The organism is Cytobacillus sp., from assembly GCF_032154635.1.
Classification (GTDB): domain Bacteria; phylum Bacillota; class Bacilli; order Bacillales; family Cytobacillaceae; genus Cytobacillus.
In genome coordinates this window covers 57,672-115,342 of record NZ_JALDXW010000005.1, presented here as the reverse complement: position 1 = coordinate 115,342, position 57,671 = coordinate 57,672, and the positions used below count along the sequence as shown (strand labels likewise).

General features: G+C 37.0%; 58 protein-coding genes and 1 riboswitch (2 of these 59 cut by a window edge). Of the genes, 28 read left to right on the top strand and 30 right to left on the bottom strand.

The window, feature by feature from the left end:
• Positions 1-2,074: the 5' portion of a PAS domain S-box protein gene (locus RUH74_RS05870; protein WP_313799334.1), read on the bottom strand. The gene continues 86 nt to the left of window position 1, outside the view; only the first 2,074 of its 2,160 coding nucleotides appear in the window; its start codon is at positions 2,072-2,074; its stop codon lies beyond the left edge, outside the window.
• 255 nt (positions 2,075-2,329) lie between these two features.
• On the opposite strand from RUH74_RS05870, the gene yhfH reads away from it, so the two are divergent.
• Together yhfH and RUH74_RS05860 are read left to right on the top strand one after the other, a co-directional pair.
• The gene (gene yhfH, locus RUH74_RS05865; RefSeq protein ID WP_313799333.1) at positions 2,330-2,464 is read left to right on the top strand and encodes a protein YhfH; all 135 of its coding nucleotides are present in this window, start codon (positions 2,330-2,332) and stop codon (positions 2,462-2,464) included.
• 120 nt (positions 2,465-2,584) lie between these two features.
• Positions 2,585-2,764, top strand: a complete 180-nt coding sequence (locus RUH74_RS05860; RefSeq protein ID WP_313799389.1) for a hypothetical protein — start codon at positions 2,585-2,587, stop codon at positions 2,762-2,764.
• Between the two features lie 51 nt (positions 2,765-2,815).
• Here RUH74_RS05860 and RUH74_RS05855 read toward each other — a convergent pair whose 3' ends face one another.
• A complete protein-coding gene (locus RUH74_RS05855; protein ID WP_313799332.1) occupies positions 2,816-3,058 on the bottom strand; it encodes a cold-inducible protein YdjO-related protein in 243 nt (80 codons plus the stop codon).
• 104 nt (positions 3,059-3,162) lie between these two features.
• Here RUH74_RS05855 and RUH74_RS05850 point away from each other — a divergent pair, with 104 nt between their 5' ends.
• Positions 3,163-3,306, top strand: coding sequence for a hypothetical protein (locus tag RUH74_RS05850; protein ID WP_313799331.1), 144 nt, complete (start codon positions 3,163-3,165; stop codon positions 3,304-3,306).
• Positions 3,307-3,356: 50 nt separating this feature from the next.
• Here RUH74_RS05850 and RUH74_RS05845 read toward each other — a convergent pair whose 3' ends face one another.
• The 7 genes from RUH74_RS05845 to RUH74_RS05815 form a co-directional block, all read right to left on the bottom strand.
• Positions 3,357-4,544, bottom strand: a complete 1,188-nt coding sequence (locus tag RUH74_RS05845) for an MFS transporter (protein ID WP_313799330.1) — start codon at positions 4,542-4,544, stop codon at positions 3,357-3,359.
• 300 nt (positions 4,545-4,844) lie between these two features.
• Positions 4,845-5,738 carry a NapH/MauN family ferredoxin-type protein gene (locus tag RUH74_RS05840; RefSeq protein WP_313799329.1) on the bottom strand — a complete coding sequence of 298 codons (894 nt, stop codon included), beginning with the start codon at positions 5,736-5,738 and terminating at the stop codon, positions 4,845-4,847.
• An 11-nt stretch (positions 5,739-5,749) separates the two neighbouring features.
• Complete coding sequence (locus RUH74_RS05835; RefSeq protein ID WP_313799328.1) at positions 5,750-6,307, bottom strand: 4Fe-4S dicluster domain-containing protein; 558 nt, start codon at positions 6,305-6,307, stop codon at positions 5,750-5,752.
• On the bottom strand, positions 6,304-6,567 hold the full coding sequence (locus tag RUH74_RS05830) for a chaperone NapD (RefSeq protein WP_313799327.1): 264 nt from the start codon (positions 6,565-6,567) through the stop codon (positions 6,304-6,306). The genes RUH74_RS05835 and RUH74_RS05830 overlap by 4 nt, the downstream gene beginning before the upstream one ends.
• Before the next feature lie 73 nt (positions 6,568-6,640).
• The gene (locus tag RUH74_RS05825) at positions 6,641-7,057 is read right to left on the bottom strand and encodes a nitrate reductase cytochrome c-type subunit (RefSeq protein ID WP_313799326.1); all 417 of its coding nucleotides are present in this window, start codon (positions 7,055-7,057) and stop codon (positions 6,641-6,643) included.
• Between the two features lie 17 nt (positions 7,058-7,074).
• Positions 7,075-9,615, bottom strand: a complete 2,541-nt coding sequence (napA, locus tag RUH74_RS05820; RefSeq protein ID WP_313799325.1) for a nitrate reductase catalytic subunit NapA — start codon at positions 9,613-9,615, stop codon at positions 7,075-7,077.
• A 120-nt stretch (positions 9,616-9,735) separates the two neighbouring features.
• Entirely contained in the window at positions 9,736-10,332 is a 597-nt protein-coding gene (locus RUH74_RS05815; protein WP_313799324.1) for a 4Fe-4S dicluster domain-containing protein, read from the bottom strand.
• Between the two features lie 393 nt (positions 10,333-10,725).
• Here RUH74_RS05815 and RUH74_RS05810 point away from each other — a divergent pair, with 393 nt between their 5' ends.
• The 3 genes from RUH74_RS05810 to RUH74_RS05800 all read left to right on the top strand — a co-directional run bounded on the left by RUH74_RS05810 (position 10,726) and on the right by RUH74_RS05800 (position 14,185).
• On the top strand, positions 10,726-12,210 hold the full coding sequence (locus tag RUH74_RS05810; protein ID WP_313799323.1) for an aldehyde dehydrogenase family protein: 1,485 nt from the start codon (positions 10,726-10,728) through the stop codon (positions 12,208-12,210).
• 226 nt (positions 12,211-12,436) lie between these two features.
• Complete coding sequence (locus RUH74_RS05805; RefSeq protein WP_313799322.1) at positions 12,437-13,036, top strand: SCO family protein; 600 nt, start codon at positions 12,437-12,439, stop codon at positions 13,034-13,036.
• Positions 13,037-13,168: 132 nt separating this feature from the next.
• Positions 13,169-14,185: a DUF3231 family protein gene (locus RUH74_RS05800; protein WP_313799321.1), complete on the top strand. Its 1,017-nt coding sequence runs from the start codon at positions 13,169-13,171 to the stop codon at positions 14,183-14,185.
• Between the two features lie 88 nt (positions 14,186-14,273).
• On the opposite strand, the gene RUH74_RS05795 is transcribed toward RUH74_RS05800, so the two are convergent.
• Positions 14,274-14,408, bottom strand: coding sequence for a hypothetical protein (locus tag RUH74_RS05795; RefSeq protein ID WP_313799320.1), 135 nt, complete (start codon positions 14,406-14,408; stop codon positions 14,274-14,276).
• A 139-nt stretch (positions 14,409-14,547) separates the two neighbouring features.
• Entirely contained in the window at positions 14,548-16,917 is a 2,370-nt protein-coding gene (locus tag RUH74_RS05790; RefSeq protein WP_313799319.1) for a penicillin acylase family protein, read from the bottom strand.
• A 232-nt stretch (positions 16,918-17,149) separates the two neighbouring features.
• Between RUH74_RS05790 and RUH74_RS05785 the strand changes: the two genes are divergently transcribed.
• A complete protein-coding gene (locus RUH74_RS05785) occupies positions 17,150-18,769 on the top strand; it encodes an ABC-F family ATP-binding cassette domain-containing protein (protein ID WP_313799318.1) in 1,620 nt (539 codons plus the stop codon).
• Between the two features lie 154 nt (positions 18,770-18,923).
• Here the strand turns inward: RUH74_RS05785 and RUH74_RS05780 are convergent, their stop codons facing one another.
• Positions 18,924-19,064, bottom strand: a complete 141-nt coding sequence (locus tag RUH74_RS05780) for a YuzL family protein (RefSeq protein WP_396229893.1) — start codon at positions 19,062-19,064, stop codon at positions 18,924-18,926.
• Between the two features lie 110 nt (positions 19,065-19,174).
• On the opposite strand from RUH74_RS05780, the gene RUH74_RS05775 reads away from it, so the two are divergent.
• On the top strand, positions 19,175-19,417 hold the full coding sequence (locus tag RUH74_RS05775; protein WP_313799317.1) for a YkuS family protein: 243 nt from the start codon (positions 19,175-19,177) through the stop codon (positions 19,415-19,417).
• Between the two features lie 46 nt (positions 19,418-19,463).
• Here the strand turns inward: RUH74_RS05775 and RUH74_RS05770 are convergent, their stop codons facing one another.
• Positions 19,464-20,396: a substrate-binding domain-containing protein gene (locus RUH74_RS05770; RefSeq protein ID WP_313799316.1), complete on the bottom strand. Its 933-nt coding sequence runs from the start codon at positions 20,394-20,396 to the stop codon at positions 19,464-19,466.
• Positions 20,397-20,514: 118 nt separating this feature from the next.
• Here RUH74_RS05770 and modA point away from each other — a divergent pair, with 118 nt between their 5' ends.
• The 7 genes from modA to RUH74_RS05735 all read left to right on the top strand — a co-directional run bounded on the left by modA (position 20,515) and on the right by RUH74_RS05735 (position 27,323).
• Complete coding sequence (gene modA / locus RUH74_RS05765; protein WP_313799315.1) at positions 20,515-21,330, top strand: molybdate ABC transporter substrate-binding protein; 816 nt, start codon at positions 20,515-20,517, stop codon at positions 21,328-21,330.
• Positions 21,331-21,335: 5 nt separating this feature from the next.
• Positions 21,336-21,989, top strand: a complete 654-nt coding sequence (gene modB / locus RUH74_RS05760) for a molybdate ABC transporter permease subunit (protein WP_313799314.1) — start codon at positions 21,336-21,338, stop codon at positions 21,987-21,989.
• A gap of 99 nt (positions 21,990-22,088) precedes the next feature.
• Positions 22,089-22,541 carry a cupredoxin domain-containing protein gene (locus tag RUH74_RS05755; protein WP_313799313.1) on the top strand — a complete coding sequence of 151 codons (453 nt, stop codon included), beginning with the start codon at positions 22,089-22,091 and terminating at the stop codon, positions 22,539-22,541.
• 414 nt (positions 22,542-22,955) lie between these two features.
• Positions 22,956-25,181, top strand: a complete 2,226-nt coding sequence (gene pflB / locus RUH74_RS05750; RefSeq protein ID WP_313799312.1) for a formate C-acetyltransferase — start codon at positions 22,956-22,958, stop codon at positions 25,179-25,181.
• A gap of 242 nt (positions 25,182-25,423) precedes the next feature.
• The gene (pflA, locus tag RUH74_RS05745; protein ID WP_313799311.1) at positions 25,424-26,152 is read left to right on the top strand and encodes a pyruvate formate-lyase-activating protein; all 729 of its coding nucleotides are present in this window, start codon (positions 25,424-25,426) and stop codon (positions 26,150-26,152) included.
• Between the two features lie 95 nt (positions 26,153-26,247).
• A complete protein-coding gene (locus RUH74_RS05740) occupies positions 26,248-26,964 on the top strand; it encodes a hypothetical protein (protein WP_313799310.1) in 717 nt (238 codons plus the stop codon).
• A gap of 137 nt (positions 26,965-27,101) precedes the next feature.
• A complete protein-coding gene (locus RUH74_RS05735) occupies positions 27,102-27,323 on the top strand; it encodes a hypothetical protein (protein ID WP_313799309.1) in 222 nt (73 codons plus the stop codon).
• A gap of 501 nt (positions 27,324-27,824) precedes the next feature.
• Here the strand turns inward: RUH74_RS05735 and RUH74_RS05730 are convergent.
• Together RUH74_RS05730 and RUH74_RS05725 are read right to left on the bottom strand one after the other, a co-directional pair.
• Positions 27,825-28,655, bottom strand: coding sequence for a glycerophosphodiester phosphodiesterase (locus RUH74_RS05730; RefSeq protein WP_313799308.1), 831 nt, complete (start codon positions 28,653-28,655; stop codon positions 27,825-27,827).
• Between the two features lie 556 nt (positions 28,656-29,211).
• Positions 29,212-30,033, bottom strand: a complete 822-nt coding sequence (locus tag RUH74_RS05725; protein WP_313799307.1) for a sulfite exporter TauE/SafE family protein — start codon at positions 30,031-30,033, stop codon at positions 29,212-29,214.
• Positions 30,034-30,147: 114 nt separating this feature from the next.
• Here RUH74_RS05725 and RUH74_RS05720 point away from each other — a divergent pair, with 114 nt between their 5' ends.
• Together RUH74_RS05720 and RUH74_RS05715 are read left to right on the top strand one after the other, a co-directional pair.
• Complete coding sequence (locus RUH74_RS05720; protein ID WP_313799306.1) at positions 30,148-31,053, top strand: LysR family transcriptional regulator; 906 nt, start codon at positions 30,148-30,150, stop codon at positions 31,051-31,053.
• Between the two features lie 254 nt (positions 31,054-31,307).
• Positions 31,308-32,039: an urease accessory protein UreH domain-containing protein gene (locus RUH74_RS05715; protein WP_313799305.1), complete on the top strand. Its 732-nt coding sequence runs from the start codon at positions 31,308-31,310 to the stop codon at positions 32,037-32,039.
• A 90-nt stretch (positions 32,040-32,129) separates the two neighbouring features.
• Here the strand turns inward: RUH74_RS05715 and nadE are convergent, their stop codons facing one another.
• Entirely contained in the window at positions 32,130-32,954 is an 825-nt protein-coding gene (gene nadE / locus RUH74_RS05710) for an ammonia-dependent NAD(+) synthetase (RefSeq protein WP_313799304.1), read from the bottom strand.
• An 11-nt stretch (positions 32,955-32,965) separates the two neighbouring features.
• A complete protein-coding gene (locus tag RUH74_RS05705) occupies positions 32,966-34,441 on the bottom strand; it encodes a nicotinate phosphoribosyltransferase (protein WP_313799303.1) in 1,476 nt (491 codons plus the stop codon).
• A gap of 210 nt (positions 34,442-34,651) precedes the next feature.
• On the opposite strand from RUH74_RS05705, the gene RUH74_RS05700 reads away from it, so the two are divergent.
• Entirely contained in the window at positions 34,652-35,233 is a 582-nt protein-coding gene (locus RUH74_RS05700; protein WP_313799302.1) for a biotin transporter BioY, read from the top strand.
• A 31-nt stretch (positions 35,234-35,264) separates the two neighbouring features.
• Here the strand turns inward: RUH74_RS05700 and RUH74_RS05695 are convergent, their stop codons facing one another.
• The gene (locus RUH74_RS05695; RefSeq protein WP_313799301.1) at positions 35,265-36,188 is read right to left on the bottom strand and encodes a lysylphosphatidylglycerol synthase domain-containing protein; all 924 of its coding nucleotides are present in this window, start codon (positions 36,186-36,188) and stop codon (positions 35,265-35,267) included.
• Between the two features lie 171 nt (positions 36,189-36,359).
• Between RUH74_RS05695 and RUH74_RS05690 the strand changes: the two genes are divergently transcribed.
• Together RUH74_RS05690 and yidC are read left to right on the top strand one after the other, a co-directional pair.
• Complete coding sequence (locus RUH74_RS05690) at positions 36,360-36,650, top strand: hypothetical protein (protein ID WP_313799300.1); 291 nt, start codon at positions 36,360-36,362, stop codon at positions 36,648-36,650.
• Between the two features lie 28 nt (positions 36,651-36,678).
• The gene (yidC, locus tag RUH74_RS05685) at positions 36,679-37,464 is read left to right on the top strand and encodes a membrane protein insertase YidC (protein ID WP_313799299.1); all 786 of its coding nucleotides are present in this window, start codon (positions 36,679-36,681) and stop codon (positions 37,462-37,464) included.
• Between the two features lie 25 nt (positions 37,465-37,489).
• Here the strand turns inward: yidC and crcB (RUH74_RS05680) are convergent, their stop codons facing one another.
• Positions 37,490-37,861, bottom strand: a complete 372-nt coding sequence (gene crcB / locus RUH74_RS05680; protein WP_313799298.1) for a fluoride efflux transporter CrcB — start codon at positions 37,859-37,861, stop codon at positions 37,490-37,492.
• Positions 37,862-37,863: 2 nt separating this feature from the next.
• Positions 37,864-38,244: a fluoride efflux transporter CrcB gene (crcB, locus tag RUH74_RS05675; protein ID WP_313799297.1), complete on the bottom strand. Its 381-nt coding sequence runs from the start codon at positions 38,242-38,244 to the stop codon at positions 37,864-37,866.
• Positions 38,245-38,377: 133 nt separating this feature from the next.
• Between crcB (RUH74_RS05675) and RUH74_RS05670 the strand changes: the two genes are divergently transcribed.
• Positions 38,378-38,941 (top strand): YhcN/YlaJ family sporulation lipoprotein, encoded by a 564-nt coding sequence (locus tag RUH74_RS05670; protein WP_313799296.1) that lies wholly within the window; start codon positions 38,378-38,380, stop codon positions 38,939-38,941.
• A gap of 116 nt (positions 38,942-39,057) precedes the next feature.
• On the opposite strand, the gene RUH74_RS05665 is transcribed toward RUH74_RS05670, so the two are convergent.
• From RUH74_RS05665 to RUH74_RS05650, 4 genes are all read right to left on the bottom strand, one after another.
• Positions 39,058-39,261 (bottom strand): DUF6501 family protein, encoded by a 204-nt coding sequence (locus tag RUH74_RS05665; RefSeq protein ID WP_313799295.1) that lies wholly within the window; start codon positions 39,259-39,261, stop codon positions 39,058-39,060.
• A gap of 100 nt (positions 39,262-39,361) precedes the next feature.
• Complete coding sequence (locus tag RUH74_RS05660) at positions 39,362-41,005, bottom strand: AMP-binding protein (RefSeq protein WP_313799381.1); 1,644 nt, start codon at positions 41,003-41,005, stop codon at positions 39,362-39,364.
• A gap of 138 nt (positions 41,006-41,143) precedes the next feature.
• Positions 41,144-41,941 (bottom strand): VOC family protein, encoded by a 798-nt coding sequence (locus tag RUH74_RS05655; RefSeq protein ID WP_313799294.1) that lies wholly within the window; start codon positions 41,939-41,941, stop codon positions 41,144-41,146.
• Positions 41,942-42,022: 81 nt separating this feature from the next.
• On the bottom strand, positions 42,023-42,598 hold the full coding sequence (locus tag RUH74_RS05650) for a hypothetical protein (protein ID WP_313799293.1): 576 nt from the start codon (positions 42,596-42,598) through the stop codon (positions 42,023-42,025).
• Between the two features lie 189 nt (positions 42,599-42,787).
• Here RUH74_RS05650 and sda point away from each other — a divergent pair, with 189 nt between their 5' ends.
• On the top strand, positions 42,788-42,919 hold the full coding sequence (gene sda, locus RUH74_RS05645; RefSeq protein ID WP_313799292.1) for a sporulation histidine kinase inhibitor Sda: 132 nt from the start codon (positions 42,788-42,790) through the stop codon (positions 42,917-42,919).
• A gap of 233 nt (positions 42,920-43,152) precedes the next feature.
• On the opposite strand, the gene odhB is transcribed toward sda, so the two are convergent.
• Together odhB and sucA are read right to left on the bottom strand one after the other, a co-directional pair.
• Entirely contained in the window at positions 43,153-44,409 is a 1,257-nt protein-coding gene (gene odhB, locus RUH74_RS05640) for a 2-oxoglutarate dehydrogenase complex dihydrolipoyllysine-residue succinyltransferase (protein ID WP_313799291.1), read from the bottom strand.
• 1 nt (position 44,410) lies between these two features.
• Positions 44,411-47,251: a 2-oxoglutarate dehydrogenase E1 component gene (gene sucA / locus RUH74_RS05635; RefSeq protein WP_313799290.1), complete on the bottom strand. Its 2,841-nt coding sequence runs from the start codon at positions 47,249-47,251 to the stop codon at positions 44,411-44,413.
• A 410-nt stretch (positions 47,252-47,661) separates the two neighbouring features.
• Positions 47,662-47,771, top strand: a riboswitch (SAM riboswitch).
• 84 nt (positions 47,772-47,855) lie between these two features.
• Between sucA and RUH74_RS05630 the strand changes: the two genes are divergently transcribed.
• From RUH74_RS05630 to metH, 4 genes are read left to right on the top strand one after another with little or no spacing between them, the layout of a single operon-like run.
• Positions 47,856-48,977, top strand: coding sequence for a methionine biosynthesis PLP-dependent protein (locus RUH74_RS05630; protein ID WP_313799289.1), 1,122 nt, complete (start codon positions 47,856-47,858; stop codon positions 48,975-48,977).
• Positions 48,965-50,161 carry a cystathionine beta-lyase gene (gene metC / locus RUH74_RS05625; protein ID WP_313799288.1) on the top strand — a complete coding sequence of 399 codons (1,197 nt, stop codon included), beginning with the start codon at positions 48,965-48,967 and terminating at the stop codon, positions 50,159-50,161. The genes RUH74_RS05630 and metC overlap by 13 nt, the downstream gene beginning before the upstream one ends.
• Positions 50,158-52,023, top strand: coding sequence for a bifunctional homocysteine S-methyltransferase/methylenetetrahydrofolate reductase (locus tag RUH74_RS05620; protein WP_313799287.1), 1,866 nt, complete (start codon positions 50,158-50,160; stop codon positions 52,021-52,023). Before metC ends, RUH74_RS05620 begins: the two co-directional genes overlap by 4 nt.
• Positions 52,001-55,453, top strand: a complete 3,453-nt coding sequence (gene metH, locus RUH74_RS05615; protein WP_313799286.1) for a methionine synthase — start codon at positions 52,001-52,003, stop codon at positions 55,451-55,453. Before RUH74_RS05620 ends, metH begins: the two co-directional genes overlap by 23 nt.
• 47 nt (positions 55,454-55,500) lie before the next feature.
• On the opposite strand, the gene RUH74_RS05610 is transcribed toward metH, so the two are convergent.
• Together RUH74_RS05610 and RUH74_RS05605 are read right to left on the bottom strand one after the other, a co-directional pair.
• Positions 55,501-55,815, bottom strand: a complete 315-nt coding sequence (locus tag RUH74_RS05610) for a DUF3889 domain-containing protein (protein ID WP_313799285.1) — start codon at positions 55,813-55,815, stop codon at positions 55,501-55,503.
• Positions 55,812-55,955 carry a hypothetical protein gene (locus tag RUH74_RS05605; protein WP_313799284.1) on the bottom strand — a complete coding sequence of 48 codons (144 nt, stop codon included), beginning with the start codon at positions 55,953-55,955 and terminating at the stop codon, positions 55,812-55,814. The genes RUH74_RS05610 and RUH74_RS05605 overlap by 4 nt, the downstream gene beginning before the upstream one ends.
• Positions 55,956-56,093: 138 nt before the next feature.
• Between RUH74_RS05605 and RUH74_RS05600 the strand changes: the two genes are divergently transcribed.
• The gene (locus RUH74_RS05600) at positions 56,094-56,264 is read left to right on the top strand and encodes a hypothetical protein (RefSeq protein WP_313799283.1); all 171 of its coding nucleotides are present in this window, start codon (positions 56,094-56,096) and stop codon (positions 56,262-56,264) included.
• A 114-nt stretch (positions 56,265-56,378) separates the two neighbouring features.
• Here RUH74_RS05600 and RUH74_RS05595 read toward each other — a convergent pair whose 3' ends face one another.
• Positions 56,379-56,585 carry a zinc ribbon domain-containing protein gene (locus RUH74_RS05595; protein ID WP_313799282.1) on the bottom strand — a complete coding sequence of 69 codons (207 nt, stop codon included), beginning with the start codon at positions 56,583-56,585 and terminating at the stop codon, positions 56,379-56,381.
• 188 nt (positions 56,586-56,773) lie between these two features.
• Between RUH74_RS05595 and RUH74_RS05590 the strand changes: the two genes are divergently transcribed.
• Positions 56,774-57,166 (top strand): globin domain-containing protein, encoded by a 393-nt coding sequence (locus tag RUH74_RS05590; RefSeq protein ID WP_313799281.1) that lies wholly within the window; start codon positions 56,774-56,776, stop codon positions 57,164-57,166.
• Between the two features lie 216 nt (positions 57,167-57,382).
• Here RUH74_RS05590 and RUH74_RS05585 read toward each other — a convergent pair whose 3' ends face one another.
• Positions 57,383-57,671: the 3' portion of a glycerol-3-phosphate acyltransferase gene (locus RUH74_RS05585; RefSeq protein ID WP_313799280.1), read on the bottom strand. 275 nt of this gene lie beyond the right edge of the window; the window shows 289 of its 564 coding nt (coding positions 276-564); its start codon lies beyond the right edge, outside the window; the stop codon is at positions 57,383-57,385.

Sequence of the window (57,671 nt, the reverse complement as noted above, 5' to 3'; positions counted from 1 at the left end):
CAATAATATGAAAGCTTACCATCAACCCAAGTCCATTTCCTTTCTTTTTGGTTGTGAAGAATGGTTCACCAATTTTTTCTAATTTATTTTTTGGAATTCCACTCCCCGTATCCTGTATGGACACATGTACGTTGTGACCAACCGTTCTTACACGTATTCTGATTTCTCCTCCATTATTTATCGCATCAATCCCATTTTTTATAAAATTAATGAGAACCTGCTTCAAGCGGTTTTCATCACAATCAACAATTACATTCTCTTGGTTAAATTCGAAGTAAATATGAATATTCTTCTTTCTTGCTTCAAACTCAAATAATGAAATAACTGTTTTAATAATAGGAATGATGTTTTTTTCCTCTAGTACGACCGCTTTTGGTTTTGCAAGCATCATAAAATCTTCGACAATATTATTTACCCGATCGATTTCATCAAGGATGATCTCTAAATATTCTTGCCTTTCTTTATTGGTTTCATCTAATTGCAGGAACTCAGTGTATCCCCTCATTGAAGTTAATGGATTGCGGATTTCGTGTGCAACACCAGCAGCAAGTTGGCCGACCGTAGCTAGCTTGTCCTGACGGTGCATGATTTCCTCGTTTTTCTTTCTTTCAGTAATATCATTGCGAATAGCTAAATACTGATAAGGTTTCCCGTTATCTTTTAGAAACGGGACAATCGTTGTATCCACCCAATACAGTGTTCCATCCTTCGCTTTATTTTGAATTTCACCCTTCCATACGTTTCCCTGTCCGATTGTCTTCCATAGTTGTTGAAAAAACTCTTTCGAATGGTACATGGAATTTAGCAAAGAATGTGTCTGACCGATAATTTCCTCTCTGCTATACTTCGAAATTTCACAAAAACGATCATTCACATTCGTAATGATTCCTTTTTCATCGGTAAAGGCAACGATGGAGGATTGATCTAGGGCAAATTTTATATCGCTTACTTCTTTTAATGTTTCCTTTAGATGCTTTTCGGTTGTTTTCAAAGCAGTAATATCTGACCGAATCGAAACGAATTGATAAGGGATTCCCTCCCTATTAAGAAATGGTACAATCGTAGTTTCTACCCAATATAGTTTCCCTTCCTTCGAGCGATTACATATTTCACCTCTCCAAATTTCCCCTGATGTAACGGTATCCCATAGATCTTTGAAAAACTGATCAGAATGAACGCCAGAATTTAATAGATTATGAGTTTTACCCAACACCTCATACTTTTCATATTTTGAGATTTCAACAAATTTATCATTCACATATGTTATTTTCCCCTCTGGATCTGTGATGGTAACAATGGATGATACATCGAGTGCTGACTTAATATCGCTTAAATTAGTGTTACTTACAGCAAGCATCTTTCCAGTAATTGTTCTTGATCCAATTAATCCACTTAAGATGAGAATCGAAACAAAAAAGACAAGATAAATCAGGTAGGTTTCAGGGTTAGACGTTTGCTGAGCAGTCCCTGAAGCTTTGAGCGAAGAAGATGCACGGAGCAACAGTAAATACCCTTCAATAATTGCTGCAGTAATAACTAGTGAACTTATAGGCATAATCCATATTTCATTAAAACGTGAAAGACCTTTTGAATAAAATAACATCCAATACGAAAATACAAATGAGCAAAAGATGAGAAGTGTTGATACAGAAAATAGAACAGGATTATAATGGATATTCATTTTCATTGCATACATGCCGGTTATATGTATCGATAAAACAGCAATCGTCATAAAAAAGCTGCCTAATAATAAGTGGCGAAATTTAAGTTTCATATCGATAACACAATAAAATGACATGCCAGTAAATGCAATGCCAAAAACAAGTGATAATACAGTTAACGGGATATGATAGGTTGCTGAACCATTCATATTTATGGCAACCATTCCAATGAAATTCATAATCCAAATTCCTACTCCAAGTGAAAAGGTCCCCCCTAAAAATAGAAACCCTTTATTACTTTCTGTTGAACGTGTAAGAGAAAATAAATCTAAACCTGTATAGGATGCGATAAATGTAAGAACCATCGCAACAAAAATTAGCATTGGATTAAACAATTGTAAAATGTCTAGCATAAATGTTTAAAAAGCCCCCTTTATTTAAGGCATAAAAATTAATCACAAGTATGATTGTAATCCAAATAACCATTGGTTGGAAGTGAAAATCAGAAATACGTTTATTTATCTTATTATCAGGAATTTTCTAAGTAGTAAATTAATTACCGAAAATCCATTTAGTTTTAGTACACATTTTATTCATTCTAGTGTATACTGTACTATAACAATTATATATTTAATATTCTGTATTATATAAGAAGGAGGAAAATTTAAATGATTAACTTGACAAATGAACTATTAAAAGGCGTGCAAGGAAAGGTATGTCCCGAATGTGGTCAAATGGTTCAAGACCATGTAGAAACATATTTATTGGAATGTGATCGGTGCTTATCAAAAAAAGCGGAATAACAGCTTTAAAACAGTTAGATATATTAGTCCCTCTTAAATGGAGGGATTTTCTTTTTTTTAGATGCATAAGGCGTCGCATTAATTGTCATGTTATTGATAAGGATGAAAGGAGAACTAAAATTGATGAAGCAAAAAAGTTCAAACGAAGGGATCAATGATTATAGGATTATGAGCAAGGATGAGAAGTACCCGAATCAAAACAATGATAGAGGGGATTCATTAAACGAACACCACTCAATTGAAACTGCCAATATTCTTATTGGAGAAAATGAAATTGGCCAGCAAAATGAAAACTTGTAAAAGTAAAAGACTGTTGTGTTCTTACTCTTCAACAGTCTTTTCTTAAAATGTTTATTCAATTTGTGGGAGTTCACGCATTTCAGCATTTGTATCATTCCCGCATAAAGGGCATTTTAAGTCATCTGAAGCAAATTCTTTTCTCATCCAGCCATTGCATTCATCATGACTGCATGAGTATATTTCAGTATCTAACATGATTACTTCTGGCTTGTCATCTTGATTTTTTCGATTGAAAAATATAGCATTCGCCCCCTTTTTGTCAAATACAAGCACTATAGCATTATTCAGGAACATGGTTCCTTAGGCACTTACTCATTTCTTACTTAGTATGTTCATGTTAAGGAAGAATTAACCTTCAAAAAGTTTAGTGAAACGAATAGGGAATGGAGCGTTTAACAATGATAGAGAATAAAAATACCAAAAAATACACAGTTGTAGGGACTGATATTGAAGAGGTTAAACGGCTTAATCGCGATTCAGGTTTATCATACAATGAAGTTAAAAAACTTTTGGCAAATAGATTGGACAATAGAAGTAAATAAGTTTGATAAATAATAAAATAAAAGCTCTCTTATTATAGAGAGCTTAAAGATTAAGGATTCATATTACTAGTGGCATGTATTTTTGAGCTAACTTTCTCTTCTTTAATCAACCATAGACTTAAAATAATTCCGATAACCGCAAGGATAGAAAAAAATAAGTAAACGGAAAAAATAGAAGATTCTTCAAAGATGATCCCACCGACAAAGGTACAGAACCAGTTTCCTAAGCCGTTTCCAATCGCAGAGTATAGTGTAATCGCAGTAGCGGTAATATGTACGGGTGTGATATCTCGAATATACTGTAGGCCTGCAGGTATAAATAATCCGATCGAGAATCCTTGTAAAATAGAGGTAGCATAAATAATCCAAAGGTCAGGTTCGGCAAAATAAAGAAGCCATCTTCCTAATGAAACAACCCCAGCAATAGTCGCAACCTGCAGCAAACCGATTCGATTAATCCAGCTTGCCGCTACCTTCATAAACGGCACTTCAGATAAAACGGCGAGTAAAAAAGCAATGCCTATCCCAGTATATGTTCCTCCGCTTCCGTCAATAAATAGACCAAAATATGTATTATTAGCAAGGTTAGGACCAAATACTAAAAAAGTAATTCCAAGAAAAACAAGGAATTTTTTATTGAAAAGAATCTCCCTCACGCCTCCAAGGAGCTTTTGTTTTTTTGAACTTTTTTCATATGGCATTCGAACAGCAAAAAAGCTTGCTGCTAATAAAGAAAAGAAAAATGAATAAAAAATAATTTCTTGATTAAGTTCAGATAATCTCCCCATAACAAATACTGCGATGCCAAATCCAAGGGATCCAAACAATCGGATATTTCCATAGTTTACCTTGACCTTACTCGTATATGTTAACGATAAGCTATCAGATACGGGGATGATGGCGCTTTGGAAAATAGCTACTAATGTTGCTATTATAAACACCAACAAATAGCCATTAAAAGCGATATATCCTAGCCCAAATATTCCTGCAATTAATGTTGTTGCTGTAAGAATTTTGACATGTGCGTTTAATTTATCAGAAACCATCCCCCAAATAGGCTGAAAAAAAATCATGACAATCGGGCTTATCGACATAATTGTCCCAATTTGATATCCGTTTAAATGTTCAACATCACTTAAATACACACTTAATAAAGGATATAAGCTTCCAGTTCCAAAAAAAGTAAGTAAATAGAAGGCCTGCATGGTCCATATATTTCTCTTTATTTCTTTTGTCATTTTTCATCCTCACAGATTTTTTAGTTTTAAGTTTAAACAAAATAAAAAAAATTCCTAGTCATTAGAAGATTGCAGAATATATTGTATCACTTTTCAAGCGGCTAATCTTACCTAACTTTCATTTACAGCAAAATAATTAGGAATTAGTCCCCTACTCGTGTTATAGTTGCATTATTTTAAGTGCAGCGATTGCAGGAATATTTTAGTTAAGCAAAAAAGCATGCTGGTCAATTGGATCAGCATGCTTTCCTTTATTCATTATAAGCAATAAAATTTTTGGGGTTTCCAAGTAGAAAACGCTCACGAATTCATATTATACCATTTAGCTATTCTGTCCCTTTCCTTCCTTTCGTCTTCGAACAGCAAATCTTCTTTATAACGAGACATTGGAAGCTGTGCCGTAACTTTTAATGCATCAAATGGACAATGGTCAACACAAGCTCCACATAGGCTACAGTCCCCTGACACAACAAATTTACTCTCCCTGAAAATACCGGGCTCTAATATAACTGGATCTGCAAAACAGACAGAACGGCATTTATCACAACCGACACATGCACCATGGTCGAATTTCACATTGAAAATACCTGCTTTTCCGAACGATTGATAAAATCCCCCTAATGGACAGAAATATCGGCACCAGCCACGTTTAGAAATCAGCAGTTCAAATATAATAATGGCTGCTATGATCCAAATTCCCATTCCGAAAGAAAATAAGGCATTCCGCATTGTAAACCCTATAGGAGAAAATAATTCAAAAACTGGAACACCTACAAGAAATGATAATAGTAAAACGGCAAGTGCCAAATATTTTTTTGTATGCCGATTGTAAATTTTATCTGATACTTTCATAAATCTTCTTAGTTTTTCAGTAAACTCCAATAAGGTATTAACGGGACAGACCCAGCTGCAAAATGCTCTGCCTCTAACTATTAAATAAAACATAAAAATAATTAGAGCTCCTGACAAATAAACAAAATGGATCTTCTTCGAAGCCATCATCACTTGCAATGCAGCAAAGGGATCTGACAGTACTATCCCTACTATTGTCGAAGAACTAAGGGAACCAAAGAAAAAATTATCACCCTCTACTGCAACAAAAAAAAGGGGGGAGCAAAAAAGGGCAATAACAAGGAATTGGATCATTCTTCTGGCAATTGTCCATTTTTTTATTGAAAATATCTTATTTCTCATCCTGCTCATTCCTAACCTAATGTTTGAATGTATATGCCTTTTCGTTCAGAAATGCAGTTTGCTACACAAATTCCACATCCTGTACAGGCTGTATTTATCACCTTTGGTATCCCATTCATTGATTTTAGTGCTCCTTCAACAGGGCAGGAACGGACACAATAATCGCACATTACATCTTGAAATGCCAGGCAGTGATCGGTTAGAAATACTGCCTTTCCAATCGACGGCTCTTCAAGTAAACCTATTTTGCTTAAAGCATTTGTTGGGCATACCTCTACACATTCCATGCAAAATGTACATGGGTTCTCATTAGGGTTTAAATAAGGAGTATTTACCAGTTTAGCCCCATCAGATAAAGTAAATAGATTAATGATACCCTCTGGGCAGTTATCTCTACATTTCCCGCATCTCATACAGGATGTTAGAAACTCAAGTTCATTTAGGGCACCAGGTGGTCTGAAAAAATCTCTATCCTGATCTAATTGTGTACCTAGAAAATTACCTAAAAATCCAACAGTAGCATCCAAATTAATGGATAAGAATTCCCTTCTGTTTATTCTTTCACTCATCTGTCAACATCTGCATTTTGATAAGCAGGTTCCTCTTCAAAATTACTGTAGGCTAAACAAATGGTAAGAATGCCATCAATGGGTTTGAAGGTTTCAGCAATTTCATAGCTCCTATTAATGGATTCAGCTTCAATCGTAAGAATAATTTTATAATCATCCTCTATATGATGGACTTCAACCCCATTTATTTCAGCGAGTATTTCAGCTGCTTTATAGGCTTGGCCTGGAATCGTTTCTATATAAATACCTGATATTACCATAAAATCCCCGGCTTTCCTGTAATTTTTATCTATTCTTAAAGCATTAGTACAAGAATTATTTGCTTAGGTTGATCTATTTTTCATCTTCATTAAATGCAGTTTTGCTGTCATTTTGTGTGGCATGGCACTGCTGACAATTATCTCTAAAGATGGTTCCCTTTGTGTCTTCATTATAATAGTGATTTGCTGGTGGAGTCGGAGCCCCAGTTTCTGGGACTGCATGACAGGTCATACAGCTTTCATGATGAATTTCAGGATTCCATCGATCGATATGATCCGCAGGCTGCATAGGTGGAGCACCTAAGAGAACCATCGTTGCTGAGGCTTCCCTCCCTTCCTCTTCTAATTGAGGAACGGAGACCGTTTCATCAATCTGTGGGGTTTGATCATCTGTCTCTGCTGATTGTTTTGAAGATAATTTTGTTGCTCCAATTGCGATCGAAACGATTAACATAAATGCGACAACAAATAATATTTCTCTGCTTCTCATGTAATTCCCCCCAATCCTTATGCCTTAACAATTTTAACTGCACATTTTTTATAGTCTGGCTGTTTTGAAATCGGACAGTAACAATCCAGAGTGACAAGATTTATTAATGTTTCCTCAGCAAAGAATGGTACGTAAATGAGTCCCTTCGGGGGATTTCCTCTTCCTTTCGTAGTGGCTTTTACTTGGACTTCACCGCGTCTTGATACCACTTTGATTAAATCTCCGTTTTGAATACCTAATGCTTCGGCATCTTCTGGATGGATTTCACAGAAAGCCTCCGGTACCGCCCGATGGAGTTCTGGTACACGCCGAGTCATCGAACCACTATGCCAGTGTTCAAGGACACGTCCTGTACATAACCAGAATGGGTACTCAGCATCTGGTATTTCTGCAGCATCTTCGAATGGACGGAAAATAACACTTGGTCGATGGTCATCTGATTTATAAAAGTCAATATCTTTATATTTACCTACCGTTCCAAATTCCTCTACTCCGTATTGGTCATAGCCTTCTTCTTGTTTTCCGTGAACATACCGCCAGTTTGTTTCTACCCATTTGCCATTTACCTCACGGACTGGCCAGCAAATTCCATGCTGTTTGAAATATTCCTCGTAAGGAGCCATTTGCTTTGCCTTCAATTTAAGCTTTTTGCCAAGCTCCTGAATTTCTTTGTTTTTACTTTCATGCGGGTTTGTAAAGGAGCGATATTCTGCCCATAGACGGCTATTCACCTCATGACCATCTTCAAGCAGGTCATCTTTATCATAATCCCATATATTTCCGAAAAGGACATCGAAAGCTGGCTTGTTACCAATCATTTTGCCATCAAGAACACGTTTGGCTACTTGAACAAGTGTCCATATATCCCATTTTGCTTCTCCAGGTGGCTCTGTGCATTTCTCAAAAACAGAAGTACGTCTTTCTGCATTGCCAAATTGCCCTTCCCTTTCTACCCACATCGCAGCTGGGAATACAACGTCTGCTAGTTCTGTCGATCTAGTAGGATATACTTCCGAAACAACGATAAATCCATCAAGCACACCCTTGCCGTCCGGATCATTCCCGCGGAATCGGTTGAGTTTAGGCATTGTTTGCCCCCAGTTATTTGACATACTCCAGAGGAATTTGACATTCCCTTTTCCTAATTCCCTAAACATTTTAACTGTGTGGAACCCTGGTTTTTCAATCGGGTCAAGGTAGCCAGCAGGCAGGTTCCAAATCAATTCTGTATATTTTCTATGCTCTGGGTTATTCACAACCATATCAGAAGGAAGTCTATGGGAGAATACACCAACTTCTCTTGCAGTTCCACATGCACTAGGCTGGCCAGTTAGTGAAAACGGTCCATTGCCAGGCTTGCTGATTTTTCCGGTTAACAAATGAATATTATAGACAAGATTATTTATCCAAGTACCTCGTGTATGTTGATTCATGCCCATTGTCCATAATGACATGATCTTTTTCTCAGGATCTGCAAACTCTTTTGCCAAAGCTTCTATATCATTAACTGGAACACCAGATAGTTCAGCTGCTTTTTCGAGAGTATATTCACTAACCCTTTGTTTAAACTCTTCGAAGGTTATGTCCCAAACTTTATCCGCATCCTTTCCATCTGTAACATCATAGTCATCTTTAAAAGAGTGTCCAAGATTTTCAGTTCCAGCTTTAAACTTAAGATGTTCATCTATAAACTTTTGGTCATACATATTATTTTGAATGAGGTAATTGGCAATCGCATTGGCAATTGCTAAGTCTGTTTGCGGTCTAAAAATCATTACAGTATCAGCTGTCTCTGAAGTTCTTGAATGCCTTGTAGTGAGATCATAATGTTTGACGTCTGGATTGGATAGTTTCCTTGCCGTTAGTCTGGAATATAAAACAGGATGCATTTCAGCCATATTGGCCCCCCATGTAACAAAAACATCGGCTTCATCTAAATCTTTATAGGAGCCCATTGGTTCATCAGATTGGAACGTAGACATAAACCCAGTAACTGCACTGGCCATACAAAGTCTCGCATTAGGATCAATATTATTATTTAATAATCCTGCTTTCCAAAGTTTAACAGATACATAGCCATCCATAATTGTCTGCTGACCGGAGCCCCAGAATGCAATCGAATTTGGATCTTTTTCATAATTTTCCTTTAACTTCTTGGCAACCAGATCAAGCGCTTCTTCCCATGATGCTTCTCTAAAGCCTTCCATTGTCCCTTTTTTCGTTTTGTCTTCACGAATTAAAGGTTTTGTAAGGCGATCCTTGCCGAACAAGATTTTTCCTACATAAAAACCTTTAATACAGTTAAGGCCTCTGCTTGAACGGTTGTCTGGATCACCCTTTGTTGCTACAACTTTTCCATCCTTTATTCCTACCAGTACACCACATCCTGTACCGCAGAATCGGCAGACAGTCGACTTCCATTCATCAGGCTCTGTTGACTCTCCAGCGATTGCTACTTCTGTTCCTGCTGGTTTTGCCTCCTTCTTTTTACAGCCAGCAACTGCCATTGTCATGGAAATTGCAGTTGCTTTAAGTAAGGTTCTTCTAGTTAATTCCATAGCTTACTTTCCTCCCTTTTAAATGAAGAGACTATTTTATCTATCAATTTATTTAAAGTGGCTTAAATTTGTTGAGCAGTATGTATATAATCTAAGAGCTCCTGCCACTAAAAACCTCTTTTAAAATAACCCCTTAATTTCTCGTGGTTTAATTCTTATCGCTACTGGGTTATCTACGACACATCTTTCTTCACATATCCCGCAGCCCACACATTTTTCTTGGTCAATAATAGGGGCAAAAACTGCATGTGTTGGGTCATCAGGCTTAACATAAATATTTAGTTTAATTGCTTCATCTATGAGGGGGCATTCACGGTAGCATACTTCGCATCGCATCCCTTGGTAAGCAATGCAGTTCTTCGTGTCAATCACTGCTGTTCCCATTTCCACATCGTATACATTGTTTATTCCTGCTAAAGCATCTGTTGGACATACCTTGACACAAGGGTAGTCGTCACAAAGCCGGCATGGATTGTCCCGTGCATCTATATATGGCGTACCAATTCCAAATCCTAAGTTCTCTTTTCCCATTTTGATAGAATCATAGGGACAAGCCTGATTACACTTGCCGCATCTAACACATAAGGCAAGAAACTCATCTTCGTCAGCAGCTCCAGGAGGACGCAGCACTGTTTTATTCCCAGCCTTCATCATACCAAGCAGCTCATATGCAGCGAGACCACCAATCAATAATTTGAAAAATCCCGCACCTTTCATTCGGTTGCCCTCCTTTTACCCAAATCCTCTGACTGATTCCTGGAAAATCTTATATTTATCGTATTCTTTACTAAAATGTACTTCTGTGACTTTTTTCACGAATCACAGAATGTTCAAAAGTTCGTGAAATAGCGCCAATACTGACATTTTCTGTACTACTAAAAAATTGTTCACCTTTAGTTCAAACTACTGCCATTTTTCTGACATATTTAGGTTGGAAGAATAAGTGACAATAGAATAGAAGTGTCGATTACTGTCAGAATATTTGTTTAATTATTCATTGATTATCAAATTTTCATAGTGTTAACATAGTATTGTAAGCGTTAACAAAAGCATTCTTCTTAAACTAGCAGCATGAAATACATAGATTACTATTTTTAAAGGAGGAGTATAATGAATCAATTAACAGTTAGTTTAAAAGAAAAGGTAGAAAAATTTCTAAGCGGAAAAAAACATCTATATATTAATGGAGAGTTTGTGGAAAGCAAATCTCAAAAAACCTTTGAAACATATAATCCGGCTACAGGTGAAGTACTAGCTAACGTATTCGAAGCGGGTCCTGAGGATATTGATCTTGCTGTGAAAGCTGCAAGAAAGGCGTTTGATGAAGGACCTTGGTCTAAGATGAGTGCGGCGAAAAGAAGCAGGCTTATGTATAAGCTTGCAGATTTAATGGAAGAAAATAGTGCAGAATTAGCACAATTGGAAACATTAGATAATGGGAAGCCTATTCGTGAAACAACAAATGCGGATATCCCGCTTGCAGTTGAGCATATGCGTTATTATGCTGGTTGGTCAACGAAAATTGTAGGTCAAACCATTCCTGTTAGTGGTCCGTTTTTCAACTATACGCGCCATGAAGCAGTAGGCGTTGTTGGACAAATTATTCCATGGAACTTCCCGCTCTTAATGGCCATGTGGAAATTAGGTGCAGCCCTAGCCACAGGCTGTACAGTTGTATTAAAACCTGCGGAGCAAACACCGCTATCTGCCTTATATTTAGCAGAATTAATTGAAGAAGCTGGTTTCCCTGCTGGTGTCGTTAATATTGTACCAGGATTTGGTGAAACAGCTGGGCAGCCATTAGTTGATCATCCGCTAGTTGACAAAATTGCATTTACCGGTTCAACTGAAGTTGGCAAAATGATTATGGAGAGAGCATCTAAATCATTAAAGAGAGTTACGCTTGAATTAGGAGGAAAATCACCTAATATTATTCTCCCAGATGCAGATTTAACGAAAGCAATACCAGGTGCTTTAAATGGGGTCATGTTTAATCAAGGCCAAGTGTGCAGTGCTGGTTCTCGTGTATTTATTCAAAAGAAACAATTCGATAATGTTGTTGCTGATATGGTTAGTCATGCGAAGAATATTAAACAAGGTGCTGGGATTCATGCAGATACTGAAATTGGCCCGCTCGTTTCAACTGAACAGCAAAATCGGGTACTAGGCTATATTGAAAAGGGTGTCAGCGAAGGTGCACAGCTTCTTGTTGGCGGTGAAAAACCACAGGAGCAAGGATATTTTGTCTCCCCTACTATTTTTGCAGATGTACGGGATGAAATGACGATTGCGAAAGAAGAGATTTTTGGTCCTGTCATTTCAGCTTTGCCATATGAGGATTTAGACGAGTTAATTAACCGTGCTAATAACAGTGAGTATGGTTTAGCTGCTGGAGTTTGGACACGTGATATCGCCAATGCCCATTACGTTGCAAGCAAGCTCCGCGCTGGAACAGTATGGGTGAATTGCTATAATGCCTTTGATGCAGCTTCTCCATTTGGTGGATATAAGCAGTCTGGAATGGGGCGTGAAATGGGATCCTATGCACTTAATAACTATACTGAAGTAAAAAGTGTTTGGGTTTCAATGAAATAATAAAATGATAGATAACGAAAAAAGGAACTTGAAGGTTCCTTTTTTCTGTTGATGATCTATCTTGCATTTAACCAAGTCTTTTTCATTCACCCTCTCCTCTTGTAAATGGAGAATAACCCTAAAATTGAAATCTCCTTTGAAAACCTATGATTGAAATCACATGTTCACAGATTATCCATAGGATTTTCGGTTAGTTTTCATTATCCTTATAAAGGGAGGGTTAATAATGAAAAAAATATATGTCATTTGTTCAATTATTGTTGTTCTTGGAATTACTGCAGGTATATCCTTTTTTATCATTCGTGACATGACCTCAAAGATTCCAGATAATATTTCACTCGTTACTATGCATAATGAGAAGTATGAATTTTCTAATTCAGACAATAAGTTAAAATTAGTTGAATTTATGTATACACATTGCCCAGATATTTGTCCGACCACAACGCAAAGAATGAACCTATTGAAAAATGATTTGGTTGCCGAAGGTGTATTCGGAAAGAATGTTGAATTTATATCCGTAAGTATTGATCCATACCGGGATACTCCTGAAGAAATGTTGACCTATATGAAAACATTTGATATAGAGGATGACGGAAATTGGACGCTTTTGACAGGTGACCAAAAAAATATAAAGCAGGATCAAAGGGAAATTCGGGAATTGGCTGAAGCATTCCAATTTCAATACCGCGATCCTGGTGATGGCTTCTATGTCCATAGTACCTTTGTATACTTATTGGATGAGAACAATAAATTCATTAAAAAATTCCCAATGGGAGAGGACTTTAATAAGGACGAAGTATTTAAGAAAATTATGAAGGAAATATAAAAATTTCAAAGCGAGGAAAGAAAAATGTTCATTTTTCTTTCCTCGCTTTTTTCTTAAATGAATTTATAAAGTATAGAGGTTGTATCGTTTTCCATTATTCGGGAAAAATACGATAAAAAGGAGGAAGATAGATTGCTCGATAAAAATGAAATGGTAAAATTAACTTCTGCAGAGATTTCATGCTTATGGGGAACATTTATAAACGATACAATGGTTAATTGTGTGATAACTCACTTTTTGGAAACTGCTGACGATCCAGAAATAAAAACGATTCTGGAGGAAGCATTGCAAGTGGCAAAAAGCCATATGCATTCAATTGAAGCTATTTTTCTTAAAGAAAAGATTGTTGTACCTAATGGATTTCCAGTAGAAAAGCATGTTATACCTTATGCTCCTAAACTTTTTTCTGATATTTTTTATTTGCAATTCGTTTTGCAGTTAGCTAGATTTGGGATCACTTCCCATACTACTGCTTTTACACTGTCTGCGAGGGAAGATATTCGGCAGCTGTACAGTGACTTTATGGATGATACTTCCCAGATTTATAACCATACCGTTGATCTTATGCAAACTAAAGGTGTATTTGTGCAGATGCCAAATATGACCTATCCATTTGACGTTGATTATGTCGATGAAAAGAAATTTTTAACAGGATGGTTCGGCAGACGTCGAGCACTGCTTGGGATGGAAGTTACACATTTAGTAGCGAATGCAGTAAATAATGAGGTTGGCAAATCAACTTGTGTTGGGTTCTCACAAGTTGCAGAAGAACAGGTGCTTCGTGACTATTTTCTTCGCGGGAAGCATGTATGCTCACATCTTTTAAGTTCCATTCATGAAATACTTGAAGATAGCGATGTACCTGCAGCAATGTCCGGGGATCAAAACGTGACAAATTCAACGAGTCCTCCATTTTCAGATCAGCTAATGCTTTATATTGTTGGTGTACTTTCCAATCTTGGAATAGCCTCCTACGGTACAGGAATTTCAGCCAGTATGCGCAGAGATATCGTTTCAATGTATCTTGGATTTATGTCTAAAGCTGGGTCCTACGGGGAAGATGGGATGAATCTAATGATTGAGCGAAATTGGTTGGAAAAGCCTCCCCAATTTGATGACCGTGATAAATTAGCTAGAAGGAAAAACTAAGTAATAAAAGGACTATCGCGTTATTGAAATAATGGCTGTCCCTATAAATCAAGTTTAATTGATTTAAGGGACAGCTTCCCTTTGTTTCCTAATTTGTCGTTGTAGTCAATCTTTTATTTTGCGGAAGTGAGATCAGCATTTTTGATCTTGGTTTTGTAAAGCTTACATTAATACCTGCTTTTTTTAAACGGGTTACCAATTCAACGAGCTGTTTTTTGGCCACAATAAAAACTCCTTTTTTATCCTGCCTGTATGGATTTATTGTACATGAAAAATATGAAAAAATTATGAACAATAGGTCGTTTTTTCAAAATTAAATAATAAGGATTTTGGCATATTTCACAAATTATTCAAAGTTATGTTTATGGATTTAGTGTTAGTTTTTCGCCTTTTACATCCGTCAGATAGGTTTGATGGTAGTCACCTGTAATCCATGCCTTCATCTGGCTGTGATACCATTGGCTTAATGGATGCTCAGATTGACCGGGACCTACTAGATGGTAGCCTACGTTCATCTCTGCTGTATCAATGACAAATCTCCAAGAGCCTCCGTGATTAACCGTGCCGTCCTCCTTATTTGCCGCTGCTTGTACTGTTACTGAGCTTCCTCCTACTGGAATGCTGCCTTCTTTATTAAATAAATAGTTTAATGGTTTAACACTTGATAATGAATGCGGGAAGTAAATTCGATGGTATTCCCCCCACTTCCATTTAGCAGGTGTGCTACCCTGCAGCTTTTCCGCTTCCTTTATAGCCATCTGGAAAGATTTATGCAATACATTAGAAAGCCCGCCCTTTTCCTTGATCCAAGGACCCTCATTGCCTTGTGCTGCTCTTCTAATTAATTCATCGACCGCTTGTTTTTGTCCTTTGAATAATCCTCTCATTTCCGTTGAAATTTCATCTTGAAAAAGCACATCTGAAATCTTCTTCATCCAAAGATTAAAGATTAGAGGTGCTGCTCCATCTTTACTATCTTGATAATTCCAATCTTTTAAAATAGCAAGTGCTGCTTTCTCGTTTCCTTTTATTAATGAAGAATCCAAATTTGCTATAAAAATAGGAACAAACTCTTCTGCCTGTAAGTTTTTCTGATCCATCTGCAGAGCCATCATATCTTTTACAGTTAATTTTTCATTTGTCTTTAGAAATTCCTGAATCCTCATTTGTCGGTATGGTTGTGCCCAATCATTGCTAATATGATAAGGATAGCTTTCATCTGAGACTTTATTGTTTGCTGTTGAAATGAATCCTTCCTCTGGATTTACCGTTTTTGGTAGCTCTTCATATGGAATATAACCATCCCATCCATATTCATCCGTCCAACCAGGTACTGGGAGAATACCTTGCCCTTGTTTACGAATAGGAATTTTTCCGTTTGCTTTATAAGCAATGGTTCCATCTTGTGAGGCAAATACAAAATTTTGAGCAGGTGTATGAAAGAGCTCAAGTGCTTTTTCAAATTGTTCCCAATTAGCAGCTTTGTTCATCTCAATTATTGCCTCCAATTCAACAGAAGGCTCAAGCGCAGTCCATTGGAGAGAAAGTACTTCTTCCTTTCCGCTTTCTTCTGCAAACTCAGAAATAACTGGTCCATGATGAGTTATTGTTACTTCATAGTCTATTGTTTCCTTATCCTTTACCTTAATGGGCTCTTTCACTATTGTAGCTTCTACCCATTTATCATTATAAAAAAACTCTTTTGGATTATCTGGATTTCTTTTTTCAATATATAGGTCCTGGACATCTGGCCCCGTATTTGTTACTCCCCATGCTACTTGATCATTATGACCTAAGATAATTCCAGGTATTCCTGCAAAAATAACCCCGCTTACATTCATTTCTGGTGACTGTAAATGCATTTGATACCAGATAGAAGGTGTGCTGAGCGATAAATGTGGATCATCTGCCAACAATGGTCTGCCAGAGGCTGTTTTCTTTCCGCTTACAACCCAGTTGTTGCTCCCGTTGAATTCTGGCGGGATAATCGCAGAGGCAAGACTTTTTTCGATATCGAGCTTATCTGCACCGATAATGTAAGGAGCATTTGCTGGGTATGATGGAAATAAATCGTATGCTTTTTCTTCTGAAAAATTTTGAAGCAAATAATATCTAAATGCCTGACTTTCCCAATGCCCTCCCAGATCATAAGCCATGTACTTTCCAATTGTTAAGGAATCAATCGGCATCCATTCTTCAGGCTGGTAGCCTAAGAGCTTGAATCCTATTGGCCATTTTCCATTTTCCTCAAGTTCTTTCATGTATATATTTACTCCTTCTGCAAACCAACCCAATATTTCTTTTGCTTCATTTGAATATTGATTATACGAGGCTTCAGCAGCACGCCTTAAACCTAGTGTGCGAAAGTACTTATCATTATCCACAGTCGCTTCCCCAATGACCTCACTGAGCCTTCCTGAAGCTTGACGTCTGCTTAAATCCATTTGAAAGAGACGGTCCTGTGCCTGAATGTACCCTTGTGCAATGTATAAGTCCCGTTCATTCTTTGCGAGAATATGTGGCACTCCACTGTCATCCCTTGTTACTTCAACTGCTGATGAAATGGAACCGATATTGATTTCACCTTTCGTCACTGGAAGTGATCGTGAAATATATAAATAGATTGAAATGGCTGCAATCACAATGATTATGGCTAGGATAGCTAGTGACCAAAGGAAGATTTTTTTCCAATTAGTTTTTTGCGTTATTTGTCTCTTCTGTATGACTTCCATTTTGCATTAAATCCTCCTTTTATTCTAAGGATAATAAATTATTTTCTTAAACAATAATTCGATAAATTCATGATACTTCCTCCTAGTTATCAAAAATTTCTGATTTCCATTTGGTATCTTACTTAATTACGAGCTATTGGCTATTAAATAGTACCCTTTCAATAATATTCGCGATTCAGAAAGGAAAATGTTATACTTAAAAGGATTATGTTTTTTGGAGGAATATAAATAGATGATAACGGTTAGTAATGTAGGTCTTCGCTATGGCGATCGTAAGCTATTTGAAGATGTGAATATTAAATTTACGCCCGGCAACTGCTACGGTTTAATTGGTGCAAATGGTGCAGGGAAATCAACTTTTTTGAAAATCTTATCAGGGCAAATTGAAGCCCAGACGGGTAATGTTCAGCTTGGACCTGGTGAACGTATGGCTGTCCTAAAACAGAACCACTTCGAGTACGAGGAATTCGAAGTATTGAAGGTCGTGATTATGGGTCATACACGTCTGTATGAAGTCATGCAGGAAAAAGATGCGATCTATATGAAAGCAGATTTTACAGATGAAGATGGAATGAAGGCAGCTGAACTTGAAGGTGAGTTTGCAGAACTTAACGGTTGGGAAGCTGAGTCCGAAGCAGCTATACTCTTGAAGGGTCTTGGAATTGGTGAAGATCTTCATGATAAAAAAATGGCTGACTTATCCGGTTCTGAAAAAGTGAAGGTATTGCTTGCGCAGGCATTATTTGGCAAGCCAGACGTTCTCCTATTAGATGAACCGACAAACCACTTGGATATCAAAGCCATTCAATGGCTTGAAGAATTTTTAATTAATTTTGAGAATACGGTTATTGTTGTTTCCCATGACCGTCATTTCTTGAATAAAGTTTGTACACATATTGCTGATCTCGATTATGGGAAAATTCAAATCTATGTTGGTAACTATGATTTCTGGTATGAATCCAGCCAGCTTGCTTCAAGAATGGCACAAGATGCAAATAAGAAAAAAGAAGAGAAAATCAAAGAGCTTCAAGCGTTTATTGCACGTTTTAGTGCAAATGCATCAAAATCGAAGCAAGCAACATCTCGTAAAAAGCTTCTTGATAAAATCTCTCTTGATGATATAAAGCCTTCTTCTCGTCGTTATCCTTTTGTAGGGTTTACGCCTGAAAGGGAAATCGGCAATGATTTACTTCGTGTAGAAGGAATAAGTAAAACTATTGATGGAGTTAAAGTATTAGATAATATTAGCTTCATTATGAATAAAGATGACAAAATTGCATTAGTTGGAACAAATGAGATTGCGAAAACGACTTTATTCAAAATCCTAGCTGGTGAATTAGAGGCAGATAGCGGTTCCTTTAAATGGGGAGTAACAACTTCTCAAGCCTATTTTCCGAAAGACAACTCCAAGTATTTTGAAAACAGTGACTTAAATCTCGTTGATTGGCTTCGTCAATTCTCACCAGATGACCAAAGCGAAAGCTTCCTTCGCGGCTTCCTTGGACGAATGCTATTCTCTGGTGAGGAAGTATTAAAGAAAGCGAGTGTACTTTCTGGAGGAGAAAAAGTTCGCTGTATGCTTTCAAAAATGATGTTAAGCGGTGCAAACGTTCTAATGCTTGATGAACCAACGAACCATTTGGATCTCGAGTCAATTACTGCTTTAAATAATGGTCTGATAAATTTTAAAGGCTCAATGATTTTTGCTTCCCATGATCATCAGTTCATTCAAACAATTGCCAACCGGATTATTGAATTAACGCCTAATGGCATGATTGATAAGCAAATGTCATATGATGAGTATTTAGAAAATGGCGATTTGCAAAAGCAAATAGCTGAAATGTATAAATAAAGAAGTTAAAAGAATGAAGAAATCGGCGATTTTAGCCGATTTCTTTTTTATATAAAGTACGCTTCTTTCAAATTTGTGTCCTGTCTAGCTCTTCTTTGGACTTCCCATCATCATTTGAGGTCGGACCAATACAGATTCAAGTAAGGTGCTTTTTTTATATATCCTGTTTTTTCTTTTTATGACGAGCTGAAGATGAGGCGAAACTGCCTGTTTCTATATTTGTAGTCCCCTGCCCTTTTACTTCTGGGGAGCTCAACCCTGCCTTTGATGGATCCTTTTTACGCTTTCCCAACATGTATCACCTCCCCCCTTACTTTTTCATTATATTTTCAATTTTATACTATAAAATTGAGAATAATTGGGGCAGAGTAAAGGCATTATACAACATAGGAGGTGTGATTTATTATGAAAAAAATTGCAGTTGAACAATCTTTAACAAATGTTTCAGAAGCGCTTCGTGAAAAAGGCTATGATGTCGTTGATTTGAAATCAGCTGCCGATGCCGAAAATTGCTCATGCTGTGTGGTAAGCGGAATGGATTCAAATGTTATGGGGATGCAGGATGTATCAACAAAAGCTCCTGTCATTGAGGCTAGCGGATTAACAGCTGACGAAGTTTGTTCCGAGGTGGAATCAAGATTACAATAAACTTGAAAAAAGACTAAAGATTTATCCTCTTTAGTCTTTTAATTATTCAAAACGTTTCATACATAACCTTTCCTGTTTCTGTCATATCATAATCACCCATTAAATGTATGTCTTTTTTCATTTCCTCGGAGCTCAATATGTCTTTAATCAGTTGAATGATATTTTTATTTTCATTACTTTTTATTAATACCAGGTCATATCGTTCTTTAATTAGAGGGATAAATTCGACACCGACAATTTTTGCTGCTTTTTCTATCCCTATTCCTATATCCGCTTTTCCCCCAGCAATCGCTGATGCAATCGTTAAATGACTTGTTTCTTCACTATAATAGCCATTTACTTCGCTTGACTTAATTCCATGAACTCTCAGCTGCTCATCCAATAGAATTCTTGCCCCAGCCCCTTTTTCACGGTTTATCATTTTTACATCTTCTCTATTTAAATCAGCCCAACCTTTAATGTTTTTCGGATTTCCATTTTTGACATATAGACCAGCCCATCTAGATAAAAAGTTAATAACGATAAACGGTAAACCGGTAAGGACTTTTTTTACATATGGGATATTATATGTTCCTGTATCCCCATCAAATAGATGCAAGCTAACTAAATCACACTTATTATGATACATTTCAATTAAACTGTTTAAACTGCCGGAATAAACACGTAAAGGACGCAAACCTTCTTCCCTCTTTTCAAGCTGCTTGGCAAGTAAATCTAATGCTAGGTCCTGACCGCTGATCACAAAGGACTTTTGCTGGTTTTCAGGAAATTTCTTTTGAGTAAAAGGTACATTTCTTTTGCCCCCGGTTTTTTTCTTCTCTTTATATTCTTCTAAATCCTTCCAATCCACTCTCATTTGCCTGCCAACCCGATAGGACCGTAATTCATCTTTTTTTATTAAATCATATACGGTTAGCTTTGAGACCTTTAGTAAGGAAGCAACTTCTTCAATTGTGTATGAAACAACATTCTCAGACATAAAATCCTTCCAATCTTTTTTATTTATGTGATAAATATTACTGTTATAATTAGTTATATCTAATTATAATTGATTATAAGTTGTTATATAAAATTATAATTAGATAGGGTGGTACAAAATGAAATGTAAAGGTTTAATGATTCTTCCTCTTTTGCTGTTAATGTTACTTACTAGCGGATGCTCGAAAAACCAATCTGAAGAACAAACGATAAAGAAATCAATTGAAAAAGAAGGAGAAACAGTCGAGCTTACAATTTCGGCCGCAGCAAGTTTAGAAGACGCAATGAATGAAATAAAACCTTTGTTTGAAAAAGAAAATATACATATTAAGCTTTTATTTAATTATGGCGGCTCTGGGTCACTTCAGAAACAAATTATTCAAGGAGCCCCTGTTGATCTCTTCTTTTCAGCAGCCAAAGATCAATACAATGAACTCATAACTAAGGGGCTTATAGATGAAACGCAAGGCAAAGATTTATTAGAAAATTCCCTTGTATTAATCATACCAAAAGAATCGAACCAACGGATAAAAGGATTTGCCGATTTATCAAAGCTTGAGAACGGGAAACTTGCGCTTGGTACGCCAGAAGCGGTCCCTGCTGGAAAGTACGGGAAACAAACACTAGAAAAAATGAATATTTGGAGCGAAGTGGAGAATCAGCTTGTTTTTGCAAAAGATGTAAGACAAGTGTTAACATATGTAGAAACTGGGAATGTCGATGCTGGGATTGTATATAAAACAGATGCGTTAACATCAGAAAAAGTTGAAATTGTTGAGGAAGCGGAAAAAACTAGTCACGATCCAATCGTTTATCCAGTAGGCATTGTGAAAGGAACGAAACATATGCAAGAAGCTGAAAGCTTTTTTCAATTCCTCCAAGAGGAATCTGCGAAAGAAATATTTGAAGAATACGGATTTATTGTATTGGATTGATTGAAATGAATGATGCTTTTATCTCACCCGTGCAATTATCATTAAAAATTGCGTTCGTATCACTAATTATTGTTTTTGTATTTGGGATTCTTTTAGCAAAATTTATGAGTAAAAAGAAGTTTAAGGGGAAGGTCATTGCTGAAACAATGCTTTTGCTCCCTCTTGTTCTTCCGCCAACCGTTATCGGTTTTCTTTTAATAGTCATTTTTGGGAATACTAGTCCTGTGAGTAAATGGATTGAATGGATTTTTGATCAGCCAGTAATGTTTACTTGGTGGGCTGGTGTGATTGCATCAACCGTTGTTGCTTTGCCACTTATGTATCAATCAGCTAAAACAGGATTTTCAACGATTGATCCTGCCGTAGAAGAAGCTGCAAGAGTAGACGGAGCTGGGGAGTGGAAAGTATTCTTTTTTGTGACAATGCCTCTTGCCTATCACTCTCTGATTTCTGGGGCTATTCTTAGCTTTGCGAGAGCTTTAGGCGAATTTGGTGCCACATTAATGTTTGCCGGCAATATACCTGGAAAAACTCAAACCATGTCTACTGCGATTTATATGTCAATTGAATCTGGAAATATGAAACTTGCATGGCTTCTAGTCATAACGATGATTATTATATCTTTTTTTATGTTACTTGTTGCCGCTAAATTTAAATAGTTTACTTAAATCATTGAAAATAATCATAAAGTAGACAAGTTCATCCCCCCTCCTTGCATATCTATAGTAATAGACAACTATTTGTAAGGGGGAGAAAAAATGCCATTTTTTGTACTAAAAAAAAGGTCCATTTTCATGTTTCTCATCTTAATTACTGTTGTAGCCTCGGCAGCTGTTTGGTTAATTATGAACACGGGTGCTGAAACAGTTCTTAATCAAGAAACAAAGGGGAAAGCCCGTGAGATTCATATGGTTACAGGAGAATTTAAAACAACATTGTCCGATGGGAAAGAAATAGAAGCGTATCGATGGGATCCAGGAACAATATTTATGGAAAAAGGGGAAAAAGTAAATTTAATGATCTCTGGTGTAAATGGTGCAGCGCATCCTTTTTCAATTGAGGGAACAGATATTGAAGGAATCGTAAAAAAAGGCGAAGAAACTGTTGTCCCACTGCAATTTAAAAAAGATGGCGTTTACAGGTTAATTTGTCATACCCACTATGATAAATCACAAAATGGACCGATGATCGCATATATTGTAGTTGATTAATAATTAATAGCAGAGGCACCGGAAATATACCGGTGCCTCTTGAATTTATATGGACATTTTCCACAAAACTCTATTAACCAAACTCATCCACTCTATTAATTCAGTAAATGCAATCTATCCATTTAACCATTTTCATAATGGTGTATTCCTATTGGAAAAACAATGGTAATAAATGATATGTGTAAATTATATAACAGAGTTATTAATTTTCATAGACGTTATAATACAGATAATCAAAAACAGTAAGAGTGATTCCAAGATTGATAATGCTCCCTTCACATAACCATTGACACATCAATGTTCACAATTAAGTCGAAAAGTTTGTGATTTCATTCACTAATTACCTGTTATACTGAAATTGTAAAAATTATTATCACCTGTATTACAATAACTATAAATTTGGGGTGAATGGCAATGGAACAATGGAGAGGCTTTAAAACTGGTATTTGGGAAAAAGAAGTAAATGTCCGAGACTTTATTATAAATAATTTTACACTTTATCTTGGAAATGAAACCTTTCTTGAAGGACCCACTGACGCAACGACCTCACTCTGGGATCAAGTGATGGAACTGACAAAGCAAGAACGAGAAAGCGGTGGTGTCCTTGATATGGATACTGAAATCGTTTCAACTATTACCTCACATGGACCAGGTTATTTAAATAAAGATAAAGAAAAAATCGTTGGGTTTCAAACGGATAAGCCATTTAAACGCTCCCTTCAGCCTTTTGGTGGTGTTCGGATGGCCATATCCGCCTGTGAATCCTATGGCTATAAAGCAAATAAAGAAATGGAAAAGATATTTACTGATTATAGAAAAACTCACAATCAAGGTGTATTTGATGCCTATACAGATGAAATGAAGCTTGCTCGCAAAGCCGGCATTATTACTGGTTTACCAGATGCCTATGGGCGCGGAAGAATTATCGGAGATTATCGCCGAGTTGCTCTATATGGTGTTGATGCACTAATGAATGCGAAGAAAGAGGATTTAATAGCAACTAGCCATGTAATGACAGAAGCTAATATAAGGCTCCGTGAAGAAATATCAGATCAAATTCGTTCATTACAAGAATTAAAGCAGCTCGCAGAGATGTATGGCTTTGATATTGCTGAGCCTGCTAGCAATGCAGCAGAAGCATTTCAATGGCTTTATTTTGCCTACCTTGCTGCAATTAAGGAACAAAATGGGGCTGCGATGAGTCTTGGCCGCGTATCAACATTCCTTGATATTTATTTAGAAAGAGATCTTCAAAACGGCGTGATAACTGAACAAGAAGCACAAGAGCTTGTCGATCATTTTGTAATGAAGCTTCGTCTTGTTAAATTTGCAAGAACACCTGATTATAACGAATTGTTTAGCGGGGATCCTACATGGGTAACGGAATCTATCGGTGGAATGGCATTGGACGGTCGCCCTTTAGTAACGAAGAATTCTTTCCGGTTCCTTCATACTTTAGATAACCTCGGTCCCGCACCAGAGCCGAATTTAACTGTTCTCTGGTCATCGAATCTGCCTGAAAACTTTAAGAAATATTGTGCAAACATGTCCATTAAAACGAGTTCTATTCAATATGAAAATGACGACTTGATGCTGCCTGAATTTGGAGATGATTACGGAATTGCCTGCTGTGTCTCAGCGATGAAAATTGGCAAACAAATGCAATTTTTTGGTGCACGTGCCAATTTAGCAAAAGCCCTTCTCTATGCAATAAATGGAGGGAAAGATGAAAAATTACATGCTCAAGTCGGTCCTAATTATGCACCAATAACTGGAGATCTGCTCAAATACGAAGAAGTGATGATTAAATTTGATTATATGATGGAATGGCTGGCAGAATTATATATTAATACGTTAAATATTATTCATTTCATGCATGACAAATACTGCTATGAGAGAATTGAAATGGCACTTCATGATTCAGAAGTCATTCGGACAATGGCAACCGGTATCGCTGGACTAAGTGTGGTGGCAGATTCATTAAGCGCTATTAAATATGGGCGGGTGAAAATCATTCGTGACGAAACTGGCTTGGCAGTTGATTTCATTACGGAAGGTAATTATCCTAAATACGGAAATAATGACGATCGAGTAGACGAAATGGCAATTGATATTCTTAAACGCTTTATGAAAAAACTAAAAAAGCATCAAACGTATCGTAATTCTGTTCATACATTGTCTATTTTAACGATTACGTCCAATGTTGTATATGGGAAGAAAACTGGAAATACACCTGATGGACGCCGTGCGGGAGAACCGTTTGCACCGGGAGCTAATCCAATGCATGGCCGGGATACGAAAGGTACACTCGCGTCCCTTTCTTCAGTTGCGAAGCTACCCTATCAATATGCGTTGGATGGTGTCTCAAATACTTTTTCTATTGTGCCTAAAGCGTTAGGAAAAGATGAGGAGAGCCGTATTCGCAATCTTGTATCTATTCTTGATGGCTACACAATTAAATCTGGACATCATTTAAACGTAAACGTCTTTAACCGAGAAACATTAGTAGATGCAATGGAGCATCCAGAATTATACCCACAATTAACTATTAGGGTGTCTGGTTATGCGGTAAACTTTATTAAACTGACAAAAGAACAGCAGTTGGACGTTATAAATCGTACGTTCCACGAGACTATGTAATAAGAAAAGCGGAAGCGCCTTGGTCATCGCCGTACAAACTGGAAGGGCTCCGACTGAGATATAGGAAACACGGTTTGCGTGAGCGAACCGATGTTGACTTATCGTAGGGAGGTGACCTGAAGTTTGATAGGTGATAGGCGCTGGAACTAGACAATAAGAAAAGCAGAAGCGTTCGAGAAACCAGCATTATTATCGATTTCTTTCACCCTCCCTCTTACCGCTCAAATGAAAGGAAGATGGTCATGATCGGAAACATACATTCAATTGAAACTTTTGGAACTGTTGATGGACCAGGCATTCGATTTGTTGTATTTACACAGGGCTGCCTTCTTCGCTGTCAATTTTGCCATAATGCCGATACGTGGGAAATAGGCACAGGCAAGCAAATGGCTGTTTCTGAAATCATGTCTGAATTAAAGTCCTATCTTCCCTTCATTGAAGCATCTGGAGGAGGCATTACTGTTAGTGGAGGTGAACCGCTGCTGCAAATCCCTTTCCTTATAAAACTCTTTAAAGAATGTAAGAAGGCTGGGATTCATACCACTATTGATTCTTCAGGTGCCTGTTATTCAAGTTCACCGCTATTTCAAGAACAATTAAAAGAGTTATTGCAATATACTGACCTCGTGCTACTCGACTTAAAACAGATTGATAAAGAGAAACACAAAAGGCTGACTGGTTTAACAAATGAACATATCTTAACATTTGCCCGCTACTTGTCTGATCATGAAATACCGGTTTGGATACGCCATGTACTTGTTCCAACCATTTCAGATGAGGAACAGGATTTAATAAAGCTAGGTAAGTTTATCCGTTCATTAAATAATGTACAAAAGGTCGAAGTCCTCCCCTACCATAAGCTTGGTGTATACAAATGGGAAGCGCTTGGTCTGGACTATCCATTAAAAGAAATTGACCCACCAAGCGAGGAAAAAACGGCTTGGGCTCTCCAAATCTTAACCAAAAATTAATACACTTACCTTAAATGCAGCATCTGACCATTGCTGCATTTTTTATTTTCTTCTTTTTCAAATGCAGTATAATAAAATGGAAGGGGTGGATATATTTGACAAATACTAATGCAAAAAAAACTAACATACTTCTGTTTTTCATTTTTATTAGTTTGATACTTGCTTCAAATTATTTTTTATATAGAATACCATTTCTAGGTCCGGTTCACAGTGGCGCGGTTATTGGGTCTATCCTCGATTTCATGCTTGTTATTCCTTTACTCACATACTTTTTTATCATCAGGAAGAGATATTCACTAAAGTACATGGGATTTGTAATCATTGCTGCTTATGGTGCTGCTTACTATATTATTCCGAATGAGCATTTTACTCAATATTCTTTTTTGCCCTATATGGCATTCGTTTCAGAAGGTTTACTCATTATCGTTGAGCTTTTCATTTTATACAAGGTACTATCAAAGCTTCCTAGACTCATAAGAAATTATCGATCCATTTCGAATCAAGAATCACTCTTTCAATTTAATGTAAGGAAATCCGTTCAAAATCTTCTGCCGAATAATCGTCTGATTGCAGTTCTTTTGACGGAGTTATCGATGTTCTACTATTCCCTCTTCGCTTGGAATAAAAAGGCTAACATTCAAAACGGGCGTTCGTTTACTTATCATAAAAAAACGAGTGTTAATGCTGTTTATATTATGCTTATCCATGCAACAGTCATTGAATCCATTGGATTTCATTATTTTCTTCATCAAATGAAGCGGTTTCTTACATTCTTTTATTCCTTAACGTATATGCCATACTTTATTTTCTAGCTGAAGTTCATGCCATTCGCCTTACCCCTTTTGTCCTCAAAAAAGAGTATCTTCTTCTGCAGACAGGCCTTTCGAAAAGCATGGTACTTCCTTTAGAGAAAATAAAAGAAATTAACTATTACGATGGCCCGGAAAAAATGAATAAAAAAGAGCTGAGTAACCTATTTGATGCAAGGGTTATTGATTTTTTTCAAGAAAAGCCACAATTTGAAATCCTTCTGAAGGAGCCTCAAGAGGCAAATTTTATTTATGGAATGAAAAAGGAAGTCAAACGGATTATTTTAAATGTTGATGATCCAGAAGCTTTTTATCAGGCTATTCAAAAAAGCATCTTGAATGATGAAACTGTTTCTGAGTAAGATATAGTTTTTTAATAGGCTAATTTCGTATTGAAGGTAATTAAAAATACAAAATTGTTGGTAAAAGAAAATAATGTATATAAAGGCATTTTACACATTCAAACGTTAAACTTTCATTCTTGGGTAAACTTTGTTGGAACTGTCTTACATTGGTTAAACGCAGGTGAAGGATTGGGTTATGAAGAATATATGCTGAAGAATATATTTTAAAATAAGGTTTGATTAATAATGCTCTCTTAAACTGCATTTTATGATAATTAATAACAATCCATTTTGAAAATTAGATTAATCAAAATGGATTGTTACCAATAAATTTATGTTTAGGTTTTATAAAAATGTTTGATTGTTGAGGATCAAGATAATGTTTATAATGCTGTCTTAAACTTATTTACTGAAGCACTCTTTACATTAAGTACATTTTTTTCAAAAAAACATCAACATTAATCCAAATAAAAAAAGGAATAGCAACTATCCCTTTTCTTATACCCTTTTACAAAAATATTAGTTTCTAGGATCTACATAATCCGGGTAATCAGTGATGATCGCGTCAACCTTCATATCGAATAGAAAGTCCGCTGCTTCTTGACTTCGTACCGTCCATGATCCAATTTGCATACCAAGAGAGTGAACTTGATTGACTAATTCTTTTGTCACAATTCCATAGTTTGGGTTAAACCAATCCGCATAGGTTGAAAATTCTTGTAAAGCCTCTGCTGTTGTATCTTTAAGGTTAGAAGTTAATACACCGATTGGAACTTCAGGAAGAAGCTGGTCCATTTTTTTCATTGATTCAAAGTTAAAAGATTGAATAATAATTTTTTCATTTTGCGGTTTATCGAGATTTCGTTCTTTTATTGCTTCTGCCACTTGTTTTTCAATACCTGGGTAAAGCTCTGGAGCCTTTAATTCTATTAAAATCCCAACTTTTCCATGGTAACGATCAAGAATCTCTTCAAATGTTGGAATTGGTTCTCCTGCAAATTGTTCCCCTTTCCAACTACCTGCATCAAGACTTCTAAGCTGTTCAAATGTTAAATCCCCTACTTTTCCCGTTCCATCTGTTGTACGATCCACTGTTGTATCATGAATCACTACTGTTTCACCATCTTTACTTCTTTGAACATCAATTTCAATATAATCGGCTTTCATCTCAACTGCTAGATCAAAACCAGCAATCGTATTTTCAGGTGCATATCCTGTTGCACCTCGATGTGCTACATTATCCACTTGTTTTCTTTCGCCTACTGTTGGTTCTTCTGCAAACGTCTGACTGAATGGGCTGAATAACAACGAAAAGGCCACCCCAGTTCCAATAAATAATTTTTTACTCATCTTCTCCATCTCCTATCTAAAATATGTATTCAAATATATACTAGGAAAGGAATGTTGAAGCAGTATGTAGATATATCTATAGCTTAATAAAGATTGTGTTAACAAAATCCGATCTTTTTCCTTACGTTTTTTTACAAATCTACTAATGGAATTTATAGAATAGAAATACTCTACTACGCCATTTTACCTACGTCTTTCAATAAGAGTAGATGTGATATAAAACATCAAGACAAATTCATATATAAAGCTTCCCTATTGAGTGAAGCTTTTTCTCTTCAACAGTATTTTTTCATCAAATAAGAATATTTTATCAGGAACAGTCAAAGGGATTTTTATGAATATCAATAAAAGGAATTGTGTCAATTATATCGAAGATAATAATCAACCAAATCTTTCATTATGATTTTCTATGTCGATTTCTGCTTGATACCGACCTTTATGGTATGCTTGGATAATTTGTTCCTCTGAAGGTTTGAAGTCTGAGTAATAAACTTTTAGTTAATTTGAATAACACCAAAATAATAATAATGGTAAAGATTAACCCTTCTATATAAATTTAAAGTGATAATATTTTATAAGCCATATGTGTTATTAAAAAGAACATAATTGTTATTAATAATGACTTTGCCATTTTCAATGAAGTTTTAGGTAAAACAAGTATGCCTAATTGGGAGCCAATAATGGAACCGATAGCCATCGCTAAAGCATATGACCATTGAATAAATCCAGTTTGATAAAAAATGATAAATGCTCCTGCACAACTTCCAAAAATTAAAACCCTCGTTAGTTGAACAGCTTTTAAATAAGTCTGTTCTTTTTTCATGTAATACAAAATACTAAATGTGGAGGAGCCGGGTCCGAATCCTCCATCATAAGCTGCTATAGAAAAGATAACGAAATGTGTCCATATTCTTTTTGTTGATTTATGATGAGCACCTTGAGCCGTCTCAATCCATCCCTTATTTTTTAAAGTAACAACTAAGGCAAAAAACAATAGAATACATGCGATTATATTCATTGTTTTTTCAGAGAGTTGTGCCATAATTAGAGCCCCTCCAACTCCGCCTAAAAATGCTGCAAGTAAGTTTTGAATAATTGTTTTAATACTTAGCTGCTTCAGTTGGATAAGATAGAATACACTTGAAAATGCAGCAATACCTGAGGAAAATTTATTAGTCGCAATACTAGTTTGAATAGGAATACCAGATAACATCATCGCAGGAAGTGTAATCAGTCCACCACCACCTGCTAAAGTTCCAATAAAAGAAGAAATGATTCCGATAAAGAATAGGATAATTAAGTGATAGTTTAAGGATGAAGCACTAACTAAATACAGAGCTAAGATAAGTAAAAATAATATAATTAATTGTCTTTTCATCATGTTCTCCTTTTTAATCGTCATTGATAATAAAAGGATATATAATGATTATTAATAAATCTAATATATATTTTTAAATGATTCATAAATATAATTTATGAAAGGATTTCGTATATGAATCTTCATGCACTGCGCCTCCTTATAAAAGTAGCTGAATTAAAAAGTGTTACAAAAGCAGCTGATGCCCTTTCAATCAGCCAACCGGCAGTAACCATTCAAATTAGAAATTTGGAAAAGGAAACGGGACTAAAACTAATAGAAACAGTGGGAAGAGGGATTAAGCTTACAAAAGAAGGAGAGTTTTTAGTTAAACGTGCTCTAACCTTATTTGATATGGAAAAGGATATTGAAAATAAGCTTTTTCAGCTAAAAAATGGTGAATTACAAGACCTGCGAATAGCCTCCACATATTTGCCAGCTAATTTTTTATTACCTGTATGGCTGGCAAAATTCAAAATGGATTTCCCATCTGTTAATGTGAACCTTTATAGTGGCAATTCCAATCAAGTATTAGAAAACTTACTTCGCTATAAGTCTGATATTGCTTTCGTAGTGAAGGAAGAGTGGAATAATCCTGATATTCATCTTGATCACTTAATGGATATCGATTTTTGGTTTATTGTTCCACATGGTCATAAATATGATGGACAAGGAGTTTCATTAAGAGAATTGATGGCGGAGCCTTTTTTATTAAGAGAAGACGGAAGTTCTACAAGGGAAATCCTATTCTCATTATGCAAAGTATATCGTGTCCCTATTCCCAGAATTGGATTGCAATATCCTGGTTTAAATGAATCGATTCGTTCTGTCCTTGCTGGATATGGTACTATGCTAGCCCCGGAGCTAGCAGTTAGAGAATATTGGGAACGAGGGGAATTAGGCAGAGTGATTGTTAAAGAAATTGAGGTAAGACGACCTGTTTATATTTGCAGCCGTAAAAATGACAAAGAATTTCCAATAAATCTGAATAGATTTATTGATTATGTAAAAAGCAGTTATGAGGTACAAAATCCTATATAAATTCTGCCTATCAACACAGGATTTTTAATCAAACTTTATTAAAAATGATCAATCCTTATTACTAAATTACACCTTTCATTCATAAAAATAAGCCAAGAACGTATGCACTTTCGCTCTTATTCAGGTCCATACGGAATAAAAAACATCCGCTTCTTTTAAAAAAGTTAACGAATATGTAATTAATTAAGAAATCACTTGCGTGTATATTTAGTATTCTTAATAGGAAGATATCCTACAGCTTTGGAGGAATAACGATGTATCAATTGCTCAGTGATCTTTCACAAGCTTTAAGTGGTCCTTTTTTATCCATGGTTGATGAGAGCAAAGAAATTCCAATGCTCGGCGCTTTCATCCTTGGTTTATTAGGTGCGCTGGCACCTTGTCAGCTTACAGGAAATATGGGTGCTATTACTTTTTATGGGAATAGAACCATTCAGACTAATAAACAGTGGATAGAAGTGTTCTTTTTTGTTATTGGAAAAATATCTGTTTTTTCAGCTCTAGGTTTTTTTGTGTGGCTTCTTGGTCAAGAGCTGCAAATGCTGCTTCCAGAATATTTTTCGGTATTTCGAAAGATAATGGGTCCATTGTTCATTGTTATGGGACTCGTCTTAATCGGAGTGTTTCAACTAAGATGGCTGTCTAGAGTGAGTGAAAAATTGCCAGAATTTAAGGGCAGTGGAAAAATGGGATCATTTCTAATGGGGGCAATCTTTTCTATTTCGTTTTGTCCGACCATGTTCTCCCTATTCTTTTTTGGGCTTATGCCTTTAGTTTTGAATTCCTCTTATGGAGCTGTCCTCCCTCCTATTTTTGCCATTGGTACCTCAATACCTCTCATTATTTTTTTAATGATCATTTATGTATTAGGCGTTGATGGAGCTTTAATGAGGAGAAGTAAAAAAATTGGGCAATTTATTCAAAAGAGTGCGGGTTTGTTTCTATTGATGATTGGCATCATGGATACAATTACCTATTGGGTATGAGAAATGTGTTAAACATTTCTTATACCCCACATTTATACTTTTAACCTTTTAAAAAACGCTTGGGATTGAACTGCACCCCAAGCGCTTGCTTTATTTCCACCAACCATCAAACATTGATGCTGGAATTTCTCTTTTATGTTCAGTTACTAAAAAGCGTTTTTCAATTTTCTCCGCGACGTCCAAAGGTACTTGCTTCCCTTCAAGATAATCATCCAATTCTTCATATGAAATGCCTAGCTCCGTTTCATCTGCTTGTCCTGGTTTTTCATCGAGAAGATCAGCAGTGGGTACTTTTAAATACAGTCTCTCATCCGCGCCTAATTCTTTAAGCAGCTCTCTGCCCTGTCTTTTAGTTAATCCGGTTAATGGAGTGACATCCGCCCCACCATCTCCATACTTTGTAAAAAATCCTGTAATCGCTTCTGCCGCATGATCCGTTCCTATAACAAGCAGACCTTTTTCTCCTCCAAAAGCATATTGGGCAATCATTCTCATTCTTGCCTTCACATTCCCCTTTTGATAATCACTTAAAGGCTTGCCTTGAATAATGGAGTTGAATTCTTTTTGGACCTCGTCTACCGCTGCTTTAATATTAAATACATATTCTTGATCAGCCTTAATAAAGGATAAAGCTAACTTTGCATCGGTTTCATCAGCTTGTATGCCATAAGGAAGACGCACTGCAATAAATAATACTTCACTATGCCCCTCATTACGCAGCTCCTCTACTGCCAGCTGTGCTAACCTTCCGGCAAGTGTGGAGTCCTGACCACCACTTATTCCTAAGACATATCCTTTCGCTTTTGTACGAATAAGATACTCTTTTAAGAAGTCAATCCGTTTTCTAATTTCATTTTTTGGATCAATAACCGGATTTACATGCAGTTTTAGCATGATTTCTTTTTGTAATGTCATTTCTCTTCCCCCTATTTTCTCTTTTCTGCATGCTCTTTTACTTTTTGTTTAACCATATCGATATGCATCATTTTATTGTCCCAACATTTTTGGCTTAAATCGACAGGATATTCTTCTGGATTTAACGATCTTCGATACTCTTCCCATAAGAGATTTAAATTTTCCTTCGCAAATTGCTGAATCGATGAAAGAGTTGGCAATGAATAAACACGTTTTCCATTAAGAAAAATATCTTTATGGAGCTCTTGTGCTTCAAAATTAGTAACGTATTTCTTGATATATGTATGTACAGGATGGAACATTTTCAAACGTTTTTCTTCTTGTGGGTTCTCAACATCTAAAGCAATATAATCCCCTTCAGACTTATTAAATTTTTTATTTATGATCCGATACACTCTTTTTAGTCCAGGTGTCGTAACTTTTTCAGGATTGCCGCTGATTTTAATTGTGTCGACCATTTCTCCTGCTTCATTTTCTATTGACACAAGCTTGTATACTGCTCCAAGAGCAGCCTGATCATAGGCAGTAATTAATTTTGTTCCAATCCCCCATACATCAATTTTCGCACCTTGCCCCTTCAAATTCAAGATTGTATATTCATCCAGATCATTAGAGGCAATAATTTTCGTTTGATGAAATCCTGCAGCATCAAGCATTTTCCTCGCTTCTTTTGATAGATAAGCAAGGTCACCGCTATCTAGCCGAATACCAACAAAGTTTATCTTATCACCTAGCTCCTGAGCCACTTTAATCGCATTTGGTATTCCCGATTTCAATGTATCATAAGTGTCAACAAGAAACACGCAATTTTTGTGCCTTTCTGCATACTTATGAAATGCCGTATATTCATCTCTATATGCTTGTACGAGTGCATGTGCATGTGTACCAGAAACGGGCATGCCAAACTTCTTCCCAGCTCTTGCATTTGAAGTTGATTGAAATCCGCCGATATAAGCAGCTCTTGCCCCCCAAATGGCTGCATCCATTTCATGTGCCCGTCGCGTTCCAAATTCCATTGCGATTTCTTCACCTACAACTTCCTTAATCCGTGCTGCCTTTGTCGCAATAAGTGTTTGATAATTAATTATGTTCAACAAGGCTGTTTCAATTAATTGTGCCTGTGCAAGCGGTGCCTCTATTCTCATAATTGGTTCATTCCCAAAAACAAGCTCCCCTTCTTCTAAAGAACGAATAGAACCAGTAAACGTAAGCGAGCGTAAATATTCAAGAAAATCTTCTTTATAATGTAATTCATCACGTAAATAGGCGATATCACTTTCTGAAAATCGGAATTGCTCAATAAATTCAATGACTCTTTCTAACCCAGCAAATATTCCATATCCATTTCCAAAGGGTATCTTTCGAAAATAAACTTCAAAGACTGCTTTTTTATTATGATTTTGGTCATGCCAATACGTTTCAGCCATATTAATTTGGTATAAATCGGTATGTAAAGTAAGACTGTCATCATTATATGATGTGCTCATAACTATACCTCCATATAACGTTTATAAGTTTATTACAGATCAACGGGCTATCCACTAGTTTAAGTTTCACTTTATAATACCCTGAAACGAATGTGATTACACAGGACGTGTTATATCAAAAAAGAGACCTTGACAAAAGATTAAGGACATATTAATTTTATATTGTTAACTTTTTTTTATCTAAGTTGACATTTAGAAAGGAGATAGAAAATGACAAATCAGCAACTGAAACTAAGATCAATGATTGTTACTGCGCTATTCGCTGCTATCATCGGAGTGTTAGCACAAATAACCATTCCCCTTCCGCATGTTCCAATTACTGGCCAAACACTAGCTATCGGTTTAGCTGCAACGATTCTGGGTTCCCGCTATGGTACGCTTTCTGTTCTATTGTATTTGCTGATTGGCTCTGCAGGTGTACCTGTGTTTGCAGAATTCACGGGTGGAATTTCTAAATTAATTGGACCTACAGGCGGATTTTTAGTCGGATTTATTCCAGCAACATTTATCATCGGTTTATATATGGAAAAGCTTGGATTCTCTTTTAAGAATGCGATGATTGCAAATACAATTGGGATGATTATTACATTAGCTTTCGGTACTACTTGGCTGAAAATATCAGCAGATTATACTTGGGTACAGGCTTTAGCCTTCGGGTTCACACCGTTCCTCTTTGTTGGGTTAATTAAAGCAGCACTTGCTTCATGGGTTGGCATTATCATTCGCAAAAGATTAGTTTCCGCAAAGCTTTTATTTTCTGTTCAAACAAATGTGAAGCAAGAAACATTATAATCGTAAGGGGCTGATTATATAACAGCCCCTTTTATATTCGAGTATTCTTTTTCATCATAAAATGTTTTACAATAAACGGCGTCCCTAAAACAGCTGGAACAATATAATAGCTTAGACGGTAAAACATTATAATTAATAAGCTAAGTTCTGCTGGTACTCCCTTTGTCTCCATTCCGATTAAAAAAACGAGATCAAAGGAGCCAATTCCCCCAGGGATCAAGCTGATTATACCCGCACAAGCAGAAATAATAACAATTGGGAATACCTTTGTAAATGGAACTGAAACACCTAAAAAGTTTGCGATCCCCCATATACAAATAACAACAAATAACCACTCAAATAAAGAGACAGCCATTAACTCACTAATAAAACCGCGTTTAACATGCCCCAGGTTCCAAAAGGACTTTTTAAAAACGAAAACAATCAAGAGAATAGGCGTGTATAAGGCAATTGCCCAAACAGCCAGTTTGATAAATTTAACTTCGGAATAAACATGCATATCGGAAAATGCAGTGATCCAGGATAATATAGAAAGTCCCGATAAATAAAATAAAGATAATTTCGCAATGGTCTGGATATAAGGTGTATCATTCCTTACGTATGATTTGTAGTAAAAAGATCGCAAAGTTGTACCAGCTACACCGCCAAATCCAATAAGATTGGAATATGCGTTAGCAGCAAGCGAAAAAAAGAGAAGTTTCCTTCTCGGTATATAAATATGAAAAATTTTAAGCAGAATGACATCATAGAAAAACATCGGAATCAGTGAAATGAGACCGAGAATTAAAATAAATATAAGTTTATTAAATGCTAGCCTGTCCAAATAGTGATTTAGCAGCTGCCAATTAAAATCTTTGAAAATTTCCTTTGATTCAAATACAAGTATAAACAGGATTAAAATAGGTATAAATATTTTTAAAAATTTTACGAGCTTTTTTTGCATTGGTAATAACAAAATACCCCACCGTTCTAAATTAATCAGTCTACATACTATTCTATTACTCTATTCCATTGGGTTCAACAAGAAAACGTAAGTTTCATTTTTCTAGGAATAATGTTCTTCATTGCTTAAAATAAACATTTACTCTATAATTTATCCATTGGCCTTAAGTAATGAGGTGAAAACATGACTGAATTTATTATCGATATTTCGAATATTCCCACCGAATATACAATTTATGCAAGCTTTCTATTAGGAATGATTGTAAAGTTTATTTGGGTTTGGAAGATTGAATACCATTTTTATGACTCATTAGATACTGCCAGCAAATTGGAATCATATAATAAATTTCCGATTCAGCAGTTATTTTATTATAAATACAGAAATCCATTATTAATTTGGATGATTAAATGCATACGGAAAAAACAAGGTCCTAGTGATGATCCGGAAGGCGCTTCTCCTCTAATTGTAAAATAATTCATTTACTATTAAGAGGAGTGACAAAATGAAAAGACGTAAAAACATTTATTTAATATTAATGCTTGCAGCAGGAACAATGCTTTTATCTGCTTGCGGCACACCTAATACACAAAACAGTGACGGTTTCTTTCAAAAGTTCGTTGTTGAACCATTTGCTTCATTAATTCATGGAGTAGCTGTTTTCTTTCATGATAACTATGGCATTGCAATTATTGTGATTACACTTGCCATTCGATTGTTGTTAATGCCTTTGATGTTAAAGCAATATAAAAAACAGCAAATAATGAAATCGAAAATGGATGTTCTTAAACCTGAAATGGACAAAATCCAAAAGAAGTTAAAAGCAACGAAGGATCAAAAGGAACAGCAAAAGCTACAGCAGGAAATGTTTGCCCTTTATAAAAAGCATAATGTTAATCCGCTAAACATGGGCTGTCTCCCGATCCTTATCCAAATGCCGATATTAATGGGATTTTATTATGCGATTAGGGGTTCAGAAGAAATTGCTGCCCATTCGTTTTTATGGTTTAATCTTGGACATTCAGATATTTGGATAACAGCTGTTGCTGGAATCGTTTATTATTTGCAGTTCAAAGTTTCACAGGCAAATATGCCAGCTCAAACTCAGCAGCAAATGAAGTTTATGGGGCTTCTTTCCCCTATTATGATTGTTTTAATTTCGCTAAATGCGCCAGCTGCTTTGCCTCTATATTGGACAGTCGGAGGTATTTTCTTAACCATACAAACAATGATTGGAAGAAAGCTTTATCCAGCGGAGAAGCCTAAAAGCACAGAAGTAAGCTCGAATTAATTATTAAGGAGTATAGCCAATATTGCTATACTCCTTTTCCAATTGTTCCTGCAAGCATCCCTAGGAATGCAAGTGTAATCCCGCCGGCATAGGTTGCTGCAATATATATTAGTCCTGCTGTTTTTTCTTTACTTGCGAGCAGTTTTACTGCTTCTAAATTAAAGGTTGAAAACGTTGTATATGCTCCCATAAAACCAGTTCCAAGAAATAAGATCAACTCATTACTTTCAGTTTTTCCAAGTAGATATCCTAATAAGAATGAACCAATTAAATTAACTGATAAAGTGCCTAAAGGTATCTTTCCTTGTAATTTCCTTTGAAAGTAGGATGTTACAACGTACCTGCTAATTGCTCCAAAAAAACCGCCAATTCCAACTAAACATATATGAAATAACATTTTTATGTCCTCACTTTTCTGAATGTATAGAAGTAGCCAACCCATGATGCTGCTAATCCGCCAGTTAAACTAATGAAAAAGTAAAGAAATGCGAGACCAAATTCCCCTTTATCAACAAACTTGATCATCTCCGTACTAAAGGTTGACATGGTTGTATAGGAACCGATTGCCCCAGTACTAATTGACAAAACAAGCCTGTGATTCATCTTCACGTTATTACTATACACCCTTGTAAAAATACCAAGGAGAAATGATCCAGTTAAGTTTGCGACAAGCGTTCCATACGGAAAGGTATGTATCCATAAATGATTAGTCCATAGAGAGAGAAAGTAGCGGAGCAAACTGCCTACAATCCCACCAATCCCAATAAAAACATAATTCATTCATCTTCCCTGCTTTCCAAGTTTATCTATCCTATCATACCATTCAGAAGGAAAAAATCTCATCATTATGAAAAATAAAGCAAGGATAACTTAGTAATAAGTAGGAAAAATATTTATGAAAGGAGTGAAAAAAATGATGGGAAAGAAATTTATTCTGACTGCAGCATTAACAGCAGTTTTTCTAACAGCATGCGGAGCAAATAACGATGGGAAAGATACGGCTCTTGGAAACCGTGATGTAACGGATCCCGTACAGGTAAATGACGGTAATCGTAATAATGATACAAACAATCTGAATGACCGTGACCCATTACTTCGTGTGAGAAATAATACGCAAAATGACAACAATAATTCACCGAGAATGAGAGTAGCTGATAAAGCAGCTGATCGAATTGCTACAATGCCAGAAGTGAAAGATGTAAATGTAATTGTTACAGACGATAATGCATATGTTGCAGCACAGCTTAGTGAGGGCGTTGAGTTAACTCATAAAGTTGAGAGAAAAATTGCTGATCAAGTCAAGGCGGTTGACAAGGATATTGACGATGTATATGTTTCAGCAAACCCGGATTTCTATGACCGTATGACTTCATATACAAATGATATTCGCAATGGGGAACCGATTGAAGGATTATTTGAAGAGTTTACGGAAAGCGTACGCAGAATGTTTCCTTCAAATGTGGATAATCAGCGGTAATAAGTCCTTGTCGCTCGTGCAAAACAATTTAGGGAGTTTGAGGATCGAATGTTGATCCTCTTCTCCCCTATAATAAAAAACTGCCAGCTTTTTTTGCCGACAGTTTATTCCTTTTATTATGCGTTTTGGAAATAATCTTTGTAAAAACCGCCGACTTTCCCTGAATTATCGATAATAAAATAAAATTCCTCTGTTTCATTTTTTACTTCATACACTTTACCAGCTGTTAAAGCTCTGTTTACAATATATTTAGCTGCATCTGTGTGCACACATTTAACTTGTTTTACTGTTTTTCGTTCATGCCAGCTTAGGTGAATCATTGTAGCAACCCCTTCATTCTTTATATTTTATAGTATAAAGAATAAGAGCAGCTTCATGCAACATGATTCTTTGTTTTAGCGAGGTAGATCTTTAGAAAATTCATTTTAACGCTTGCGCTTTTTCTATTTTTTCTTTCGCTTGTTCACGCAAACGGTATTTTTGAATTTTACCGGACGCTGTCATTGGGTAAGCGTTTGTAAATTCAAAATACCGAGGAATTTTATGGCGGGAAATCTTCCCTTTGCAGAATTCACGAATGTCTTCGTCTGTAACTTCTACCCCTTCCTTTAAAATAATCCAAGCAACTACTTCCTCCCCGAATATCGCATCAGGTACACCAACTACCTGCACATCAAGGATGCTCGGATGAGAGTATAAGAATTCCTCAATTTCTCGTGGATAAATATTTTCTCCGCCGCGGATAATCATGTCCTTTAGCCGCCCAGTAATTTTACAATAGCCATTCTCATCCATCACCGCCAAGTCCCCAGTATGGAGCCAGCCATCTTCATCAATCGCTTCTTTTGTTGCCTCCGGATTTTTGTAATATCCCTTCATGACTTGATAGCCTTTTGTACAAAGCTCCCCTTGTACCCCAAATGGGACCTCATCATTTGTTCCAGGTTCAACTATCTTTACCCTAACATTTGGTAAAGCCTTGCCTACTGATTCAACCCTCAGTTCAATCGGATCATCCGTTCTAGTTTGTGTAATGACTGGAGATGATTCCGTCTGCCCATAGGCTATCGTAATTTCACGTACACCCATTTTTTCAATTACTGCCTTCATGACCTCAATGGGGCAATTAGAGCCTGCCATTACACCTGTACGAAGTGATGAAAGATCATACTGTTTGAAATCTGAAACGTTTAATTCAGCAATAAACATAGTTGGTACCCCGTGAAGAGCTGTACATTTCTCATCCTGAACAGTTTGAAGTACTTCTTTTGGATTGAATTCTTGTACAGGGACCATAGTTGCTCCAACGGATACACACGCGAGTGTGCCGATAACACATCCGAAACAATGAAAGAATGGCACGGGAATGCATAAACGGTCATTTTTTGTTAAACGCATACAATGAGCGATATTTAACGCATTATTTACGACATTATTATGCGTCAGCATAACCCCCTTTGGAAAACCAGTTGTTCCTGAAGTGTATTGCATATTAATCACATCATCGGGATCAAGGCTGTTTAAACGCTCATCTAGTAGATTATCAGGCACTGTCTCCCCTAAAGCTAAAAGATCTCCCCAGCTAAATGTTCCTGGGAATTTCTTTTCGCCAAGCACGATAACATTTTTTAAAAATGGAAGCCGGCTGGACCGCAGGTTTCCAGGTTTACTCGTTTTTAATTCTGGGGCAATTTCATACAGCATCTCTATGTACGATGCATCTCGATATTTCTCCATTAAGATAATGGTAGTCGCATCTGATTGCTTTAATAAATATTCAAGCTCTGCCGTTCGATAATTTGTATTAACTGTAACAAGCACAGCTCCCATTTGACCAGTTGCAAATTGCGTAATAAGCCATTCTGGTGTATTGGTTGACCATGCTGCAATATGCTCGCCTTTTTCCAGTCCAAGCTTCATTAAGCCTTTTGCAGCACATTTACAATACTCCTTCAGTTGCTTATACGTCATACGCAATCCCCTATCAGCGTAAACAACTGCTTCGTGATCTGGATGCAGCTTTGCTTTTTCCTCCAATAGCTTCCCAACAGTTAAACTTAGCAACTCTGGCATATGAACATCACCCTTTCGTATTTACATGGTAAACATAGACAACCTAAATAGCCTACATTTTATGTTACCACATACGTTGTAATATTCAATATTTTCTAATAATAAGGTTGTTCATTTAGTAATGTGCCATCAGTTGTATATTCCCGAAAACAAACAGAAAGAGTTAGGAACAAGAATTGGGGCAAAATTTATTTCAAAAGGTCTTTCTCCTCTTTTTCGCAGAATGTTATGTAGGAAGCTTTCCTCATTTAATGGCTGACAAAAATGAATTTCAAATGATTCAGCTTTTAATATTGCCTTTTTCATTGACGAATGTTCATCTATATAAATGCCGTTTATGGTAAAATGAAATAGTCTTTCCCAATCCTTTGCTGCTAATTCGCAGTCGTTAACTGCAATCTTAATGGAATGTATAGAATGCTTCAAGAGTCTATCATCCAAATATCCAAGTTCTTTTAATTCTTTCATGCGGACGGAATCCTCTTGCTCCCATTCAATAAAAAATGGTTTAGGCACGCTTGATGAGCCTTTAATAAAAAGCATTTTCCACTTAATCATTGAGCCATCTTGCCTCTTTCTGCTTCCGTTAAAAATAGGATACGTTCGACATCCCTTATTCTCAAGCTGTTCCTTCAACTCAAGGATATTGCTTGTTCTGAAGCAAATTTGCCCAACCCCTTCCTCACTCGTAAGATCATTAACCATTTGAGTGATTAAAGGATTATTAGATTTAGCTGCGATATTTGTATTCTCAATCGCTAAATATTCAATATATGCTTCTCCAACATAAAGTAAGCTATTGTATGTGCCCCATTCTTCATGTCTGCCCCCCATTGTTGCATGAAAGCCACGTTTCTTCCATTCTTCTACAGCAACTTTAGGATGCTGCTGAATAAAGTGAACTATATGATCAAGCGCTAATCTCATATATCCATCTCTCCTTCATAATTTTCTGTCTCTATTGTAAATGGTAATAGAAAAAGAAAAAAGAGAGCATTTTCCGCTCTCTTAGTTTAATTTTATTGCTTCTCCCGTCTTTTCATTTTCTAATAGAAAGTTTTTCCCTGTAAGTGCATCCTTCTCAACGGTTACATATCTTCTAGGCACTTTATCGCCTTCCGTTTCCTGTTCCTCTAAAGCAACGACAATCTTTATGGTTTTATCATCGATGACTTGAAGCCGCTTAATTGTCATTTCATGATTAATGTAAGCAGGATCATTGACTTGAATGAGTAATACATCCTCCTTTTCCCATTCAAATGTATCAGCTAATTCACCAGCATGCTTCTCTCCGTTAAATACCCAAATCCCCCCTTTTGGCTGGCGTTCAGGAGAGCCAAAAAACCAATTGACATTTTGAAAAGCAATCTCTTCAAATGTTTCTTCTGCTGTATAAACTCCTGCTTCTTCATTAGCTTCTACTTCTTCTCCCTTTTTCTGCTTCTCCTTTTCTTGTTCTTTTTCACTTTCATTTTCCATCGTCTCACCTGTTACTTCTTTTGTTGTTTCTTGTTTTTCCTTTGAACAGGCAGCTGCAAGGAAAAGGATCAGTATGGATATAAATATCCATTTCAATAATTTCATAGTTACCTCCTTATATGTATTCACTACCAATTTTTCACCTATAGGTTGAGTAAACCACTTTTTACCAGTGTTTTTAAGGTTCGAAAGTCCTTTTTTTGTATTTTTTGAAAATTAGGGTTTTCAAATGTGGTAGAAACGATTAAAATGAATGAAAGCTTGATATTCAATCCATTTCAGGAGGTATGCAGAATGAAGATTATGAGTAATGAACAATTGGTCGTCTCGTATCGTGATGCATTAAAGACTGGGTCAGAGAAAGAATGGATTAGGATATTGAAAAAGGAAATTACAAAACGCGGTTTAAAGCCATTTAAAAAGTAAACGAACAATTCACAAATGGAGCGATTGGTTTAAATGCCTTTCGCTCTTTTTAATGGCTTGTTAAATAGTCAAATTAACAAAAAAAACAGGGTGAAACACTCCACCCTGTTACCTTGATTAAAAAATCTACTGTTTTTAAAAAATTGGTACCTGGTTATTGCAAGCGACCTATCGCCTATCAAACTCAGGCCTCCTCCAGTTTGCGGGCTATGATCAAGACGCTTGTACGTTTCTTATGCTTCAAATAATAATGATTCTGGATCTTCAATTAATTCTTTAATTCTTGATAAGAAAGTAACTGCTTCTTTGCCGTCAACAATCCGATGGTCATATGACAAGGCAATATACATCATTGGACGATTCTCCATTCGCTCTGCATCAATGGCAACTGGACGCAGTTTAATCGAATGCATACCTAAAATCCCAACTTGTGGGCCATTAAGAATTGGCGTAGATAATAGCGAGCCAAAAACCCCGCCATTTGTAATTGTAAAAGTTCCCCCTTGCAAATCTTGTAAAGCTAATTTGTTGTTTCTTGCCTTTTCAGCAAGATCTAAAATATCCTTTTCAATTTCTGCAAAGTTTTTACGATCTGCATCGCGTACGACTGGCACGACAAGACCTTCGTTCGCTGACACGGCAATCCCGATATCATAGAATTTTTTCAGAACGAGTTCATCGCCTTGAATTTCAGCATTTAATAAAGGGCTTTTTTTCAATGCAGCGACAACAGCTTTTGTGAAGAAGGACATAAATCCAAGTTTCACATCATTTTCTTCCAAAAACTTATCCTTGCGACGTTTACGAAGATTCATTACATTTGTCATATCTACTTCATTGAATGTTGTAAGCATCGCTGCTGTTTGCTGAACTTCTACAAGTCGATTGGCAATCGTTTGACGGCGGCGGGTCATACGAATACGCTCGACTTCTTTACCAGCAGACTGAACGGCTGGTGCTGTCTGCTGCTTTGGAGCTGGTGCTGCTTGTTGCTTCACTTCCTCACGAGGATTAAAGGATGACACATCTTGCGCACGAACACGTCCAAGTGGATCTACTGTTGGCACTTGTGTTAGATCAATTCCTTTTTCACGAGCCATTTTTCTTGCAGCTGGGGATGCAATCGGACGCTGACCCTTCTGCTCATTATTTGCTTGAACCGTCTCTTCTTGCTGAAAAGCTTGATTTGGTGCATCTGGAATTGCAGCCTTTTTAGCTTCAGCTTGCAGTTCAACTGACTCAGCAGAGGCATCACCATTTTCATCGACTACGGCAATCGTATCACCAACATTAACTGTATCGCCTTCCCCCGCTCTAACTTCCTTTAATATCCCACTATGCTCTGAAATGATCTCGACGTTCACCTTATCTGTTTCAAGCTCAACGACATAATCTCCTTTATTTACGAAATCACCTGGTTTTTTTAACCATTGGGCGATTGTTCCTTCTGTAATCGATTCAGCTAATTCCGGTACTTTTATGTCAGCCACCTTAATTTCCTCCCTCTTGCTTGTGTGTAAATGCTTCTTTTATAATCCGTGCCTGTTCTTTCTTATGAACATTTGGATCCCCTTCTGATGGGCTTGAACGGCGTCGTCTGCCAATATAAGAAACATCCAGATCTTTTTGTGCAATATATTGTAATCTAGGTTCAACAAAATTCCAAGAACCCATATTTTTTGGTTCTTCTTGTACCCAAACAAGTTCCTTCAAATTAGGGTAGCGATTCATTATAGTATGAATTGCTTCCATCGGGAATGGATAAATTTCTTCTACTCTCAGTAAATGGAACCATTCTTGATCGTCTACATTTTTCAGGTGATCAGCTAAATCAATAGCCATTTTCCCAGTAGATAGAACAAGACGAGTTACTTTATCCGTATTTTGACCTAAGCCAGGCTGTTCAATGACTGATTGAAATTCACCTTCACTTAATTCATGACCGCTAGAAGCAACGAGCGGATGACGTAATAGGCTCTTCGGTGCCATAATGACAAGTGGACGAACCTCTTCACGTTTCAGAATTGCTGCCTGTCTGCGTAAAATATGGAAATATTGTGCTGCTGAAGACAAGTTAGCTACAGTCCAGTTGTTTTCTGCGGCGAGTGTTAAAAATCTTTCTAAGCGTGCGCTTGAGTGCTCAGGACCTTGTCCTTCATATCCATGTGGCAGGAGCATAACTAACCCGGATTTTTGTCCCCATTTCGCTCTGCCCGCAGCGATGAACTGGTCAAATATGACTTGTGCAGAATTTGCAAAATCTCCGAATTGCGCTTCCCATAGGACGAGTGTTTCTGGCGCAAATACATTATATCCATATTCAAATCCAAGTACTGCCGCTTCTGATAATGGGCTATTATGAACAGCAAAAGAAGCCTTCGCAGATGATAGTAAATGTAGTGGTGAATAGGATTTACCCGTACTGCTGTCATGTAAAACAATATTCCGGTGGGCAAATGTTCCTCGTTCGGAATCTTGACCTGTCAGACGGATCGGAGTGCCGTCATGTAATATTGATGCAAAAGCTAATGTTTCCGCATGGCCCCAATCAATTTTCTTTTCGCCATCAAGAGCACTCATTCGGCGATTTAAAATTTTATCCAGCTTGTTAAAAACAGTAAACTTCTCTGGCCATGTAAGCAGCTCTTTGTTAATTTCCTTTAGTGTCTCAAAAGGAACAGCTGTTTTTAGTTTTGGAAGACCTTTTTCTACGGTTTCCGGCGGATTTAATTCTTCCGTTTCATTTTTACTTGCCGGTACCTTATCATAGGCTGCTTTCAATTTAATTAATACATTTTCCTCAATTTTACTTGCCTCTTCTTTGCTGATGATTGACTGATTTACAAGTTTATTTCCATACAGTTCTTTAACCGTAGGCTGTTCATTAATTATTTTATACATCAATGGGTTTGTTGCCATTGGCTCGTCCATTTCATTGTGCCCAAAGCGGCGGTAACCGATAAGATCTATTAAGAAGTCCTTTTGAAATTTTTCCCGGTATTCACTTGCAAATCTTGCGGCTGCTATACAGCTTTCCGGATCATCTGCATTTACATGCAGGATAGGAATCTCATACCCTTTTGCGAGATCACTAGCATATCTCGTAGAACGTGAATCTCGAGATTCTGTTGTAAAACCAATTGTATTATTTGCGATAATATGGAGGGAGCCTCCCGTATTATACCCTTTCAATTGCCCTAGGTTTAATGTCTCTGCGACAATCCCTTGACCAGGGAAAGCAGCATCCCCATGAATAATTATGGACATAGCTGAACTTAAGTTTTCAATTGGATACCCTTTTGTGGATCGGTCATCCTGTGCTGCTCGTGTAAACCCTTCAACAACAGGGCCGACAAACTCAAGATGACTTGGATTATTTGCTAAAGTCAGACGTGTTACTGTCGTATTTTCATCTTTAATTTGTTTATCAAGTCCTAAATGGTATTTCACATCACCTGTCCAGCCGTAGCTAATTCCAATAGAACCTTCAGAAGGAACTAACTCTTTATTTGGCGCATGCTGAAATTCAGCAAAAATCATTTCATACGGCTTCCCAAGCACATGCGCAAGTACATTTAAGCGCCCTCGGTGAGCCATTCCAATATTAATGGTCTTGGTCCCTTTTGAAACAGACTCAGCAACGATTTCATCGAGTAAAGGCACCATTGCATCTAGTCCTTCAATTGAAAATCGTTTTTGACCTACAAATGTTCGATGAAGAAATTTTTCGAATTCCTCTACTTCGGTCAATCTTTTTAGAATTTTTGTCTTTTCTTCCTTTTGCAATTTAAGCTTTAAACTTCCTGATTCTACTTTTCTGCGCAGCCAGTTTTTTTCGTTTGCATCATATACATGATGAAATTCGAAAGCAATCGTACCCATATACATGCTTTTTAAGTATTCAATTGCATCATATGCATTTCTAAGTGGAATCGGAGCGTCTTTACAGATGACTCCTGCTGGGATTGCATATAGATCTTCTTCTACTAACCCATAGTGTGAAAACTCAAAAAGGTTTTTTTCGGGTTCATGGTCATTTAAAGGATAAATGTTTGCCGCAAGATGGCCATAAGTGCGAATATTATCTGCCAAACGAATTGCAGACAATGTTTTTTCTAATTGATGAACCGTTTGATTCACACCACTAAATTCCGCCTTCCCTGTACGACTTTCTACAACAGGTGATCCAGTAGTTTCAAAGTAAGCTCTCATTTCAGGATCAACAGAATCAGGATCTTCTAAATATGCTTCATATAGTTCAATGACATAGCCAAGGTTCGGGCCATGAAAGCCTTCAGCAAAAGGCTTTTCGCCATTCAATGGCTTTTTCATGGAAAATGACCTCCATAATTGATTTTGTAGGAAATGCATAATAAACTTTTTATCCACTTTTTTACATTTATTGATAATTATTAGAATAATAATATTTTTCAGAGGATAAATCGTTTTCAAAGCCATTCTACCACGTAAAACCCTGTTGTTCAAAGGTTTTTAATATGAAAATAGTGAAAAATATTTTTTTTATTATTCTCAAAGAAAAACCTATACTAAAAAAGTGATTATCTTCCATTAGTATATAGATTAAATCCTTTATTTTTTCTTTCTTACTTGCGATAATGATCAATTATTTTAGTTTACATAATAATATTATTGTGCATTTACACATTTTTACATATTATTAAAAGATTATTTGACTTTTATTATATCGGTGTTGTAAAATTTGAAATAATAAAATAATGGATTTCTTATCAAGAGAGGTCGAGGGTAAGGCCCGAAGACACCTCAGCAACCATTAATCTATGATTAATAAGGTGCTAATTCCTGCAAGTTTTTATAACTTGAAAGATAAGAAGAACGGCTAATTTTTGCTTATTAAAAAGTCTTCTTCTTAAAGAAGGCTTTTTTTATTTTTTATTGACAAAAAGGAGTGCATACAATGCATAAATTTGATACGATCCTTGCCCAAATTGGCAATCGAAGTGAATCTGCTACAGGTACAGTAAACCCACCCATTTATTTATCTACTGCTTATCGGCATGAAGAAGTTGGCAAGTCAACCGGATATGATTACATCCGTACAGGAAACCCAACCCGCCACTTACTTGAGAAGGCAATTGTGGAGCTTGAAGGCGGCGACCAAGGATTTGCATGCAGTTCCGGAATGGCAGCTATTCTTACCGTCTTATCCCTCTTTCAATCTGGCGATGAATTTATCGTCTCAAAGGATTTATATGGCGGTACTTATCGGCTTTTTGAACAGGGCTGTAAGAACTGGGGCTTACTCTGTAAATATGTTCCAACTTATACTCTAGAAGTACTGGAAAAAGAAATTAGTGAGCGCACAAAAGCCATTTTTATAGAGACACCAACGAACCCCTTAATGGAGCAAGCCAATATTGAAGAAATTGCTAATTTTGCGAAAAATCATCATCTTTTGCTTATTGTTGATAACACGTTTTTTACCCCACTTTTACAGCAGCCTTTAAAACTTGGAGCAGATATTGTCATCCACAGTGCAACAAAATATTTAGGAGGTCATAATGATGTATTGGCAGGGCTTGTCGTTGCTAAGGGCAAGAGAATTTGTGATTTATTAGCTAGTAATCATAATGCTTTAGGTGCGGTATTAAGTCCGTTTGACTCTTGGCTTCTTATTCGTGGAATGAAAACCTTATCTCTACGAATGGAACGACACGAAAGAAATACAAAGGAAATTTTCCGATATTTATTTGAGCATGATGCCGTTACAGATGTACTTTATCCTGGACGAGGCGGAATGATTTCATTCCGAATCAAAGATGAAGGATGGGTTAATCCATTTTTACAAAGTCTACGTCTTATTACATTTGCTGAAAGTCTTGGCGGTGTTGAAAGCTTTATAACTTATCCTGCAACACAAACACATGCTGATATTCCAGAACATATCCGGTTTGAAACAGGTGTCTGCAATCGATTGCTACGTTTTTCGGTAGGGATAGAGGATATCGGAGATTTAATAAATGATTTAGAGCAGGCTTTTGTTAAAGCTCGGACGGAGGGTATTCAATGTGTGAAATAGAATCATGGAGTTTTCAGACAAAACTTCTGCATAATAGTCAAAAAATAGATCATACATCAGGTGCTGTCAGTGTCCCCATCCAGCATGCATCTACATTTCATCAGTATGATATCGATGCTTTTGGAAAATATGATTATAGCCGCAGCTTAAATCCTACAAGAGAAGCATTGGAAACGGTTATAGCTGATATGGAGGAAGGAACAAGAGGATTTGCATTTTCTTCAGGCATGGCGGCCATTTCAACTGCTTTCCTTTTATTGTCTAAGGGAGATCATGTTGTAATTACTGAAGATGTGTACGGCGGAACATATCGCTTTGTCACAGAAGTGCTTTCAAGGTATGGCATTGAGCATACTTTTGTTGATATGACTGATTTAGATGATGTCAAGCAAGCAATTCGTCCAAGTACTAAGGTCTTTTACGTGGAATCTCCATCCAATCCACTTTTGAAAGTAACGGATATTAAAGCTATTAGCTCGATCGCTAAGTCGCATGGCGCTTTAACATTCGTTGATAATACTTTCTTAACGCCAGCATTACAAAAGCCATTAACACTAGGAGCAGATGTTGTACTGCATAGTGCAACAAAGTTTTTATCAGGGCATAGTGATGTTGTCGCCGGACTTACTGTAGTAAAGGACCCCATTCTTGCAGACAAAATCGGATTTTTGCAAAATTCATTTGGAGCAGTACTTGGTGTACAGGATGCTTGGCTTGTTCTTAGAGGAATTAAAACGTTACATGTCAGACTGGCTCAATCCATCCAATCGGCCAAACAAATCGCTCAAGCCCTCAAGGAAATTCCAGCCATCAAAAATGTTTACTATCCTGGTTTGGAGGACCATCCACACTATGTATTACAAGGCAAGCAAGCAAAAGGTGCTGGAGCCGTCCTTTCATTTGAGCTTGCAAGCGAAAGTATATTAAGGGATTTTGTTTCAAATGTAAAAATTCCTGTGTTTGCTGTGAGTCTTGGTGCAGTGGAATCCATCCTTTCCTATCCAGCAAAAATGTCCCATGCAGCCATGCCTGATCATGAACGTGAAAAAAGAGGAATTAGCAATAGTCTCCTTCGCCTCTCCGTTGGATTAGAAAACACAGAGGATTTATTAAAGGACTTTAAGACAGCCCTGACAGCAAATAGTCACAAAGAAAAAGCATTTCACAGAGGAGGGTGGCAATGAATTTCCTTGAAAGAGTGAAAAATGAAATCCTCATTGCCGATGGTGCGATGGGTACCCTTCTCTATTCATATGGGACAGATTGTTGTTTTGAGGAATTAAACATTTCTCATGCAGAACAAATCCAACAGATTCATAAAGCATATATTCATGCCGGTGCAAACCTTATTCAAACAAATTCCTATGCTGCCAACTATATAAAGCTACAAAGATATGGACTTGAGGACAGTGTGAAAGAAATCAATACATTTGCTGTAAAAAATGCTAGGATAGCAGCTGGAAAAGAGAGCTATGTAGTTGGGACGATTGGCGGGATAAGAGGAATTAAACCTAATATGGTTTCACTAGAAGAGATAAAGAGAAATTTTAGGGAGCAGCTCTATTGTCTTCTGCTTGAAGGGGTTGATGGGATTTTACTAGAAACCTATTATGACCTTGAGGAACTGGCAAGTGTTCTCCCAATTGTTCGAAAAGAAACAGAATTACCCATCATTGCTCAGGTTTCCCTTCACGAAGTTGGTGTTCTTCAAGATCAAACACCGATTTCAGAAGCATTCGATCGTCTTGAGAGTCTAGGAACTGATGTTGTCGGCTTAAATTGCCGGCTTGGTCCCCACCATATGCTTTTAACATTAGAGGATATCCCCCTTCCACATCGTGCTTTTTTATCGGCATATCCAAATGCGAGCATTCCAGCTTATACGGACGGTAAATTTCATTATGAAGGCGACTCCACTTATTTCAGACAGTCTGCCATTGCTTTTAGAAATCAAGGTGTTAGATTGCTAGGCGGATGCTGCGGAACGACACCTGAGCATATCCAAGCATTTGCAGATGAACTTAAGGGGCTCTCCCCTATTTCAGAAAAGATTATAAAAAAACGCCAGCATATACAAATATTTAATAAAGACATCCCGGAAAGAGAGTTCCCCCCACTAGAAGATATCGTTAAAGATCGACCATCAATTATTGTAGAGCTAGATCCACCTAAGCATTTAAATACAGAGAAATTTTTTGATGGCGTAAAGGCATTTAAGAATATTGGCATTGATGCAATCACTATGGCTGATAATTCTCTAGCTACACCAAGAATTTGTAATTCTGCCCTTGGTTATCGCGTAAAAAAGGAATTTGGTTTACGTCCATTAGTGCATATTACATGCCGTGATCGGAATTTAATAGGTCTTCAATCCCATTTGATGGGACTGCATACACTTGGATTATATGATGTGTTAGCCGTAACAGGTGACCCAGCAAGAGTTGGAGATTTTCCAGGAGCATCTTCTGTATATGATTTATCTTCTTTTGAGCTCATTCAAATGATTAAACAGTTGAATAAAGGCTATTCAATCTCTGGAACACATTTAAAGGAACATTCCGTTTTTTCCGTTGGTGCTGCCTTTAATCCAAATGTACGATCCATTGAGAAGGCAGTACAAAGGCTAGAAAAGAAAATCAATTATGGGGCCGATTACTTTGTTAGCCAGCCTGTTTTTTCAGAAGAAAAACTAATGGAAGTTTATGAAGCGGTTAAGCATTTAGAAAAACCGATTTACATCGGAATCATGCCATTAACAGGCAGTAAAAACACCGAATTTCTCCATAATGAAGTGCCAGGCATAAAAATTTCAGAGGAAATCCGAAGCCGGATGGCCAGCTTAAAAGATAATCCCATTCTAGCAGCACGTGAAGGAATAGCGATTGCTAAGTCATTAATCGATACAGCATGCGAGCTTTTTAACGGAATCTACTTGATTACTCCGTTCATGCGTTTTGATTTGACTGTTGAACTTTCGGCATATGCAAATGCAGTAAGCGCCAAGGTTACAAGGAGGAGAAAAAATGCAGAAGTCAATTTTAACTGATCAACTTGAGAGAAAAATTCTCATTATGGATGGCGCGATGGGCACAATGCTTCAGAATGCTAATTTATCAGCAGATGATTTTGGCGGGGAGGAATATGAGGGCTGCAATGAATATTTAACAATTACCTCCCCTTCTCTCATAGAAACCATTCATCTAGAATACTTGAATGCAGGTGCTGACATCATTGAAACGAATACCTTCGGGGCTACTAGCATTGTTCTTGAGGAGTATGGGTTAGCACACATGGCGTATGAGCTAAATAAGAAATCGGCATTAATTGCCCGGAAAGCTGTTAATCAGCTTTCTACACAGGATTGGCCGAGATTTGTGGCAGGTTCCATGGGACCTACAACAAAAACATTGAGTGTGACTGGCGGATCGACATTTGAACATATGATTCAATCCTATGAGGAGCAGGCACTAGGACTGATTGATGGGGATGTTGACCTTCTTCTCCTTGAAACAAGTCAGGATATGTTAAATGTAAAAGCAGGATTTATCGGGATTCAAAATGCCTTTAAAAATACAGGTAAACGATTGCCGCTCATAGTATCTGGAACCATTGAACCAATGGGAACTACACTTGCAGGACAATCAATTGAAGCATTTTATATCTCACTTGAACATATGAAACCATTGGCAGTTGGATTAAATTGTGCAACAGGACCAGAATTCATGCAGGATCATATTCGTTCCTTATCCAGTCTTGCCTCTACAGCTATCAGCTGTTATCCGAACGCCGGACTGCCAGATGAAGAAGGGCAATATCATGAAACACCAGAAACGTTAGCACAAAAGCTAGGAGGTTTTGCTTCTGAGGGGTGGCTGAATATTGTCGGTGGGTGCTGCGGTACAACCCCTGAACACATTAAAGCCATCGCGGAAGAAATGAAGAAATACAAGCCACGTACATTTGAAAAAAGTACGATTCATAAAGTTTCTGGAATCGAACCATTTATCTATGATGACCCTACCCTTCGTCCAATCATGGTTGGTGAACGTACGAATGTCATCGGTTCACGAAAGTTTAAACGGCTGGTACGAGAGGGGAAATTCGAGGAGGCAGCTGAAATTGCCCGTGCGCAAATAAAAGGCGGTGCCCATGTGATCGACGTTTGTCTTGCTGATCCAGACCGCGAAGAGATTGATGATGTAGAAAACTTTATGAAGGAACTTGTCAAAAAAGTGAAGGCTCCTCTTGTTATTGATTCTACGGATGAAAAAGTAATTGAAAAGGCACTAACATATTCACAGGGTAAAGCAATTATTAACTCGATTAATCTTGAAGATGGGGAAGATAAGTTTGCAGTAACCTCTCCGCTCATTCACACCTATGGTGCTGCTGTGGTAGTCGGTACAATTGATGAAAAAGGAATGGGTGTTACTGCTGAGAAGAAACTTGCAATAGCCAAGCGATCTTACAATTTACTTGTAAATAAATATGGCATTCAACCGGAAGATATAATTTTTGATCCGCTTGTCTTCCCTGTTGGAACAGGTGACGAACAATATATTGGATCAGCGAACGCAACGGTAGAAGGCATTCGCTTAATTAAAGAAGCAATGCCAGACGTGCAAACAATCCTTGGCATTAGCAATGTGTCATTCGGCCTCCCTCCTGTTGGCCGTGAAATTTTAAATTCTGTCTTTCTTTATCACTGTACACAGGCTGGCCTGGATTATGCAATTGTCAATACTGAAAAATTAGAGCGTTTTGCTTCAATTCCTAAAGAAGAAGTGCTGCTTGCTGAAAAGCTGCTTTTTGAAACGACTGATCAAGCGCTTGCTGAATTTACAGACTTTTACCGAGATAAGAAAAAAGAGCAAAAAAGTATTTTGCCAGATATGACGCTAGAGGAACGGCTTGCCTATTATATAGTCGAAGGAACGAAAGAAGGACTTATTACTGATCTAGAAGAGGCACTTCGTATCTATCCTGCTCCCCTTGAAATTATCAATGGTCCATTAATGGATGGTATGAAAGAAGTTGGACGCTTATTTAATGACAATCAGCTAATCGTTGCTGAAGTGCTTCAAAGTGCAGAGGTGATGAAGACATCTGTTTCCTTTCTTGAGCCTTATATGGAAAAAGATGACACAACAGCCGGAAAGGGAAAAATTGTTCTTGCAACTGTTAAGGGGGATGTACACGATATTGGCAAGAATTTAGTTGATATTATATTAAGTAATAATGGCTATGAAGTGATTGATCTTGGAATTAAGGTGGCGCCAGCCCAGCTTGTGGAGACGATTAAAAGGGAAAAACCAAATATGGTCGGACTATCAGGTTTGCTTGTGAAATCAGCACAACAAATGGTTTTAACCGCGCATGATTTAAAGCAGGCTGGAATTGACATCCCAATTTTAGTTGGTGGTGCCGCATTGTCCCGAAAATTTACTGATACAAAAATTGCAAAAGAGTATGATGGCCTCGTCCTATATGCGAAGGATGCGATGAATGGCCTCTCTCTTGCTAATCAGCTGCAAGAGCCTGCAGAGTTGGAAAAGTTAAAGCTTCAGCATGCCGAAAAACAAATGGCCTCTTTAAATGCAGTTCCTTTTGAAAGAACGGGATTAAATACTGCAACCGCGGTAAAAAACAGGCCAAAATTACACGTAAATGTTCCTATTTTTGTTCCAAAGGATTTGAAAAGAAGAATACTGAAAACTTATTCCCTTTCTCATATTGAACCGTATATTAATAAGCAAATGCTAATTGGTCATCATCTTGGTTTAAAAGGCAAGCTTGAAAAATTGCTTGCTGCTGGTGATGAGAAAGCAATTAAAATGAATGATATGGTTAACGAATTAATTCAGGAGGCAAAGGCGAATGATTGGATCAAACCTGCAGCAGTATATCAATTTTTCCCGGCACAGTCAGATGGTGATAAAATCATTATTTATAATGAAGAACAAACTTCCATTATAGAAACATTTGAATTTCCAAGGCAGGAAGTTGAGCCATATCTTTGTCTAGCAGATTATTTAAAGTCTACAGAAAGCGGAGAAATGGATTATGTTGCCTTCTTTACTGTTACTGCTGGACGTGGCATTCGTCAAGTGGCAGATCTTTTAAAGGAGCAAGGAAAATTTCTAGAATGTCATGCCCTGCAGTCGCTTGCCCTTGAAACGGCTGAAGGTTTTGCTGAACTTATTCATCGCCAAATTAGAGACCGCTGGGGGTTCCCTGATCCTGTTGAAATGACTATGAAGGATCGGTTTTCTGCTAAATACTATGGGCAGCGATATTCATTCGGATATCCCGCCTGCCCTGATTTAGAAGATCAGAAAAAACTATTCCGCTTAATCCACCCAGAGGATATTGGCGTTCATTTAACAGAGGGCTGTATGATGGAACCAGAAGCATCCGTTTCGGCTATCGTTTTTTCCCATCCTGATGCTAGGTACTTTAATGTGTTGAAAGTATAAATTAACCCAATAGCATCTGCTTGTATTAAGCAGATGCTATTGGGTTTTTAGTTTCTTGTTTTTTGTGTATGTACACGTATAATCTGATCGTTTTTTGGATCAAATTCAATCTGAATGAGTAGTCCGAATTCTTGTCCCCGATCATCCACCCATAGTTTAAACTTTTCTACTGAAGAATGGAGCTTATCCTCTCTCCCAATGTGCAAATAGTCGACAATATTCGCGCGAGGATATTTCTCTTTAGCTGTCTTAATGGCTAGTTGCCCCCATTTTGCATAGGAAGGTGTAGATGCATAAGTGGGATAGGCTGAAAATAACAGACCACCTATAATTAACAAAAATGCCATTCGATTTTTTTTCATGTATTTTGTCCCTTTATACTATTCGTTTCAGTACGCATCCTTTCTTCCTCTTCCTTCACACATATGTAAGCAATTTGTTCAGCCATTAAGTGATGCATCATATCTTTGTCATCTAAACATTCATTTCCATCCTTTTTCATAATAAAGCAAACCTCCTATCTTATCTGTTTCTAGTTTTAGTTAATGGAAGTTTGCTTATTCAATTTCTGCATGATTATCAATAAATGTATAATTATGAAGAAATATGACAATCTAATGGGAGGAGGTGCGATTTTTAGATGCATGATCATAACATACCTGAATTGACATTATTGCTAGAAAGCATGAACGGTGCATTTACGACGGAATCGATTGTAACAAACTCAATGACTGAATATGATATAACTGCAGAAGATACCAGCAGCAATGATGAGTATATCGATCATACAAACAAACCATTCATAGGATAATTTGGAGATGTTCAGTAATTGAAAGGCAGCTAAATCTGAACCCGTGCTGCCTATCAGCCTGGAAAATTGAAATTAGAAGTAATCGAGTTTGAATTTGTATGACATTCACGTAAATTATCCCCCAAAGAATAAATCAAGTACATTCCCTGCAGTTGATGACTTTCGGTTATAAAATTCTGAGTATCCGCAGTTTTTGCAAAATACAACTAGAAATTTATTGTGCTGGAGATCGAGCATTTTCGATAACCCACTCCCCGTCATCGCCACCTCTTTTTGACCCGCTTCCAAACTTCCGCATTTTATACAGCCTTTCTTCTCCAACTTTATTCACCCCCTACCTTATTTATCTTTCTATTATATTATCCTATTGCAAAAATTATTATAAACGCACAATATGTAAAGTGCGCTACCTATTATTTAACTAAATGTGATTTAAATCACAAATTTTTATGCCTATAATCATTATAATTTTGTTAAAGATACATAAATCAGATGGTGGGTGTTGAAAAATGGATTATAAGTTTAAGACTCTTTTTGAAGAAATTGGTGGAGCAGAAACGATTGATAAATTAGTAAACGCATTTTATCCACGAGTATATGCAGATAAGGATTTGCGGCCACTGTTTGACGATGACATGGAAGAGATAAAAAGGAAGCAGCGGATGTTTCTTTCCCAATTTACGGGTGGCCCTGCCCTTTATAGTGAAGAATTTGGGCCGCCAGCCATGCAAAAAAGGCATCTTCCTTTTGAGATTACACCAACACGTGCGAAGTGCTGGCTTCGCTGTATGAAGGAAGCCTTTCATGAAATTGGTCTTAATGAACATCCTTCGGGTCCTATTTTCTATGATCGCCTAACTCAGGTTGCTGGAATTATGGTGAATAGTCCTGATCCTGAATAAGAAAATCGCAAGCGCCTTGATCATCGCCGTACAAACTGGAAGGACCGGTTCTTTCGATAAAGGAAACATGGTGAGTGTAAGCGAACCGATGTTGACTTATCGTAGGGAGGGGACCTGAAGTTTGATAGGCGATAGGCGCTGGAGCTAGACAATTCCCTAACTTCAAAGTTATACTTTCTAATCTTATAAAAATAAGCCTAACCGAAAAAGTTTCGGTTAGGCCTTCCATTTCTCTACCAAGTTTTTCGTGTGCGCTAATAGAATAATAATCGTAATTCCAATGAATCCCCACATAGATGTGACAGAATCATGCAGAAAAAAAACGGCAATAGGTAAGAGGAGAAAGGAACCAAGTCCTGAGAGCGTGAAGCTTCTAGTAAATGGATAAGTGATGAAAAACCCTAAAATGATAACAATGGCTAATAAAGGCTCAAACGCAAGCGCTCCGCCAATAAAAGTAGAAATCCCCTTCCCTCCTCGAAATCGGAATAGAACAGGTTTGATA

Excerpts from the sequence above, each read along its gene's own strand:
- RUH74_RS05590 (WP_313799281.1), top strand. The coding sequence starts at position 56,774 with ATGGATTATAAGTTTAAGACTCTTTTTGAAGAAATTGGTGGAGCAGAA.
- RUH74_RS05655 (WP_313799294.1), bottom strand. The coding sequence starts at position 41,941 with ATGAGATTAGCGCTTGATCATATAGTTCACTTTATTCAGCAGCATCCT.
- RUH74_RS05725 (WP_313799307.1), bottom strand. The coding sequence starts at position 30,033 with ATGAAAAGACAATTAATTATATTATTTTTACTTATCTTAGCTCTGTAT.
- RUH74_RS05605 (WP_313799284.1), bottom strand. The coding sequence starts at position 55,955 with ATGAAAAAGGATGGAAATGAATGTTTAGATGACAAAGATATGATGCAT.
- RUH74_RS05650 (WP_313799293.1), bottom strand. The coding sequence starts at position 42,598 with ATGAAATTATTGAAATGGATATTTATATCCATACTGATCCTTTTCCTT.
- RUH74_RS05755 (WP_313799313.1), top strand. The coding sequence starts at position 22,089 with ATGCCATTTTTTGTACTAAAAAAAAGGTCCATTTTCATGTTTCTCATC.
- RUH74_RS05775 (WP_313799317.1), top strand. The coding sequence starts at position 19,175 with ATGAAAAAAATTGCAGTTGAACAATCTTTAACAAATGTTTCAGAAGCG.
- crcB (WP_313799298.1), bottom strand. The coding sequence starts at position 37,861 with ATGTTATTTCATATATGTTTAGTTGGAATTGGCGGTTTTTTTGGAGCA.
- metH (WP_313799286.1), top strand. The coding sequence starts at position 52,001 with ATGCAGAAGTCAATTTTAACTGATCAACTTGAGAGAAAAATTCTCATT.
- RUH74_RS05830 (WP_313799327.1), bottom strand. The coding sequence starts at position 6,567 with ATGGTAATATCAGGTATTTATATAGAAACGATTCCAGGCCAAGCCTAT.
- RUH74_RS05720 (WP_313799306.1), top strand. The coding sequence starts at position 30,148 with ATGAATCTTCATGCACTGCGCCTCCTTATAAAAGTAGCTGAATTAAAA.
- RUH74_RS05610 (WP_313799285.1), bottom strand. The coding sequence starts at position 55,815 with ATGAAAAAAAATCGAATGGCATTTTTGTTAATTATAGGTGGTCTGTTA.
- RUH74_RS05840 (WP_313799329.1), bottom strand. The coding sequence starts at position 5,738 with ATGAGAAATAAGATATTTTCAATAAAAAAATGGACAATTGCCAGAAGA.
- yidC (WP_313799299.1), top strand. The coding sequence starts at position 36,679 with ATGAAAAGACGTAAAAACATTTATTTAATATTAATGCTTGCAGCAGGA.
- RUH74_RS05770 (WP_313799316.1), bottom strand. The coding sequence starts at position 20,396 with ATGTCTGAGAATGTTGTTTCATACACAATTGAAGAAGTTGCTTCCTTA.
- pflA (WP_313799311.1), top strand. The coding sequence starts at position 25,424 with ATGATCGGAAACATACATTCAATTGAAACTTTTGGAACTGTTGATGGA.
- yhfH (WP_313799333.1), top strand. The coding sequence starts at position 2,330 with ATGATTAACTTGACAAATGAACTATTAAAAGGCGTGCAAGGAAAGGTA.
- RUH74_RS05805 (WP_313799322.1), top strand. The coding sequence starts at position 12,437 with ATGAAAAAAATATATGTCATTTGTTCAATTATTGTTGTTCTTGGAATT.
- RUH74_RS05700 (WP_313799302.1), top strand. The coding sequence starts at position 34,652 with ATGACAAATCAGCAACTGAAACTAAGATCAATGATTGTTACTGCGCTA.
- nadE (WP_313799304.1), bottom strand. The coding sequence starts at position 32,954 with ATGACATTACAAAAAGAAATCATGCTAAAACTGCATGTAAATCCGGTT.
- RUH74_RS05665 (WP_313799295.1), bottom strand. The coding sequence starts at position 39,261 with ATGATTCACCTAAGCTGGCATGAACGAAAAACAGTAAAACAAGTTAAA.
- napA (WP_313799325.1), bottom strand. The coding sequence starts at position 9,615 with ATGGAATTAACTAGAAGAACCTTACTTAAAGCAACTGCAATTTCCATG.
- RUH74_RS05845 (WP_313799330.1), bottom strand. The coding sequence starts at position 4,544 with ATGACAAAAGAAATAAAGAGAAATATATGGACCATGCAGGCCTTCTAT.
- RUH74_RS05810 (WP_313799323.1), top strand. The coding sequence starts at position 10,726 with ATGAATCAATTAACAGTTAGTTTAAAAGAAAAGGTAGAAAAATTTCTA.
- crcB (WP_313799297.1), bottom strand. The coding sequence starts at position 38,244 with ATGAATTATGTTTTTATTGGGATTGGTGGGATTGTAGGCAGTTTGCTC.
- RUH74_RS05735 (WP_313799309.1), top strand. The coding sequence starts at position 27,102 with ATGAATAAAAAAGAGCTGAGTAACCTATTTGATGCAAGGGTTATTGAT.
- RUH74_RS05825 (WP_313799326.1), bottom strand. The coding sequence starts at position 7,057 with ATGAGAAGCAGAGAAATATTATTTGTTGTCGCATTTATGTTAATCGTT.
- RUH74_RS05705 (WP_313799303.1), bottom strand. The coding sequence starts at position 34,441 with ATGAGCACATCATATAATGATGACAGTCTTACTTTACATACCGATTTA.
- sda (WP_313799292.1), top strand. The coding sequence starts at position 42,788 with ATGAAGATTATGAGTAATGAACAATTGGTCGTCTCGTATCGTGATGCA.
- pflB (WP_313799312.1), top strand. The coding sequence starts at position 22,956 with ATGGAACAATGGAGAGGCTTTAAAACTGGTATTTGGGAAAAAGAAGTA.
- RUH74_RS05715 (WP_313799305.1), top strand. The coding sequence starts at position 31,308 with ATGTATCAATTGCTCAGTGATCTTTCACAAGCTTTAAGTGGTCCTTTT.
- RUH74_RS05835 (WP_313799328.1), bottom strand. The coding sequence starts at position 6,307 with ATGAGTGAAAGAATAAACAGAAGGGAATTCTTATCCATTAATTTGGAT.
- RUH74_RS05790 (WP_313799319.1), bottom strand. The coding sequence starts at position 16,917 with ATGGAAGTCATACAGAAGAGACAAATAACGCAAAAAACTAATTGGAAA.
- RUH74_RS05850 (WP_313799331.1), top strand. The coding sequence starts at position 3,163 with ATGATAGAGAATAAAAATACCAAAAAATACACAGTTGTAGGGACTGAT.
- RUH74_RS05815 (WP_313799324.1), bottom strand. The coding sequence starts at position 10,332 with ATGAAAGGTGCGGGATTTTTCAAATTATTGATTGGTGGTCTCGCTGCA.
- RUH74_RS05600 (WP_313799283.1), top strand. The coding sequence starts at position 56,094 with ATGCATGATCATAACATACCTGAATTGACATTATTGCTAGAAAGCATG.
- RUH74_RS05785 (WP_313799318.1), top strand. The coding sequence starts at position 17,150 with ATGATAACGGTTAGTAATGTAGGTCTTCGCTATGGCGATCGTAAGCTA.
- RUH74_RS05855 (WP_313799332.1), bottom strand. The coding sequence starts at position 3,058 with ATGTTCCTGAATAATGCTATAGTGCTTGTATTTGACAAAAAGGGGGCG.
- RUH74_RS05730 (WP_313799308.1), bottom strand. The coding sequence starts at position 28,655 with ATGAGTAAAAAATTATTTATTGGAACTGGGGTGGCCTTTTCGTTGTTA.
- modB (WP_313799314.1), top strand. The coding sequence starts at position 21,336 with ATGAATGATGCTTTTATCTCACCCGTGCAATTATCATTAAAAATTGCG.
- RUH74_RS05630 (WP_313799289.1), top strand. The coding sequence starts at position 47,856 with ATGCATAAATTTGATACGATCCTTGCCCAAATTGGCAATCGAAGTGAA.
- sucA (WP_313799290.1), bottom strand. The coding sequence starts at position 47,251 with ATGAAAAAGCCATTGAATGGCGAAAAGCCTTTTGCTGAAGGCTTTCAT.
- RUH74_RS05620 (WP_313799287.1), top strand. The coding sequence starts at position 50,158 with ATGAATTTCCTTGAAAGAGTGAAAAATGAAATCCTCATTGCCGATGGT.
- modA (WP_313799315.1), top strand. The coding sequence starts at position 20,515 with ATGAAATGTAAAGGTTTAATGATTCTTCCTCTTTTGCTGTTAATGTTA.
- RUH74_RS05670 (WP_313799296.1), top strand. The coding sequence starts at position 38,378 with ATGATGGGAAAGAAATTTATTCTGACTGCAGCATTAACAGCAGTTTTT.
- RUH74_RS05780 (WP_396229893.1), bottom strand. The coding sequence starts at position 19,064 with ATGTTGGGAAAGCGTAAAAAGGATCCATCAAAGGCAGGGTTGAGCTCC.
- metC (WP_313799288.1), top strand. The coding sequence starts at position 48,965 with ATGTGTGAAATAGAATCATGGAGTTTTCAGACAAAACTTCTGCATAAT.
- RUH74_RS05690 (WP_313799300.1), top strand. The coding sequence starts at position 36,360 with ATGACTGAATTTATTATCGATATTTCGAATATTCCCACCGAATATACA.